The sequence below is a fragment of the Domibacillus iocasae genome (genome assembly GCF_001750285.1).
In the GTDB taxonomy this organism is placed as follows: Bacteria; Bacillota; Bacilli; order Bacillales; family Domibacillaceae; genus Domibacillus; species Domibacillus iocasae.
Genome location: NZ_MAMP01000022.1, coordinates 519,043 through 576,713, shown reverse-complemented (window position 1 = coordinate 576,713; position 57,671 = coordinate 519,043). Strand labels below are relative to the sequence as shown.

Sequence of the window (57,671 nt, the reverse complement as noted above, 5' to 3'; positions counted from 1 at the left end):
CGGGAAGGTCATTTTGCACTTCGGGTAAAAAGCTACGAGGATACACTTGACTGGCTGAAAAAGCATGAGGTAAACGTACTGGAGAAGCCAAACAGCATCAGCGGTTTCGCTCAGCTGTTTGTTGCTGATCCAGATGGGAATTTAATCGAACTGAACGTAGAGCGGTCTTCTTTCTGACCGCTTTTTTTTACGATTATTACTTTTTGAATTTTGCATATAATGAAATAAAAACTAAATGCAGTCACTTTAGCACATTTTACTTGATTTCGGCGTACGTTTTTTGTTCCGGTGTTCAAGCAGTGCGTATAAAAGAAGAAGCATGAATAAAAATGTCATCGACACATACCACGGCATTTCTTCAATGGCCTTGCCAAATGCCGTGTATAAAAGAGCCGGTGCGATCACGCCAAGGATAGAATACTGCATATATTCCCTGTATGATTTCGTCATGTCCATCAAATAAATCGAAAGCAGATGAAAATGAACAAAGGGCATCACCCGAAGAATCATCACTTGGCCGACCGTCATTTTCCGCTCTCCTGCCACTTTCCTCTTTACGCTCAGTATTCGCTCTCGTACAGATGGAAACCAATTCACTATTTTATAAAAAACTGCGCCCATGAGCGACAGTCCTATAATCGAATAAATCGTTCCCTGCACAAACCCGAATAAATACCCGCCGGCAACGCAGACAACCACGACTGGCAAAAATAAAAATGGCCGCACTAAATGGAGTAAAATAAATAAGGCCGGCCCAAACCAGCCTGCCTGTTCAATGAGACCTTCAATCCACTGTTCCACTTCCATCATATAAGCCCCACCTCTTTCTTGTAGTGTAGCAGTTTTTGTGCAGTCTGCGGGAAAGGATTTGAAGCATATGGGATCAAGTTTATTTAGCCGGACATAAAAAAGAGTAGACATTTTTCTATTTGTTAAAGCTCATTTAATAAAAGCGAAACGAATAGGCCAAGTGCCGCCATAAAACCCACGACAGGACCGCCTTCTTCAAATGCTTCCGGCATCATCGTCGATCCGACCATCGCAATAATCCCCCCACCTGCAAATGCAGCAATCGCAGCCATGACAGCATCACTTGCACTGTCAAGAAAAAAGTAGCCGCCCCATGCACTCAGTGCCGAAATGACTAACACCGTCAGCCATAAAACGAAAATCTTTTTCTTCGTGTAGCCGCCTTTCAGCAGACCGGTTGTACTCGAAAGCCCTTCCGGCACGTTGCTCATAAAAATGGCGATCACAAGCAATAAGCTGACGCCTTGTCCCGCAAGCAGGCTTGCGCCAATCATAATCGATTCCGGAATCGCATCCATAACCGTTCCAATAAAAATGGCCAACCCTGATCCTTGGTCCGACGTCTGCGCGTGCGACCGCTTTCTCTTTTTCGCTCCTTTTTGAGAAATGATCATGTCTAATAGCGTAAAGACAAACGCTCCTGTTAAGAAACCGGCGCCCGTCGCTAAAAACCCGCCGTTTTTTACTGACTCACCGAGCAGTTCATACGATGCCGCCCCGATCAGAACCCCGGTTCCAAACGCCATAATATACCCGATGATCCGCTTTTGAATGGGCAAAAATAAAGCAGCCAGTGCGCCGATTAAAACAGCTGAACCCGACACACCGCCCCACATCAATGCATGCCACATATGACGGCCTCCTTTTTCCCTATTGTTCCCTTGCTGTTATTTTTAAAAACATTTTTTTGAATTTTGCACATTGTTTCAATAGAAAAAAGCAGTCCGCCTAAATGTGCGAACCGCTTTTTCTTATTCACCCGTTTCTTTATTCGATGTACGAAGTGGAATTTCCCGCAGGAAAAAGACTAAGATAAACGCGATCAAAACGAGGGCGTCACCAGATAAAAAGACCGTTGTCAGTGCGTCGCTTAATGAATCCCGCAGCGTCTCAATCATGCCGGCAATGACTGGCTGAATGTCAGCGGGGAGGGCCTGCTGCATTTGTTCAAGCTTCGGCTGATCCAAGAGCACTTTCGGATTTTGAAACGCCGCCAGTTCTTTAGCTGTCGCCACGTCGATCTTAGATGCATTCATACTGCCGGCCGCCTGCTCCATATTGTGCTTTAAGCTCGTCATGCCGGCATTCATAATAAAGCCAATCGTATTGGAAATCACGACAATGTCATTTTTAAACAATGACAGCGGCAAAACCGGGCTGGACGCTTTTTTCTCCGCCACAATAAACAAGCCGAGAAAAAAAGCAGATGCCGCGAACAAGCCGATAATCTGCACAGATCACCGTAATCGCGCTTGGCTTCACATCAAGCCGTTCCGCCAGCTGTGTCAGCTTGCACTTCCCCTTCTCTTCAATAAAATGCAGCATATACAGCTACGGACCTGTTACCTGTTCTTCCAGCTCTAAATGCGAGGAAGCGATCCCTCGCTTTAAGACTTGAAACGCTAATTGAAAACGTTCGGGTAAAGAATTCACACCATCTATTCCTTTCACTATTTAATATTTATATGGTTTAATTATTAACCTCATTAAATAGCAGTATCAACATTGCTTTTCCGCACAAAAAAAGCGGTTCGGCCTATTTAAGCCGGACCACCTCTCTTATATTAATGAAGCAATTTTTTTGCATACAAAATGTCATTCGTAAAATACCCCTCTACACCGAGTTTTTTCACCCGCTTCTGCTCCGCTTTTTCCGTTTTCGGATCATTGAAAAAAACATGAATATCTTTTCCGAGATAGTGAAGCATCATGACTCTTTGCGGTGTGGCGTCGGTGGACTCGATACCGATATGATCATAAATTGGCAGGGAGGCCTGCATAATCGTCCCTTTTCCTCTGCCAAACAACCGTGTCAACGGCACACCGGGCGCCAGCTTGTTCACTTCATGAAGGCTCTTTTCTGAAAAGGACTGGATTATGATCTTCTTTTTCTCAATCAAGCTATATTCATTTAGCAGCTGAATCAGCGGACGCTCCATAACAGCTTTTCCGTTAATAAGCCGTGTTTCAATATAATAATGCTCGGTCTCCCCAAATGTATCAAACAGATCGCGCAGCATGGGAATCTTCTCAATGCGCCCGCCACCACCGACTGTCGGATAAGCAGCCAACTCATCGAATGTATATGCGTCCACTGGTCCGCTTCCGTTCGTCGTCCGGTCAATCGTTTCATCATGCATGACAACTAGTTCCCCGTCTGCGGTCATCCGCAAATCGATTTCGAGCGCATCAACACCCTCATCAGCGGCAATCTTGTACGCTGTGAGGGTACTTTCGTTAAATTGATCACTCGCCCCGCGGTGGGCAAAAAGCTTCGGCGGCTCCTCATCCCCGGGATGCTGGCAGCCGGCCATCACGAATAAAAAAAGCAGGCCCCATTTAAACAGGTGCTGTCTGTTCATGGCGAATCGTCAATGCCTGTTCCGGAAAATCAGTAATAATCGCTTTGACGCCTGCTTCGATCAGTTTTGCCATTTCGGCCGGATCATTGACGGTCCAAATCCGGAGCCGGTCCGCGAGCCCTTCCCATTCTGCTTCATGGGCAAAATACACGTCTTTTGCTAGATGAAGTGACTCAAAATCGAATGTCTTCATATAATCACCTGGCAAAGAAATGGACCCATTCAGCAGCCAGGCGGTTTGCGCAGAAGCATCCAGCTCTTTTAAACGGGTGAGCGTCGGCAAATGAAAAGAAGAGTAAACGACTTTACAGCCTCCTCCATATTGTTTCACTGTTTCAAGCACCCGCTTTTCGATGCCTTCATAGGGAATCGCATATGTTTTCAGCTCAATATTCAATTCCATTTCAAACGGCACGAGCATTTCAAGCAGTTCCTGAAGCGTTGGCACACGTTCGAGGTCCCATTCTTTTTCATAAGCAGGCAGCTCGGAAAAACGGCTTCCTGCACTGAAGCGCTGAATTTCCGGGTACGTCATTTCCCCAATCCATCCTGTTCCGTCCGTTGTCCGGCCCATCGTTTCATCATGAATTACGACCAGTTCACCGTCTTTTGTTAAGTGGACATCAACTTCAAGACCATCTACTCCAAGATCAATGGCTCGCTGGAAACCGAGCAGCGTATTTTCCGGAAGTGTTCCTTTACAGCCCCGGTGGCCATATATGTTCGTTTTCATTCCGTTTCTCTCCTTTTCCTTTTCTTATTGAATAGAAAAAGAACACGGCTTAAAGCCGTATTCTCTTTCCTCGCCGTTACTACTCTCCGCGTGCCGCGTTCGCCTGCTCAATCGCCGCATTAACCTGCTCAACGGCTGTATTGAATGCTTCATCTACATCGCCGCCGTTATAAACCGTTTCAAGTGCGGTTTCGATAATTTTTCGTTCTTCCGGAATCATATCCATGATCGCCCCTTGTGTTGCATACGATGGCTTTGTTGCCTGCAGCTGTTCAATCGCCGTTTTCAGCTGCGGCATTTCTGCATGGGCGGCTTTTACCACCTGCTCGTCATATGCGGACGGATTGATCGCAAAGTAGCCTGTGCCGACATGCCATTTCGCCTGAGCTTCCGGCGTCTGCACATATTTCATGAAATCCCATGCCGCCTGCTGCTCTTCCTCTGACTTGCCGCTTGACATCCAAAGGCTTGCCCCGCCAATGACAACACCTTGGCGCTCTTCTGCTTCCGGATGCGGAATAAAGGCAACGCCTACTTCAAATGGCGCATTGTCAATCACATCACGTGATGAAGCCGATGACTGCAGGAACATTGCTGTATCACCCGCTAAAAAGCCCGCGATCATATTGTCGCCGTTCGTACCGTAGTTGGCAAACGTGCTGGCATCCATCATCCGTTTTACCCATTCAAACGTGGACTTTCCTTTTTCATTGTCAAAGGCCACTTCTGTCGGCGTATCGGACCGGCCATTGTCATTGTTCATCAACAAGCCGCCCTGGTTGGCCAAAAGTTCTTCATAAAGCCAGCCGTACGCCTGCAGCGCAAAGCCTTTCATCTCCGGATTCGATTTCGTAATCGCTTTTGCCGCCGCTTCAACTTCTTCATATGTTTCCGGCGGCGCTTCCGGATCTAAGCCGGCTGCTTTAAAGGCGTCCTTATTGTAGTACATAACCGGTGTGGACGAGTTGAAAGGCATGGAATAAAATTGATCATCAATTTTATAGTAGCTACTGATGTTTTCTTCCAGCATACTCATGTCGTACTTTTCTTCATCAATAAATTTTTGAATCGGTTCAATATTGCCGCTGTTGATCATCGACATTGAGCCAATCTCCTGCACTTGAATAACCGTCGGTGCCTGATCAGTGCCGGCGACGCTGTGGAACTTCGGAAGTGACTCTTCATATGTACCCTGGAATTCCGCATTTACCTGTACTTCATCCTGCGAAGCGTTATAATCCGCTACCGTTTCGTTTAGTGCTTCCTGCGCCTGGCCACCCATTGCATGCCAAAATGTCACGATCGTTTTGCCATCTTCGGTCTTCGGTGCTGTGCCAGTGTCCGCTTCTGTACCATTCGAACCGCATCCTGCCGCAAACAAGGAAAGACCTAATGCGCTATACGCTAACCATTTCTTCATTTTACACACACCCTTTTTATTTATTTTAAAGCCCCTTCTGTTAATCCTTTTTGCAATTTTTTTTGCCCTAAAAATAACAGAATTAAGGTCGGGAGCACGACGATAATGCCGCCAGCCATAATAACGCCCCATTCATTCAGCTGCTCCTGTGACTGCAGCTGCTTCAGCCCGATCTGCACGGTGCGGACCGAATCATCTGTCGTGGCAAGCAGCGGCCATAAATACATGTTCCAGGCACTTAAAAATCCGTACACCCCAAGCGTGACCAGGCTCGTTTTAGCGACTGGCAGCACAACAGTTAAATAAAATTTCAAATCGCCCATTCCCGCAATTTCACTTGCTTCTTTCAGCTCTTTCGGAATTTGCTTAAAGTTTTGCCGCAATAAAAACGTACCGAATGCCATGGCAAAAAACGGCAGCGACAGTCCTGTGTATGTATTTAAAAAGTTCAGGTCGCGAATCGTCTGGAAGTTCGGAATAATCGACGCCTCAAACGGAATCATCATCGTCGCAATAAATAGGAAAAACAGCGCGTCCCGTCCCTTAAACTCTAAAAACACAAACGCATACGCCGCTAAGCTCGACAGGAGCAGCTGGCCGGCCATAATGAGCAGCGACACGAGCAAGCTGTTCGTTAAGTAGCTTAAGAGCGGAAAACGCTCAAACGCCTGCCGGTAATGCTCTAATGTGAATGATTTTGGAATAATGGTGCCTGTTAAAATCTGCTCGCCCGGCATAAAGCTCATAAGGAGCGCCATGATGGCCGGCGCAAAAATGAAAAATGCCGATACACTAAGAAGCAAATACAGCACCACTTTTTTATAAAACGGCATCGTCATTGATAATGAACCTTCCTTTCGCCAAGCTTAAACTGCAGAAGCGTCAGCCCCAAAATGATCACGAACAGGATAACCGCCTGCGCACTTGCCGTACCGTACTGGTAATTGACAAATGCATCCCGGTAAATGGAATAGACAATGACACTTGTTTCATTTTGCGGGCCCCCCCGCGTCAGCATGTCCACCTGCCCAAATGTCTGGAACGCGTTAATGAGGGTTACCGTCACGACGAAAAACAGCGTCGGCGACAGCATCGGTATCGTAATGCGGCGCAGCTTGTAAAAATAGCCCGCTCCATCAATGTCCGCACTTTCATACAAATACGAATCAATCGACTGAAGACCGCCGAGCAGAATTAAAAACGTAAAGCCAATGTTCATCCAAATGGTTGAGATGGAAACAGACAGGAGCGCCCATTTCGGATCAGTCAGCCAGCCAATTGCTTCCACGCCGAAAATCGATAAAAACTGATTCAGCCAGCCCATCGTCGGGTGGAACAAAAACATCCAAAACACCGATGCCGCCGCAACCGAAATGCCCATTGTCGAGGAAAAAATCGTCCGGAACATGCCGATGCCCCGCAGCTTTTCATTGGCGATCACTGCCAGAAACAAGCTAATGACAATGGTTCCTGGCACTGTGTACAGCACGAATAAAAATGTCGTCTTTAAACTTTTTAAAAAAAGCGGTGATGAAAAGATTTGAGCAAAATTGTCCAGCCCGACAAAAACAGTCGGCGCTCCGCTTGCGTTCGTGAGAAAAAAACTTAAATAAACAGTTCTAATCATCGGATAAAATAGAAAAATCGAGAAAAATACGAGCGACGGCAGCAAAAACAGCAGCCCTTTTATTAAATTCTTTGTTCTCCGCTGTTTTTTTGCTTTTTCGATCAACTTCGCTGCATCCGACCCAAGCGAAACGGCCGCCTCGTTCATATCGCTACCCCTTCTTTTTGTTTCAGTGAAGAAGCCGCTTTGATCAGCTTGCCTGTATCCGCATCAAAAAAGGACATATGTTCAACAGAGAGCTGAACAGGCACACGGTCTCCCGTATGAACAATCTGCTGGCCGAGCCATTTCGCCGTCCAAAACTCTCCTCCCACTTCAAACGTGACCATCGTTTCATTGCCCAGCTGTTCGACATTAATCACATCGAGCACATGTGTTTTTTCCTCGGACGTTCCTTTGAAAAGATGCTCTGCCCGAATGCCGGCGATCAAACGTTTATTTTTTGGTATATCAATCACATCTGCTGCTTTTACCGGGATAAACAGGCTTTCTTCAATGACCAGCTGCTGGCCTTTTATGACCGCACGGCCCATGTTCATCTTTGGCGACCCAATAAATGACGCCACAAAAAGGTTCGCAGGCTTATTGTACAGTTCAATCGGCTTACCAACCTGCTGCACTTTCCCATCATTTAATACCATAATCCGGTCGCCCATCGTCATCGCTTCAACCTGGTCATGTGTGACGTACACCATCGTCAAGCCCAGCTTTTTTTGTAGCTGGCGGATTTCCATGCGCATGTGCGCCCGAAGCTTCGCATCCAGGTTTGAAAGCGGCTCGTCCATGAGACAAAGCGGTGCTTCACTGACAACTGAACGCGCCAGAGCAACACGCTGGCGCTGACCGCCCGACAGCTGTCTTGGCTTTCGTTTTAACAGCTCTGTGAGCCCCATCATCTCTGCCGTTTTGTGGAGCCGCTGTTTCTGTTCTTTTTTATCTACCTTTTTCGCGTTCAAGCCAAATAAAATGTTTTGTTCTACGGTTAAATGCGGATAAAGGGCGTAGTTTTGGAACACCATTGATAAATGCCGGTCTTTTGGCGGCAGGTGGTTGATAACTTTTCCATTCATATGTAATTCGCCGCCGGTAATCTCTTCTAATCCGGCAATCAGTCGAAGCAGTGTACTTTTCCCCGACCCGGATGGACCGACCAGCACGAAAAATTCACCTTTTTCAATTGACACATCGATTCCATTCAGTACACTTCGCTGCTTATCGTATGACTTTGATACGTTTGAAAGTTCAATATAGCTCATTCCGCTTTCCTCCTTTACACAAGCAACATTTAAACATGAAAAAGACGTAAAAAAACATTTTTTACAAAATTAACAGAAAACTTTAACGTTTTATTTATAAAATGTTGCAACTAGAAAAGAGCAACAAAAGTTTTTATTAATTTACTTATAAAGGAATTTATATAAACATATAGATATGTATTTGAATATTTTCTCATTGCTGAGTCCACTATTTTTTCTTATTTTTTTGCTGGATGAATCAATCTTCTTTACATTCCATTAATAAAAATCTGTCCTGTTTAACGCAAAAAAAATCAGCTGCATTTGCAACTGATTTATATTTTGCTCTGTTAAAGAAAACGACCAAACGCGGCTTTTAAATACGCCTCAAATGCAGCTTCTTCTCCAAGCTGCCAATACAAGCTGTCTGGATACGCCGCTTTATCTGCATAAATATTGTCGACAATGTCCGGCTCGTCTTCGACCGTTTTCCCACTTGATACTTGTATAAAGGGCTCCGTTTCATCAAAGACCAAATCGAAGCGGAGAAAACGGTCCTCAATCTGGAGTGCAGCGGCATTTTCCGCCGCTTCAAACACAATATCAAGCCCAACCGATGCATATTTTTCCAATTCGTTGTCGAACGTCTCCATCTTCCCATATAAATCTAAAAATAAGTCCGTTAAAAACAATTCATCTTTAAAACGCTGATCGAATACGGTAAATAACTGATCTTTAAATGTCATGGGATCCGCTCCTTCATTAATAGAATATTCTTAATTTACAGTATAAAACAATTTTCCTAGGAAGAAAACCATTGTTTGTCAAACAGGAGGAAAATGTATCGTTAGTTTTGTTGAAACTAATAGACATATTCAGTGATTTCTGATGGCTCATTCGCCAAATTTTTTTATGATAATCCTGTTAAACATCTTCCATAATTAGCATTTCCTCTCATTATTTAACTAAAACGAAAAGAAGACCCCATCGTCGGGATCATCTTCTACCAATCAAAATGCGAATCATGCAGCCACTTTACATACTCATTATTTGGCACGGGCCTGTTAATAAAGTACCCTTGGGCAATCTGACAGCCCGCCTCTTTTAATATCAATAAATGGTCTTCCTCTTCAACACCTTCTGCGACAACCGTCAGTTTCATCGCCCGTGCCAATTGAATCACCGATTGAACGATCATTTGATCTTTTCCTTTTTCAGATAAATTATGGATAAAAGAACGGTCCATTTTTAACGTGTCTACTGGCAGCGTCTTTAAATAAGAAAGAGACGAAAAACCGGTACCAAAATCATCTATGGACACCTGAATGCCGATTTTTTTCAACTTGGAAATGGTTTCTACAGCTGTATCCACATTTTGAACCAGTCCGTTTTCGGTAATTTCCACTTCTAATTGATTAGGCTGTATGCCCGACTCCTTTATCGTGTCTAAAATCGTTTGAACGAGATCTCTTCGATATAAATGATGTGGCGAAATATTCACCGACACATGGCTTGGAAGTTGATGCTTTGTCCATTCCCGGCTCTGGCGGCATGCTTCTTTTAACACCCATTTTGTGATTTCATATATTTGGCCATTTTGCTCAGCAACTGGAATAAACTGTTCTGGACTAATCATGCCTTTCTCAGGGTGATACCAGCGGATCAGCGCTTCTGCTCCTATAATGCGATTAGTCGCTAAATCCAACTTCGGCTGATAAAACAATTGAAACTCTTGCCGTTCAATCGCATGCTGTAAATCTGTTTCTAGATCCAAAAACGAATCAGAACAGCTGCCAATGGACTCATCGAAAAATTGATACATGTTTTTGCCTTCACGCTTTACATGATCAAGTGCCTGATCGCTCCTTTTCATCAGCAGTGCTTCTGTTTCGCCATTTTGCGGATAAAGGGCAATGCCGATGCTTGCTGTCACTGTCAATTCATGGCCGTTCACTTTCCACGGTTGTCGAAATGCTTCCGCAATCTGTCCCGCCACATCTACAGCTTCCCGAGAATCCAAAATAGGTTGAAGAATGATAAAAAAATTATCTCCATCAAAACGGTATAAAGCTCCATTCGGCGGAAGACATATGCGGATCCGCTCGGTCATGCTTGTAAGCACCGCATCACCCGCTTCCAAACCAAGTGCTTCGTTTATGTATTTAAACCGGTCGCCATTCAAGTGAAGAAGGGCAAACTGAAAATGTTCTGTTTCAGCCCTTTTTAAAACCGCTTTTATGTCACGGCTAAAAAGGTGACGATTCGCTGCACCCGTCGTTTGATCGTAAAATGCCAGTCTTTCTAATTTATCTTCATCTTTTTTACGGTCTGTAATATTGGTCGCAATTCCATACACACCCGTAATCTCATCATCTACCACAATGGGGGAATTGACAATATGGAGGTTGATGCGCTGTCCTGCATGATTAATAATAGTCGTTTCGTATTCTTGTGTTTCCCCTTTTGAAGCTTTTTTAAAATGTATCATTGCGCGCTTCCGGTCTTCCGGAATGGCTAAAAAAGCAAAAGAGAAGTTATGCAAATTCCGTAAAGGATAGCCACTCAAATGCTCGAATGCTTTGTTTCCACTCGTAAATTTCCCATCCATATCAAATGTAAAAACGGCGTGTGGATTATAATCAAAAAGTGACTTATACCGCTGCTCACTTTCTTTTAGTCTCTTTTTTGCCTGAACATATTCGGATGCATCTTGAAAAATAGACGCAAACGCCGTTATTTGTTGATGCTCGTTCCGGATAGGCGTAAACGCGACAGTTACGTCAATTAATTGTCCATCTTTTCGTTTCCGTTTTGTTTCTTTTAACGCAATCTCTTTTCCGCCAAGCAGCCGCTCCACATCCGAAGCAAATTCATCCTGCAAAAACGAAGGAACGAAATTCAGATCATCCAGCATCCGTCCATTAAGTTCCAGATGCGTCCAGCCAAATAAGTTTGTAAATCCCTGACTGGCCTGAATGACTTTCCCTTCGATATTCACAAATAAGCTAACATCCACCGTGTTCCATTCCCCTGTATCTGACGTTCGGTGAACGGTTTGTTCTTTGTTCTCCCTGTTCATGCTACCGCCTCCAGCAGTTAAAAATCATTCTTCTCTTTTCGCATACCACTAATCTGAAACTGACGGGCAAAACGGCATTCTACGCTTATTCTACTTCTGTTTAATCGCCGTCCGATCCGCTCGAAGATTAGTCTCTGTCTGTACCATTCAAAAAGTTTTTCAACTTCTTCAGCAGGAAGGGGATTTTTTCAATATTGTTGAACATAGTTTTTTCCTGGTTTTGTTGCGCCCACTCCCAAAAGCCGGCTGCATCGATCAGCCAGTACTTACGATTATGTCGAATGATACGTTTTGCGCTTTTTATTCATGCTGTTCAATCCAGCAGCTGACTCGCTTTCGTTCCACTTTCAAAATATCGGCTAGTTCTCAATCAGTCAATAAACCCGTTTCCAGTGTGACGTTCCAGAAAATATACATCTTGCTCTGTCCAATATCGTCCCACTTTCCTTCACTCCCATTAATGGATTTATTTTTCCGTTAACAAATATTTCCTTTTTGGAAATAAAAAAACCCACCAAAAAGAATGGTGGGGACGGCAGAAAAGCAAATCCCTCTTAAAGGACATTTTTTCTCCGATACTCCAATCCTTTTCGGCAGCCCGGCTATCCTAGCTTCTTTGCTTTAGACCCGTGGCTTTGCGTCCTTATCTTTCAATAAGTTTGCTCTTATCGTAGATTTCACTATTATTAAATTATAAATGATGGTTTAGTACCTATTACCTAATTATATCCACTTTTAAGCAAACTGCAAGATTTTTATCAAAAAAGAAAGAATGATGTCGAAAAAGGGAAAATGATAAAGATTTGGAGGTATTCACCTTTTCACGGCTACCAGCGCGGTTCAGGTCGAATCACGTTGCCTTCTTCATCTTTTATAAGGGCCATCTTAGTAATACCCCCAGCTTTTCGACTAGATCGCCACTGTGCTTCTGAATGATGACCGTCCAAAAGCCGCTTGTACTACTGATTGACAATGGCTTCGTCTTGCCGGTACGTTGTTTGCCCAAAGATTGTAGTCCTCCGCAAATTCCTCCGGTGTGCAACCAAGCATTTGCTCAATCCCAATCGACACTTTCACGACTCGGTTTTTTAAATCAATTGACCCAATCCAGAAGCTATGGCGCATTTAGTTCGTCTACCTGTTAAATATCAATTATTTATAATAAAGTTTGATCCTTTCTTACATGTTACATAGTCCAACTTTATGATCCTTGACTGTCTTCATCACTTTTGTACTCCAAAATATCCCCCGGTTGGCATTCTAAAGCTTTACAAATCGCCTCTAAAGTGGATAACCGAATCGCTTTTGCCTTTCCATTTTTCAATATAGAAAGGTTAGCCATTGTTATTCCAACCCTCTCAGAAAGTTCTGTAACACTCATTTTCCTTTTAGCCAGCATCACATCAATATTGATGATAATTGCCATTGTTTTCACCTCAGACTATTAAGTCATTTTCTGATTTTATATCGATGGCTTCTTGTAAAAGCCTTTGAAGAACAGCAGCGAATACTGCGATTACCATTGAAGCAAAGATAGGAACCATTCCAATTATTATTAGACCTGGTGCATCGTCTAGGTCTGCTGTGAGATAAACAAATGGCATAATGACCACATACAAACCACTGATTGTCATTGCACAGAATTTGATATTCTTTAGAGATTTAACAGACAATTCAGAGAAAGCCTGGTTCTTATCAATATAGCTTAAAAGTTTAAAAGCCTGATACAATGCAACGAAAAACGGGATCATTGATACATACATACCAATTAAAATGGGATATAGTATATGGGCATAATCTGGATTCACTGGATTTTTCGCTAACCAATACAACCCAAATATGCCTAAAGCAAGAACAGGAATTCCCATAAGAATAACAGCCGTTTTTAAAAAGAGTGTTGATCCTCGTTTCATAAAAAGCACCTCACTTATTTATTTTCAATTTGATTTTAACAGGATATTTATCGTTTCACAATAAATTATTATCTTTTTTAATTATATTCTTATTGTTATAAAAATATCCTTTCCATTTTAAAAAAAGATAAAAAGCATTCCACATTGCAAAGTTTATTTGAAAGCTACAGTATTGCTGCGCGAATTGTTCAAATGCCATGTGAAACATCCAGTCCAAGCTAGCGCACACATTCCCTTATCCTTCTTGAAGGTATAACCATCATAGTGGAGCAATTGTTTTAACATTTTCTAATCGTTTTTCGAAGCGGGTTTGTTTACAGCCTGTCTATAGATAACCTAATACAATAAAACAAGAGCTAGCTCAAAGCCAGCTCTTGTTTTATTCACCATTTTTTTAAAATGCAGCTGCTGTATTTCTTCCCTTTCCGGATTCACTCATTCTTTCCGGTTCGCCGCGGCCAAGGAACAAACTCGCCTTCCGGGCATTGAAACAATGCCTCATCTCCATTGATCACCATCAAGATGCCATCCCGCTCAAGCTTTCTTCCAACCGCTAACGACAACGCCTTCCCATACTCATTTTTCCAGCTTTTCTTCCCAAGGTCCGCCGCAAAAACTTTCCGTGTCTGAAATCCCGCCTTCAACGCCAGCTCATCAAGCCCATCCCCCACCGTATGGCAGCGCCCGCTTTTATAGGAAATGCTCGGTTCCACACAATGAGAGTCGTGGTCATATTCATAAAAACCCGACACACCGCCTTCAATGTCTGGGAAGACCATGTAGCGTACGGTTATTCTTTTCATTAAAAGGACCCCCTTCTAGAATTCTTTTCCGAAATTAAAAAAGTTCTATTCTTGAAAGTCTATTTATTTATTAATTGAATTTTCTTTTCTCTCAAAATACCCATGCAATCTAAATTCACAAATCTCTTGTGTCCACTTATAAACCATTTTATTTCCCGCTGCTCCCACATGAAGCTGAAATAGGCCGTTTTCAAACGTGATTAATCCCTTGCTGCTGCCGCTCCACTTTGTCATCGGCATGTTGGCGATCAAGTCGGCGACTGCTTTCTCGTTATATTGCTTCAGCTTTTTACCCTGCCGGTCGGAAAAATCAATTCGCTTCCGATATTCTTTTGATGTCAGATAATCATGGAAATATGGTGCGGCTTCCAACGGAGTAATTGGGTCGAGCCAGTGTTCTGCTCCTTTTGACAGCATGTAGCGCAGCACCACCATTTTATAGCTTTTCGTCATGCCGGTTTTTTCGACTTCCACAAACCAGTGCTCAAACTGCCGGAATACGGCTTTCTCTTCTTCATTTAATTCCCCAATTGCGTATAAAAAGCCCGGATACGATTGATGGAATTCCTTGATCATTTTGCTGTCGGCAGCTCCGTGTAGATGAAGCTCCAAATAAGATGGTCGCCAGCCCAGTTCTTTTTTCAGGTCTTCATAGGCAAAGTACAGCTGATCTTTTCGCGGGTTGCGCTTGCGGTTCATTTCTTTTAGCAGCTCGACCGCCTTTAAATCAAATTCGATTACACACTCGGCCGGCACTGCTGGAATAACGTCACGCGTTTTTCGGTCAGGTTCTGTGTCAAAAACGCGCATTTTCACATCAGCGTTTCGGTAATTGCCGATTAGGTCAATCATAATGCAATGCGTTTTACCCGGTGCCGTTCTGAGACCGCGTCCAATTTGCTGCGTAAAAACCGTTAAGGATTCAGTCGGACGCACAAATAAAATGGTATCGACAGACGGAATATCAACGCCTTCATTAAAAAGATCGACGGTAAAAATAATGTCCAGCTCTCCTCCATCCAGCATAGAAATCGCCGCCGGACGGGAAATCGTTTTAGTGCCGGAATGAAGCGCAATCGTTTTATAGCCGTTGTCGTTAAAATAGCTGCTTAAAAACTCCGCCTGCCGGATCGATGAACAAAATGCAATCGTTCTCGTCTGCTTATGCTTGTGCCATGCATTTATAATTTTTTCCGCCATGTCCGCCCGCATTTGCACCGATAATAATTCTTCCTCATCATAGCGGCTGCCAAGCCAGGTCAGCGCCGAATAGTCGGTATCATCATAAACGCCGTAATAATGAAACGGCGCCAGCCACTGTTTTTGAATCGCTTCCGTAAAATGAATACGGTACGCGACGTTTCCATCACAAATGCCATACACATCTTTATTGTCCATCCGGTCTGGCGTAGCCGTAATTCCGAGAAAAAACTTTGGCGTAAAGTAGTCACGCACTTTTTGATACGACTGGCTCGCTGCATGATGAAATTCATCAATTACAATCAAATCAAATGCATCCGGTTCAAATGTATGAAGGTGATGCTTGGAACCGATAGTAAACACAGAGGCGAAAATCATGTCCGCTTCTTTTTCTTTTGTATGACCATCTAAAATTCCAGCTGTACGATTTGGATGCACCTGTAAAAAAGACTTTTTCGCCTGCTCTAAAATTTCGATGCGATGGGCAACAAACAACACCCGCTTAAAATGCTTGGCAAAAAAAGCAGCAAGATACGTTTTCCCGAGCCCGGTTGCCATGACCACTAAAGCCCGTTCATATTCTTCCTCCATTGTCTGCTCCAGAGCTGTTAAAGCATCTTTCTGGGCAGGACGCGGCGATAAAATAGTATATGTTTCTGGTTCTTCCGCTACAATGGATTCCTGGTCGCCAGGCTCAGAAAACATCACATCTACTTCTTCGGTTTCAGTCCACTGCACGCGAAGCGACTGCTTTTCATGAAACTGGTCATAGCGGCTTCGATAATCGCTAATTGTTTCCGAATTAACAGGAATAGTCCGCTCATTGTAAAAGACGGCTTCAAATTCCTGAAGGACTTCTTCAAAAAGGGCTTCATTTTGGGCAGCAACATTCCATTCTACGCCGCCTGTCAGTGCCATGGCTGACATATTGGAGGAACCGATAATAACATGTCCATTTTCGCCAAGACGGAACAAATACGCTTTCGGATGAAACGACCGGCCGTCGCTTTTATAAAGGCGTATCTCGGCTTCCGGCACTTCTTCGATCAGTATTTGCAGAGCATCCGGCTGAGTAATATGCAGGTAGTCGCCCGTTCCAATCCGGATTTCCGCTCCTCTTGCGGCTACTTTTTGCAAGGCAGGAACCAATTTTTTCACGCCGGACTTCATGACAAAAGAGGTTAAAATATCAATTTCTGTTGCTTCATCCGCAAGTCGGTTGATGATGTCCAGTAGCTGTGAGGTGATGAGCTGCAGCTTAGTCATCCTCTACCTCAATTAAATAAATGCGGTCACTGAATCCGCCGCGCTTTTCAGCCTTTGCACGACGTACTTCCTCTAGCTCATCAGCTGTTGCTCCGTGGATCGCTGCCGCTGCATGGATAAGCTCCAATAAATCAGCCAGCTCCTCTACCGCATCCTGATCGTTTTCGGCCTCTTCATATTCGGCTAACTCTTCGTGCATTTTTGTTCTTACTTCTTTTATGTATTCTTTTTCATCCAAAACGCGTGATGTATACGTTTTGCCCGCTTTTTCAATTACTTCTAAAATGCGGTCTCGAACAAGCTTGTTATGGACTGGCATCATCATACACTTCCTTTTTTATTTGCTACCATTTTACCAAATGCTTGTGAAAATTTGTTGGTTTTTGACTAAAGCCATCAAATAGTGTCATTGGGTACAAAGAAATTTTTTTCTTAAAGAGGGTGTGTCGCTTGAGTGCGGAAGATGATCCCGATACAATGAAGCAAAGCAATGAAGTGTGAGGAGAGATGGAATGTCAAAGGAAATGGAAGATTTTATTGTACAGAGCTATCAGAAAGAAGAAAATATGATGATTTTAGTGTTCGCGCAGTGGTGCATCAATCACAACCTGGACCCCGAAGCCGTTTACTTAAAAGCATATCCGGACCAGGCGGAGAATCAAGCGTTAAAAGACGCACTTGCCTTGACGGTGCCGAAAAAAGAAGCTGGAGAGGTGCCAGATGAAACGTTACTTGGCGTGCTATCCCTATTCGGCAATGACGATCTCGCTTTTATTGTTACAGAGGAGATTGCCCGATGGGATGGAAAGAAAAAGCCATAACCAATAAAAAGGGCTGCCAACGGATCATCCGGCTGTGCAACCCTTTTCTTATCTCTTTTAGAAAACGTGTGCTAAAATCGTGTGAATCCTGGTTTCCTGTTCATCGGAATGGAATTCAGGATCCTTTCTCTCTAAGGTAACGAGCTTAGTGTTCGAAATTTCATCAACCAGGACAAGCCCGGGCTCGAACGGCAAAATTGTAAGTTTTTCATGTGTAATGTTACCTCATGCCGCCCATCAAGCCACCTATAAAACGGAAGGAAATGCGATTGAAAAATGGCTTTAAATCAACGTTTTCGATTTCGTTTTAAATGGTATTAAGCCGAAATGAAAAGCACTATGAGAAAAAGTATGAGTTTTTTATTCTGTATATCCATTACTGTAAGTTGATACTCAGTTAAATTACTGAACAGTAACGTATTTTAATAAGGTAACTTTCGAACCTTATTAAAGTACGTTTTGAAAAACTTAGTAAATGTAGTTTACAGAGGATGAAGTAATCACTTTAAAGTAAAATTCAATCGTCAATAAAATGACTGTTAATGAAGGAGATTCACAAAAACAAAGAAGCGTCAAAGACATTCATTTGTACTTTGACGCTTTAAAAAACAAATGACTATGCGCTTACTCATGGTAAGGTTCACCGTAAATCATCTATACGCGAAAAAATTTAAAAGAGGTATTATACTTTCTCGCTATTCATTCACCAATGACCATTTGTGCTAACCTTATAGTCTGTAGCTCCTTTTTAACATTATCTATTGACGTAATACTGCCCTTGGATTGTTGATCTAATTCCTTGGGTAGATCTTGAATCTCCTCTTTAGAAGCTTTTAAATCCTTTTCTAAGTTTTCCTTTATATTTGCCCCCATTTCAGAATTCTCTTCATTGTCCTTCCAAAACTGAACTGCATCTAGCGTATTTTCCCCCGTTTCCCGTATTGAATTTAAAGAGGATTCAGCTTTATTTACTATCCCTAATACACTTGAAGATAGTTCAAAAACTTCATGAGCTTCCATAGTGATATTTCTTAAATCTTCAATCTGATAAATCAAGTTTGAGTTTAACTCTTGTTCAATAAGAAGTAACTTTTCAATGCTTTTTTCCCTTTGATATTCTTCGTATAATAACTTTAACTTGTGATGAGAATCACTCATCTCTTGTTTGATAACTGTTAAGTTCTCCATACGGAATAATATGCTATCAACTTCTTCAAGTTTAATCTTTGCAGAAGCTAAACTTGTACTCATTTTACTTGGAATTGGAACATTAACAAAAGTGCTGACTCCATTTAAGACGAAAAGTGCTGTGTCAAATTTACCTATTGCATCTCTTATAGAAGCTAAATTTCCATATAACCACTTAATATTTTCATCTATTAAATTTATATCCTGATTATATTTCTCTAAATCGCTAATTATTTTTGGTATTTCTGTTTCTACTACTTTTATTGAATCCTTCCTATTTTCAGTTAGTCGGTTCTTCATAGCATTTATCTCTGCGGAGTCACTAGAACTATTATTGATAGCTATCTGACTAGCTGTGTATCCGACTGACCCTGAAATTAATATTGATGAAATTATCGTAATTGGGAACAAATATCTTTGAAGTGATTGTTTGGGGCTAGATTTACCCCTCTTCTTTTCCAGCTCCATTTGCAACTCTCTCCTCGTGTCCGATAGCAATACTTCAATAACTCTAATGAGTTCCTAGTTATTGACTCAAATACGTTTAGGCAACAAATACTCTTAAATTAAACCTTTTCTTTTTAACTCTTCAATTATCTTAGATTCTTCAGGGGTTGGAACTGGAGATTGTTCTTCTTGAACAGGAAATTCAGATTGATTTAATCCCCAATCTCTTAGTGTGATTAACACCTCATCAGAAATTCGAATGTCTCTTTCTCGAATTTCATTTAGCCCCCAGTCATTATGTTGATTAGAAAGATCAAGTAATGACTGTACTTTTGATTTCTTGTAACTTTCTTGTTTCTTTTTAAAGTATCCATTACTTGCAATAATGTTTAGCTTTTTCTCAAAAGGAATCTTATTCCCAATGTGTTCCACTAACTCTTTTACTTCTCCATCAGAATTGTTTGGGAAATAACTTGATTGCCATTTTTGAGGAAGGATATGCTCTATTTCCCATTTCTCGGGAAGTAGTTCCTCCTGACTTCGATAAGCAAGAATCTTCAATATCATACGAACAGTATTACGGTGAGCCATTTTTATCTTCCCTTTTAATTCCTGTTCATCTACTGTAGCAAAATCAAATTTCGGCATAGAGGATCTAATAATTTCAGAGTTTAAATTCAAGATTCCTCGCTTTACAGCATTAATAGTTGGCGTAACTATATACCTTGCCGCCAACACTGCAAGTAGTTTCTTGAGGAATTTTAAGAATAGGACTTCAAAATCTTGCGAATCATGATATTTAAGATAATAAATAACCACTGGGTACTTCCAAAATTCATTTGGATACGAAGTTAACCCATCAAGGACTTGTTTAATTTCGATATTTTTCGACCATTCTTCATCTTCGATTTCTACACGATTATTAACTACTATCCATAAGTTAAGCACCGTATTAAGGTTCTTCATCACGTCGCTCTTATATAACTGCCCAAAGTTATTCCTTGAATAATATTTCCTTATTCCTGGTGTTGTTGTATTTCTATCGTTTTCTAATGCTCTCAAATAGAACATATAATAATAAAATAGTTTTTGAATACTTTCATTCGCATTTGTAGCTTCATCATCAAGTTGTTGCCACTGTTCAATAAACACGGCTTTCCCTTCAGCATCCAAGTGATTATAAATCTTTGCTTTAAAAATATCTGCATCGGATAAAGCTAATCCTCTATCGTTTAGAGTTGAGAAGATAGTTAAAGCCGTATCTTGTGAATCTGCCGTAATTGGTAATAAAATCGCTTTGTTCAAAACATTTCGAATGAACCAGAAAAACAATTCTGGCTCATTAGTAGCATATTTCTCAATTAGCCCTGTAAATAATTTATAGTTTAATGAATAGTTATCTTTCGCATCGTCTTTAATAGTGCCACTAGTAAGAATTTTAGCAAAAATTCCGTTTCCTTCATCTCTCATCACTCGGGATTCAATAAGCGTTTTTTCGAAATCAACCTCAGCAGTTAATTCATCCTGTTGCCACAATGCTGATTCAATTTGTCCCTTGAAATTTTTCACTTCTTTTGTTTCTGTCATTGAATTAAGTTTTGAGTAGAGTGCACGAAGCAATAAAAACAAAGATGTAACTCGTTGTTGACCATCTATAATTTCCTGTTCGTCATCCTCATTCTCGTAAGAAACAATTGTTCCAAGAAAATAAGTGCTTTCATTATCATTTTCTGTGTACTCTACTAAATCCTCAAAGAGCGTTTGAATTTGTTCGTCAGTCCACGCATATGGACGTTGATACTCAGGGATAATGAATTTATTAACTTTGCCTGTTTCTAATAATTGTTTGACACTCTGTTTGTTCACTTCGATTGTCGTAGCCATTGTCGATTCTCCATTCTGTACCTTGTCATTACACATCATCAATTGACTACAATAGAAGTAGGAGATTACAAATCTTCTACACCGTTACCATTATCAGTCATTGATAACTTCTTAAAAAATTACCATAATTATCTTTTGAACTTTGTAGCCGCTTTTACTCACTCTTTAAGCACTGTTGGATTTTTGGTTGCTGCAACTAACCCTAATCCTAATGCAACTATACCAGCTACCTTAAAGGCGGATCCTATAGTCTTGAAGAGACTTCTGCCTTCTTCTGCTTCCTTTTGCATCCTATCCAATATTAATTCTATTTTTTCATATACGTTCCTCTTCTTCAATCGACTTTGCTTGTTTTATTCTTTCCATTAAGTTTTCAACCATCTTGGATAATGTATCCGAGTATTTATTGCTTGCATATCCAGTTTGATTGATGAATTCCTTAAGACCATTCGTAACAGTGTGAAGTGTTATATTTGCTTCTTTCATGAAAGATGAGAAAGCCTATTTGTAAAATTATCCCAACATAAATTCCTTTAGTATGGTTGTTATGTCATCACTATTAATAGAACTTATATCAATGTTATTGTTTTTAAGTATCCGATACATTTTTTGAGTTTTAGTAACGTCTCCCATAATGAATCCCCATTCTATTGAGTTTTTATTTTCTTAAGAGTTCAAGCCCTTGTCTATATGAACCAGAAGCATTTTGATACTCTTCATCCAAACTCTTTTTTAAAAAAATTTCTTTTTTTGATCCATCAATGCCGAAGCGGTGTAATATTTCCATAGCAAGAAAGCCACCACCCCTTGCAGGAGCATCTACTTGGAGGATTTCTTCTTGGGATCTGACGATGACTTTTCGACTCATATAAATAGGCTTTAATTACTTGTATGTAAATCCCTTTATCATATCGGATAATATTGTTACTCATAATTTCACTCTCTTTCTAAAAGTTTACCAGTCCTTTCTCCTCACTCTATCATCCATTAGGATAGCGTAAAAAAAGAGGGACCTTGTAAGTGTTGTACTGGACCGGTAGTTTCTAATGGCAGGTATTGTAATGCCTCTTTAAAAACGCTTTTGGAAATTAAGCGATTTGTTCTACTTAGTAATAAGGCGTTACCTTTTATTTGATAAGTAAATTCACTACCTCTAATTTGATAGAAAGTCTCTCCTTCAAATTCTTTAATTCTATACTAAACTTCTTCTATCAATTAATATCACCACTTTTTATTAGTTTTGTCTTATGAGAGATTTAGTTTATTTACTATTCTTACTAAATTAATGACCTATTTAAATGATAAACTTTGAAAGTTAAATTTGCTATTTTATTTTTCCCTTTACGTAAATCATTAAAAAAAGCGGCTCTTGGCCACTTTTCATCAAAGTTACTTATGAAAATACTCACCTTAATTAATCCTAAACATTGCTATCGAGTCAGAATCAAGTTTTAATCATCTGGTTCTTTAATTTTTTATATTCCGCATAAATTGTAGACCTCGGAACACCCGTTAATTTTGAAATATCGGAAATGGTCATTCTTTTTTCTTCTCTTGCTTCGAAAAGCTTTATAGCTTGCTTAATATTCTGGTCTGGTTGTGCTTTCCGTCCCATCTTTTTGCCGTTATTCATGGCTCGTTTTCGACCTTCTCCTGTTCGAGAAACAATCATATCTCGTTCAAATTGTGTAAAGCTACCAAGTGTATTAAACAGCAGCATTTGAAATGGGTCATCTTTTGCATCAGCTTTAAATGTCATATTGTGATCTATGAATGTTATGCTGATCCCCTTCTCCAGTAATTCACTAACAATTTTATTTAAATCTAAAATACTCCTAGCCAAACGATCTATTTTAGTTACATAAATGTGATCACCAGACCGAGCGTGTTTTAAGAGTGCTTTAATCTGTTCTCGTGCTGCCATTTTTATTCCGGTCACTTTTTCAATAAATAGTTGATCTTTTTCTACACCGGCTGATTCTAGTCGCTCTATCTGTGTCTCTAAATCCTGGCCAATTGTGCTAACTCTGGCGTAACCCAGTTTCATAAAGGTCACCATTTCATATAGAATTAAAAAATTAAAGTTTTTCCTCTTTAATCAGCTCCCAGACTTTCTGAAGCTTACGAAGATCTTTTTCACTCCAATACGGAAGCTGTTTGTACCAATAATCGAGTTCTGGATCTTTAATAACTGCTTCTTCATCCTGTGTTTCATATCCATTTTGTCCAATCCCAAGCAGCCAGCTAATGGATACTTCATACAAGCCTGCTAGATGCGCAAGTGTTTCTGTTGGCGGCTTTCGATAGTTGCGTTCGTATCCCGATAAACTGGAAAAAGAAACACCAATTTTCTCGGCCACTTCTGTTTGTGACCATCCCTTTCTTACTCTAGCCATCTTTAACCTATCACCCAGCACAGAATATGATTTCTTATTTTTCATCAGCATGCCCTAATGCGCTTTTTGAATTTTTTACGGTGAAATATTTTTTCGTTATCATTTTAATCCTTCACCTCTTATTATTATTCCCTATCCATATTATACCACCTAACATCCGCAATTTTGTTATATTTTAGACGTTTATTTTAGACTGAATTCTAGATGCTAAATACCTATAATATGAGCTCTTTATTATGAATAAAAAAGAGTGTCTAAAACTTTTAAATTTTAGACACTCAATCTCTTTAGAAACTATTTAATTTGTTAATTAACTAAAATTACCTTCACCCTCTGATTACATTTTGTGTCTTTAATACAGAAGAATACACAGACCCTACAGGAGAAAAAAGTGAATCGAACTGTTTCAAAAGAAGAATCAACAGAGCGCTTCTTTTCATTGAATCACTTGTTGGAAAGAGACGGAAATGTTTATTATAAAGGAAAAATTTTATCCCAAACAGATTGAGATAAAACCAAAGTCCTGCTTAACCTTATATTAGAGGACTGAGCAATGTATACATTTTGGGTAAGGAAAGGGATATAAAAAATGAGCTTTTTATATTTCTATAATTTCTGCGGCTCGATTTGACACATTAATTTCTTTTATATTAAGAAGGTTATGGAAAGGGTTGTTTTGGTGTTCTATTACCATCTAATATCTTCTCCTTACTTTATTCCTAAAAACGATTGAAAAGAGCTTAAAGATTTTTTATTACATACCATTTAAATATGGAAGCACTAGTCATCGGTTAAGATTAAATGCCATTTATCGAAATCTGAAGCAAGAACTTTTTCTTCTTCTAGTTAAGTGGTAAGCCTAACAATTTTCGCTCCTCTTTCTGCATGGTCATCTTCTCTTATGTCCAGCTGTCCGTTTTTTGGTCCATAACAAAAAGGCAGCTCTTCTTTATAGTTTGGCAGCCTTTTCATTTACTATTGTGTACATTTATAGCTGATTAAATAATTAGGCTCGCATGGTCCAGATTGCCTTCTAAATAACCTACACTGAGAACATATCCCCAGTCTACATCAAAACTTTAGCAATTCGTCTACAATTGCAAAACGCTCAAGTATAATGGAGATAGGAAATCTTTTATAACTTACTCTATTCTTTTAACAAGCCTATATCTATTACAATAGAATTAATTCCTACAATGCGAATACACTACTCGTAAAGCTCTAAACCCAGAGCCTTAATTAGAATAAAACTTTTGCTTTTAATGGGTTTCTATTAAGAAATCTCTTGTAGATTTCCTTCAATTTCTTTCTCTAAATCTTGAAAAATCATTTTAACTATCATTGAATAAGGGAATAAGTATTTAGTGTCCACTTTAAAAATTACGACTATATCTATTCCCGCTGTTAGCGATTTAATTGCCTGAGAAAATGATTCAGTGTAAACAATAGATTTACTAGAGTATTGACTGTTTTCATTTAGAAAATATCGCATTTTTTTCATTTCTAAAATTGAGTTATTTATATTTGATTTGTTGATTATAACCTCACACGTCTTGTCTGCAATTTCATAATTATAGAGAAGCACTGAATTGTTATGTAAAAAAAATTCAGTGATATTTTTTCTCACTGTGAAATTTTCTTTTTGGATCTCTAATAGGAGTAAATCAGAAAGAAAAATGATTGGTATATTAAGCTTTTTACCTAGTTCTGCAGCATACAAAGCATTAGCCATTTCCCCTTTATCATTTAGTATGTCGCATACGGTTACTAATGAGTCTTCTTCAGTTGCTTCTCTAGCTACAGTTAATGCGCCTTCAATAACTGTTTGCTTATCAAATAAATTCGTAGATTTAGCTACTACAGGGAATACATGTCCAGGGCTTATGAATCCGCTTATAGAAAGGGTTTTAGCAAACTTCTGGATTGAAAATGATCTTTCGAATGCAGATATGCCAGTTGTTGATTCAACAGCATCTATTGAGAAAGTATAATTGCGTGTAGATTCGCTTCTATTCTCATACCTAGTTTGAGAATAAAGACCTGCTTTTTCAGCTATTTGGGCAGGCATAGAAATTGACAGCATTCCGCAAGCGTTTGTTACCATACAATTTACTGTTGTAACAGTTGTATATTTGGCTAAACAAATAATGGCAGCATCGGTTATGGCTTTTGTATCATCAATTAAAATTAATGAATTTCCTTTTGCGAAAAATTCAAAACTTTCCTTTAAATTTGATCCAAACATGTAGATGCCTCCTTTAATTTTTGTTCAACGACATCTATTTCAGTTATTATAATAATTGAAATAATATTTATTAATCATTCGTTTCTGTTAATCTTTTAACCGATTATTTTTTTGAGCAATTTTTTTGCTTGCTTAATTAATTGCTGTTATTCAGCAAAAGAAAAATGAATAGCATATTAAGTGGAAATTTAACATGGAGAGACAGCATGGGAGTTGTAAACAGTTAACTGTTTTTTAGCTTAATCAAACCTCTGCCAAGACCTTGCACATGTAGAAACTCCATGTTAAATCTTTTAAAATGAACGTTAACCGTATTGAAATAAAAATTTTAAATGTATGTTTTTAAATAATAAATTCGATAATAGAAACTGCTTTATACTGTTATCTTATGATAGTGCCCAGTCAAGTCACGATCTGTTAGCCTTTTAATAAAATCAACACATTTCCTTAACTCAGTCAGGTTAATGCCTGTCTCAATTCCCATTTCATTTAACATGAATACAACATCTTCTGTTGCTACATTCCCTGCCGCTCCTGGAGCAAATGGACAACCTCCCAATCCCCCAATAGCTGTATCAAACCGGATAATCCCTGACTCTAAGGCTGCCAGCACATTTGCTTGAGCGAGGCCATATGTATCATGGAAATGTGCTGTGATCATCGCTTTCGGCTGGCAGTCCGTCACTTTCTGAAATAAATCTAAGACCTGCTTAGGGTTCGCTTTGCCGATTGTATCACATAAGACAATCTCATCAGCGCCCAAATCATCAATCCGGTCGACCATTTCTAATACTGTGCTCGAATCCACTTTCCCTTCATAAGGACACCAAAAAGCAGTGGCAATATTGTATCGAACAAACATGTCCTGATTTTTTGCTTTTCTAACGACGCCTTCAAACCTTTTCATAGAATCTTTTCTTGACATTTTCACATTCTTTATGTTGAAACTGTCGCTGGCACCAACAACAAGAGAAAGAGCACGCACGCCATTTTCGACTGCTCGTTCATAACCTTTTTCATTCGGGATTAACACCATGTATTGAATGCTCCGATCTTGTTCCATCCCCGCCAGTACCTCTTTCGCATCTTTCATCTGCGGAACATAGACGGGATGAACAAATGACGTTGCTTCCATTCTCTTTATCCCAGTTTTATTTAGCGCATGAATAAGCCCAATTTTTTGTTCTGTTGGAATAAAATTTGCTTCATTTTGAAGGCCGTCCCTCGGACCTACTTCAATAATCTCCACTTTATTTGGCAGGTTCATTTTCTTTCCCCCTTTCTTCTTCTTTATGAAAACTTTAATTTTTTCGCGAGATATGGCTCTAATCCGCCAAGCTGTACCATTTCAATCAAATGTTCTGGAAGCTTTGTCCCTTGGTATTCTGTCCCTTGTGTATGGTTGATAATTTTGCCTTCCAAAAGATCGACTTCCATTTCATCTCCTTCTAGAATGACAGATGTATCTTTCATATCCACGACTGGAAGCCCAACATTTATTGAATTTCGATAAAAAATGCGTGCAAATGAATTTGCAATAATCGCACCGATCTCATGGTGCTTCAAAACCATTTGTGCGGTTTCTCTGCTTGAACCAGAACCGAAATTATGACCGGCAACTAAAATATCCCCCGGCCGTACTTTCTTAGAAAATTCAGGGTCAATGGCTTCCATGGCATGCTCGGCTTGTTTTTCGACAGGCTGGCTCATATATTGTCCTGGTGAAATAATATCGGTGTTGATGTTGTCTCCATACTTCCATACGCGTCCGCGAATCTTATATGACATGTTATCTGACCCCCTGCAGAAGATATTTGCGGGGATCCGTGATTTTCCCCTCAATGGCTGTTGCGGCAACTGCTGCTGGAGAACCTAAATACACTTCTCCTTCCGAGCTTCCCATCCGTCCTCTAAAATTGCGGTTTGATGAAGACATAACGACCTCTCCGGCTCCAATAACTCCGCTTGTAAAACCGCCACACGCACCGCATGAAGGCATGTTTACGATGCATCCGGCTTCTGTCAATATTTCTAAAATGCCTTCTTTATTTGCTTCCATCCAAATATGCTGTGACGCTGGTACAACAAGACAGCGAATGTTTTTCGCGATTTTCTTCCCCTTTAAAATCTCCGCCGCTACTCTTAAGTCGCTTATACGCCCATTTGTACAGGACCCTAAATATACTTGATCGACTGCTTTTCCTTCTACTGCACTGATTGGATGAACGTTATCGACCTCATGCGGACAAGCGACTTGCGGCTCCAATTCAGACGCGTTGTAGTGTAAAATTTGAGCATAAGACGCATCTTCATCACTTCGCACCGTCTCGAGTCCATCGTCTACACCTTTTGATCGTAAAAATTCAATGACTGTTTCATCCGGTTCAATCAAGCCGGTCTTTGCCCCTGCTTCAACGGCCATGTTCGATAGCACCAATCTTTCGTCCATCGATAAGCTTTTAATAGCGCTCCCCGAAAATTCAATGGTTTGATACGTTGCACCCGCATGGCCAATATCTTTTATTGTTTTTAGAACAATATCTTTGGCGTATACACCGTGCGGAAGCTCTCCGTCCCAGATAACCTTGATTGTTTCCGGTACTTTCATCCACGTTTCGCCAGTCAGTAAGACACCTATCATTTCTGTTGAGCCGATGCCAGTCGCGAATGCGCCTAACCCGCCAGCCATGCACGTATGCGAGTCAGTTCCGAGAATTAATCTGCCCGGCCGCACATGTCCGTGTTCAACAATGACTTGATGACATGGACCTTCAAATTCATAATAATAAGGCAGGCCTTGATCTCTCGCCCAATCACGGGTGAATTTTAAAATGTCGGCTTGCTGCACCGTCGCGGGAGGTGTGCAGTGGTCGGAAACGACAACGACTTTCTCTTTGTCGAATAATTTTCCTCCTAATCGCCGAAATCCGCCGTCGATTAACCAGGGGCCTAACAGATCGTGCATCATGGCGATATCGGCTTTCACCCAGACAATATCCCCCGCTTTAACATTAGAATGTCCGGCTGCTTTCGCCAAAATCTTTTCTGACATCGTCATTCCCATTTTGAATCAGTCCCTTCTGTTCATGAATGTAAAGGAAATAGAGCTAACGTTTCATTGCTTGCTCCTTATCTAATTCTTGACTGTCTTTTCTTCTCTGTCTTTATTTCGAATAATTCCTTTTTCTTTCAGCAGTTCGATTTGTTCCTCGGTCAGCTTTAATTTTTGCAGAAAAATCTCTTCATCATGCTGTCCTAGTTCCGGTCCCGCCCATTCAATTTCACCCGGTGTTTCACTTAGTTTTGGCACAACACCTGGAACCATCAATTTTCCGATTCCTTCAACTTCGATTTCTTTAATCATGCCTCTTGCCTGGTAATGAGCATCATTGACAATGTCCTCAATGGAATAAATGGAGCCGGCGGGAACGCCTGCTTTATCGAGCTTTTTGAGCACTTCCGATAAATTTAGACTTTTTGTCCAGTTTTCTATTTTTTTATCTAATAGCTCTGCATAGTCGGTTCTTGTTTTATTGCTTTCAAAACGCGGATCATCCGCAAATTCCGGCAAGCCAATGGTAACCATTAGGCGTTTAAAAATACCATCACCATTTGCGCCAATTACGACGAATTTTCCATCTTTACACATATATGTGTTCGAAGGTGTAATACCAGGAAGCGTACTCCCCGTTCGTTCCCGTATCACGCCAGCATGGTCATATTCCGGCAGCATGCTCTCCATAAAGCTAAAGACAGATTCATATAAGGCCACATCCACGCATTGTCCTTCTCCAGACTTTGCAATGTCCCGATTGTACACAGCCATAAGAGCGCCGATCACTGCATAAAGAGAAGAAATAGAATCACCGATACTGATGCCGACCCTTGTCGGTGGACGATCTGGATAACCGGTTAAATAACGAAGGCCCCCCATCGCTTCTCCAATCGAGCCAAATCCAGGTTTATCCCGATATGGTCCATCCTGTCCGTAACCGCTTATTCTTACCATAATGAGACGTGGATTGATTTTCTTTAACTGTTCATAGCCGATGCCCCATTTTTCCAGAGTTCCTGGCCGAAAGTTTTCAATGATTATATCCACCTCTTCCGCAAGACGGTGAACCATTTCCTGCCCTTCCGGCTGGCGTAAGTCAAGTGTAATTGATTTTTTATTCCGGGCTTGAACATACCACCATAAACTCGTTCCATTTTCGACGATCCGCCAGTTTCGTATTGGGTCTCCATTTTTTGGATTTTCCACCTTAATAACTTCTGCTCCAAATTCCGCAAAAAGCCTTGCTGCGGATGGCCCCGCAATTAATTGACCCATCTCTAATACTTTTAATCCTTCTAGGGCTTTTCTTTTCATGATGCCACCTCCAACAAATAGGAAATCTTAAGAAATCAAATGTTCCTGAGAGCCGAGACTTCCGATATAATCATTCAGCATTTTCGTTAAATTTCCGTGACCAAATTTTATCTTCTCACCTTTTTTACGTGCGGACTTCTGCTGAAGATCCATTAAAAAATGATGAATTTTTCTTCTTCTGTCTAAAATGTTTTTTGTTCCTTTTTGAAAGAACCATGCATCAATCGTATTATAAACGCCACGATTTATCCCAAATTGATCATGACAGTATTGAATGAATTGCAAATCTGGTAAATGAATAACATCTGGTTTCGTACTCAATTTCTTCACGCTCCTTCTATCCGCGCTGTACTTTTCACTTCCCTCTTATAATGAGATGGGCTTCTGTTCCTCAACACTCATCGTTGAAAAAAGATCCTTTGTCATTTGAACGTCTCTTGAGATCTGTTGCTTCAGCTCATCCAAATTGCTAAATTTCTTCTCAGCACGTAAATAAGTAATCGGCTTAATTTTCAAGTATTCTCCATATATATCTTTAACAAAATCAAGGATATGAACTTCAATAGACAGATCTGTATTTTGCGACAATTGTAATTCCTTTATTGTCGGACAATTTCCCACATTCATTACCCCTATATACTGATCTTCTTTATGATAGACAGAAACCGCATATACCCCTTTTGGCATCGGCGTCAGCGGATCTATAAAGTCCAAGTTGGCAGTTGGAAAATCAATTGTTCTGCCCAATTTTTGCCCGTGGACGATTAAACCTGTAAACGTCATCGCCGTTTCCCTCCTATTATCTTAAATAAAGCGAATAGCGAGGGGTCACTATTCGCTCTTACAGATAGCAGATCTTTATGCAGGCCAATTAGCCGGAATCTTACCTACATTGCGGCGGAAATACAACATTGGTTCTTTATCATATTTTTCAATATCAATCACTTGTCCAAGAAAAATAGTATGGTCCCCCGCATCAATTTGCTGAATCGTTTTACATTCCAGTATGCCCAAAGAATCAGCGATGACGGGCAGGTTATTTTTTGACTGTTGCCAATTAGCCTTTGAGAAGCGGTCCGGATCTTTTCCTGCAAAGGCCCAGCATTGTTCTTGCTGTTCGTTTGAAAGTACATGAACAGCAAAGCCTTCTGCCTTCTGAAAAGCTTCAAGTGATGTAGATCGATTGTCAATACACCAGAGCACCAGAAGAGGGTCAAGTGATACAGACGTAAAAGAATTGACAGTCAGACCACACGGGTTACCCTCCTGATCTATTGTCGTAATGATTGTGACGCCTGTCGGATAACTGCCCATAATCTCCTTATATACAGCTACTTGTTCAGTATTCATTTATTAAAACCTCCAAAGAAATGATTAATAGAGAGAAGGCCCTAACACATGACCACCCGTCATGTTCGCCAAATGGACCAAATCCCTTCCGAAAGATTCCGCCTGGTTTCTAACTTTTTCTTCCACGATGTTTCCATCTTCTACATTAAACTTTGAGTGATAGAGAACACCGGGGATGGTATGAACTTGAAAGAATGCCATGGCCGATCGAAAACCAAGATCCATCCCTAAGTAATGATGGTCACTTCCGCCGGTTGCTGCCATCCCTGCAGCTTTCCCTTTCAAATAGTCATTCGGGATAAGGTCTATTAAATTTTTCAAGGTTCCTGTCATAGATCCTCTGTACATTGGGGATCCAAATATATATGCATCTGCCCGCTCTATTTTATTTAATATGTCTTGAGTCTCTTGAGTGTAGGATTCAATGGGCCGCCCATCACAAAAATTAAGCGTGTGTTCAGATAAATCGACAATATCAATTTCTACCTCTTGATTGCCTGACTGCGCCCCTTTTAAAGCGCTTTCAATCAATGCTTTTGTTCGTCTGCTCGATGCTGAACTTCCGCATATCCCAAGTAATCTCACAATCGTCCACGCTCCCTAATGCATATTCGCCACGTCAGGCTATTGTGACATCTTTAACTTTCACAAAACGGAATGTCGACACCATCGTGTCCAAATCATACCCGATTAAAATAGTCTCATAATCCGTAACAATTGGTGTCATAACCATTGCCGGGTAGGTTGCAAGCAGCTCGATGATCTCTTCATCTGATAATTCTCTTTCTTGAATCGCTTCAATATGGACTTTTTCAGTTTTCTTCTGCGGATTGATTAGCGAAAATGAAAAGGTATCCGGATACACCAGCTTCCTTACCCCGCCAGGCACAATGGATGCCAGCCGCTCAATTTCTTCTTTCGTTAATTGAAAAACGCTGTTTTCTTCCACTGGAATTCCATTGTTTTTCAGCCAAGCTTTCGCAATATCTGATGACGGATTGCCTGATTTTCCATACAGCACCCACTGATCCATTTTTCAAGACCCCCATTTAATTTTTCGTAAGACGTTTTTAGGCATTAAGAATTGGCTCTGTAATCGTTGAATCTTCTTTTATAGGATTTCTGACACCCGCCTGCTCAAGCAAAGGCAAAACATTTTCGTTAAAGTAAGGCATTTCTTCCATATAATCAAGAAAAGAGACCAACGTACCGGATACACCTGTTTTCGATAGTTTAATCATTTCATCCGCTACCTGTTCCGGTGTGCCGACAAAGCTCCAGCCACCCCAGCCGCCAATGAAATTTTCTCTTGCCTTTGTTAAGAATTCAGCCGAATTGGAAGAAGATTCAATACCAAACATATCACAAATAATATTGGCCACTTCCCAATCGCCCTGTTCTCGAACGTAATAGTTATAAAACTCTTTCGCCTCTTTTTCCGTTGGGCGACATACCACAAATCCGGTTGTGAATGTGTTTATTTCCCGTTTGTATTCTTCCCAGGCCAATTTTTTCATAAAATTGGTCCATTCCGTCGCGTGTTCCATTGATTCGATATAGCCAAAGTTAAAGTCAGAAAATCTTGCCGAATATTCACGTCCTTTTGTAGATGTTCCCGCACTAATCAATACAGGGCGTGGACTCTGTGATGGTTTTGGTTCCTGCCAGCCGTCTTTAATTTCAAAAAACTCACCCTTGTGATCAAAAAATTGTTCAGACCACATGCGCAGTACGACTTCCATCCATTCTGTTGCGTATTGATAGCCTTTATCATGTTCCATCTTTTTACCGCTGAACATTTCCATTTCTTTTGGAAACCAGCCGACAACTGTATTGAGGCCAATTCTTCCTTTTGAAATATCATCAATGGTGGAAAGCATTTTAGATGCTACGATTGGATGCATTGTCGGTACATGGGACGTACAGAACAAATAGATTTTCTCTGTTACAGCTGCCATAGCCGCTGCCCACGTATACGTTTCCATGCATCTTCCATTGAAGTTGCTGGAACCGCCAAATCCCCTCCATCGCGCAACAGGCACAATACACTCGTATCCTGCATCTTCCATCATTTTAGCTATTTTTACATTTGTCTCAAAATCAGGTTTAAAAGTTGTATCTGCTAACGTCATCGAACAGGAATTGTTTACATTTGGCCCAAAGATTCCGAGCTTCAATTTATTTTCATTAAACATTGGATTGCCTGATTCTCTAAATATATCAAATCTGCTCATTCCTTCACCGCCCAATTAGTTTTAAAATACTTCTTTTTCAAGAAAGTGTGACGTCTTTAACTTTCACAAAACGGAATGTCGAAACCATCGTATCCAAATCATACCCGATTAAAATAGTGTCATAATTAGTAATAATTGGTGTCATAGCCATTGCCGGGTAGGTTGCCAGTAGCTCGATGACCTCTTCATCTGATAATTCTCCTTCTTGAATCGCTTCAATATGAACTTTTTCGGTTTTCTTCTGCGGATTAATTAGCGAGAACGAAAAGGTATCCGGATACACCAGCTTCCTTACTCCGCCAGGCACTATTGCTGCCAGCCGCTCAATTTCTTCTTTCGTCAATTGAAAAACACTGTTTTCTTCCACTGGAATTCCATTATTTTTCAGCCAAGCTTTCGCAATATCTGATGACGGATTGCCTGATTTCCCGTACAGCACCCATTTATCCATTTTATGATTCCCTCCAGTCTATTCTTCGCCATCGTCTCTATGGTTTTGACGTTCGTTATGCTTTGGAATCGTGGCAATTACTTTGGCAAACGGCTTCATCCACCTTAATTAAACGACTGATGAGGTCAATGACTTCCTCTTCTTCTTCCTCTCTCTTGTAGTAATCGTAAAGAAACCATTCCAACATAACGAACGCCTCCAATGTGATGTTTTTTAAGGCACTAATATTTCTTTTTGCTGTTTCGGAAACGTAATGACCTGCTTTTCACTATTATGATTTACTGGATGACGTACACCTGCCTGTTCCAATAACGGCATAACATGTTCATTAAAATACGGCATTTCATTCATGTAATCGACGAACGATAAAAGCGTTCCCGACACGCCCGATTTGGCAATCGCAATTAATTTTTCAGCCACCTGTTCCGGCGTACCGACAATTGCCCACCCGCCCCAGCCTGCAATGAAATTTTCGCGGAATTTTTTGTTGAATTCAGGAGACTGAGAAGCCGTATCGATATTAAATAATTCGCAGATAATATCCGTTACTTCATCGTCACCTTTCTCCCGTACATAATAGTTATAGTAATCCCATGCTTCTTTTTCGGTCGGGCGGCAGACAACGAAACTTGTTGTAAACGTATTAATCTCGCGGTGATACGAGTCCCAAGCTAATTTTTTCATGTTTGTCGTCCATTCTCTTGCCTGGTTCATCGACTCAAGGAAAGAGAAATGAAAGTCTGTATATTTCGCTGCAAAATTCATACCTGCTTTGGAAGAACCCGCATTAATGAGAACGGGGCGCGGACTCTGGCTTGGCTTGGGCTCCTGCCATCCATCTTTAATTTCAAAATACTCTCCTTTATAGTCAAAAAATTGTTCGGACCACATTTTTAGTACAACTTCGATCCACTCTGCCGCAAATTCATACCCTTGATCATGACCTAGTTTCTTCCCACCGAACATACCCATCTCTCTTGGAAACCAGCCAACTACTGTATTTAAGCCAATTCGTCCTTTTGAAATATCATCGATCGTCGAAATCATTTTTGACGCAACGATCGGATGAACCGTCGGCATGTGTGACGTGGTGAACAAATAAATCTTTTTCGTGACAGCAGCCATGGAAGCTGCCCATGTAAATGTTTCCATGCATTGTCCGTTAAAGTTACTTGGACCGCCAAATCCCCTCCAGCGCGCAACTGGGACAATACATTCATACCCTGCATTTTCCATCATTTGGGCAATGTTTTTATTCGTTTCAAAATCAGGTTTAAAGGTTGTTTCCGCTAGTGTCATGGCACACGAGTTATTAACGTTTGGACCAAAGATACCCAGTTTTAATTGATTATCATTAAACATTGGATTTCCTGCTTCTCTAAATACATCAAATCTGCTCATATATAAAACACCCTGCCCTTCCTGTATGGTTAATTTTTATAGGATTTTAAATGGATCTGTAATAATATTTCCTGTGTCGACCCAGATACTTTTAACTTGTGTATACTCATGGACGGCTTGCATTCCATTCTCTCTTCCAATTCCGCTTGCTTTATAGCCGCCAAAAGGAGAAGCATAGGATACTTTACGATAGTTGTTAATCCAGACGGTACCGGCGTTTAACTTGCCGGCCATCCGATGTGCCCGCTGCACGTCTTTTGTCCAGACAGCAGCAGCAAGGCCAAATTCCGTATCGTTGGCAATTCGAAGAGCATCTTCTTCATCTTTGAATCGAATCAAACAAACAACAGGACCAAAGATTTCTTCCTGTGCAATTCGCATATCGTTTTGGACATCACCGAAGATAGTTGGTTCTACGAAAAATCCGTTTTTAAGCTCGTCTGTTGTTGGTCGTTTTCCTCCATGCAGTACTTTCGCACCTTCACTTTCACCAATTTCAATGTAGCTGAGTACTTTATTATGCTGTCCTTCAAAGGCAACCGTCCCCATTTCTGTTTCCATATCGAGCGGATTTCCGAGGCGAATTTGGCTTGTACGCTCTACTAGTTTCTCAGTAAATTCATCGTAAATCGATTCATGAACAAGCACTCGTGAACCTGCCATGCATGTCTGGCCAGACGCAGCGAAAATGCCGGCAAGCACTCCATTCACCGCATTAGACAAGTCAGCATCATCAAAAATAATGTTAGGTGATTTTCCTCCGAGTTCCAGCGATACACGGGCAAAGTGTTCAGCTGAATTTTTAACAATTAATTTACCGGTTGCCGAAGAACCTGTGAAGGCTAGCTTCCGTACATCAGGATGTCTTGTGAGTGCATCCCCGGCAGTATTTCCATAACCAGTAACAATATTGATCACACCCGGTGGAAAACCAGCCTCTTCCACTAGTTTCGCCAGCTCCAACAACGAGGCCGGTGTAACCTCAGAAGGCTTTATCACCATCGTATTTCCGGCCGCTATGGCTGGGCCAAGTTTAAAAAGTGTCAGCAATAATGGTGAATTCCACGGAATAATCGCCCCAACCACACCAAGCGGCTCTCGTACGGTATAGTTAATCATGTTTGGAATATCAACCGGAATACTTTCACCGTGAATTTTATCTGCGAGACCCGCAAAGTAATAGCACCAGCCTGGTAATGATTTCGTCTGTCCTAACATTTCTCGGATTAATTTTCCGTTATCCACAACCTCACTAATTGCAAGTATTTCTGCGTTTTCTCCAATTAAATCACCAAGTTTACGAAGCAATGCCGCCCGTCCAGCTCCATTAATCCTTGACCATTCCCCTGTCTCAAACGCAGCTTTTGCTGCTTTTACCGCCCGGTCAATATCTTCTGCCTCGCCCATTGGCGCCTGAGCCCACACTTCTCCAGTAAACGGATTAACTGAATCAAACATTTTTCCGGAAGCGCTTTCAATCCATTCGTTATTAATAAACATTTTGTATTGTTTCACGCCTGTATTTGGAAGTTCATATATAGTTTTTGTTGATGTACTCATAAATCGAATACTCCCTTTCTAGTTTATAATTGAGCTTTCTTCATTTTTATAAAAATAGAACTCCTTAAAATGGGCCATATCATTTTGAATATGCTGCTCCATTCTTTTGGCCGCTAATTCTGGATTTCTACTTTGAATTGCTTCAAAAACAGCATAGTGCTCTGACAAAAAGCTATCACTTCGGTTATATTGCTTAATAATCGTGTTCCGACAAAGTTGAATTAATGCACGGATATTGTACATCATGATCTTTAATCGATTATTTCTGCTAAAAGTGATAATGGATTCATGAAATTGCGTATTTAAGCATACCACTTTATCCATTCTTTTCGCGTTAATAGCCTCCTGCGTCATATCCAAAAATTGCTTTAATTGTACCAATTTTTCATTATTTATATTCTTTGCGGCCCAGTATACAGCAACAGATTCCAGACCCATTCGTACTTGATACAGTTCTAATGCATCTTGAAGTGATGGAGTGAAAACCGTTACAATTCCATCACTGTTAATAATAAGACCGTCTTGTTCCAGCTTCCGAAAAGCTTCCCTAACCGGTCCTCTGCTTACGCCAAATTCAGATGCTATTTTTGTGTCGATTAATCGTTCACCCGGAGAAAAACGTCCTTCTAATATGGACTGCTCTACGTTTTTATAAATCTGTTCGTATAGTGGATCCACTCGTTGCAGCTGGTTCACTTTCCCATTCACCTCCTTTTCATTTTCAGATCACGCATACAGTAATCGGTAGATTGCATGCTGTTAACTGTATACTCTCTATACTGCAAGTTGTATGCCAATAATTTTTCATACAGTTAACGTTATGTTTTGTCCATGTTTTGAACAGTTTTTTAAAAAGTTATCTAGTTTACGGACAACTGTATGTAATATTGACAGTTTTTTTTGCATATACTTTTTTATTAAATATGATTAAATTCTTTCTAAAGGAGTGGTGAAATGGAATCAGCATTTTCTTCTTTTCATGTTGACAAAGATTTTTTATCCGTAATTTTTGATAGTATTCATGATGGCATAAAGATTGTTGATAAGGATGGAAAATTTATTTTCATTAATCGTTCAGCTGAAAAAAATATGAACATTGTCCGCGATGAATGGATTGGGAGAAGCGTACACGAATTGTTGCCCGAATCCATTATTCTTAAAGCATTAAAAACGGAAGTTCCTCAAATTAATAAGCATAGTTTTGTCTGTAATAAAAATTTTATTGTTCATGCCTCACCTTTAACCTTTAAAGGTAAGCTTGTCGGAGCGATTTCTACTCACAAAGATGAGGATGAAATTGAATCACTCAAAGCATCATTCGATCATTTTACGCTGAATAAATATATTCATTTCCTTGAAAATGAACTTCATCGTGTACAGATTCTCCCTTTAGAAATGAAAGGCTTCGTTGTTTCAAAAAACAGCACAATTGTAAATGAACTTTCTAAAATTAAAAAACTGGCACCAACCGATATTTCTGTGCTTATCAGGGGTGAAAGCGGTGTTGGTAAAGAAGTCATCGCTCGTAATATCCATGAATTATCCAACAGAATCGGAAACCCTTACATAACTATTAATTGCGCTGCTATTCCTGAGAATTTGCTTGAAAGCGAACTTTTCGGGTATGAGGAAGGGGCGTTTACAGGGGCCAAGCGAAGTGGAAAGAAAGGAAAATTTGAATTAGCCAATGGCGGCACGATCTTTCTGGATGAAATTGGCGATATGAACTATCACCTTCAAGCAAAGCTCCTGCGAGTCTTGCAGCAAAAAGAATTAGTGCGTGTCGGCGGAGAAGAAACTATTCCATTGGATGTGCGTGTTATTGCCGCAACGAATAAGGATCTGGTATCCATGATTCAACATAATACCTTCCGTGAAGATTTATATTATCGAATCAACGGCATTACTTTCAATATCCCGCCTTTACGGGAACGAAAAATGGATATAGACATCCTTATTTCACACTTTTTAAAAGAATTTTCATATAAGTACAATAAGAAAATCGGTATCAGCAAAGAGGCTCACTATTTTTTGCTCAATCATCCACTACCAGGAAATGTGCGGGAATTGCGTAATGTGTTAGAACATGGTTTCGTGTTGGCCGAAACAAATGAAATTGAAATTGAAGACTTACCAAAGAGCATAACATCAGGACAGATTCAAGAATCTTCTTCCGCTCCATTATTCACAAGTGATGAGCCTGTTCCTTTGTCGACTTTTTTTGATAGCATGGATTTATCCGAAAACATAAAGAAGGTGGAAATCGCCCTAATTATTAAAGCGCTTACAAAATCAAATAATAACCGCTCAAAAGCTATTAAAATGTTGGGCATTTCCCGTCAGTCGTTTTATGAACGTCTAAAAAAATACGAAAAGGAAATTGCCCAGTATTCAAATTGACGGATTGTAATACTAAGTGTAATATTCAGAAAATAGAAATACCCTTTACAGCTTGGTGTAATAGAAAATGATCAACCTCTGTGACTTAAATAATCCAAATTGCGGAAATATAATAAGTTAATCACATTAAACAAAGCAACCTGGAGTGCTCTCTTTAGATTAGTTTTTTCCTTTGGTAATTTTTTAGAAAGATTTTTGAACTTTACATATAGTTATTTTTACAAACTCCCTCATTTCTCACTCTCTATTTTGATCCTTCCTTATACACACTTAATCATCGTTTCGCCTCTTTCTAAAAAAATCATCTGCAGTCTTTCCCTCATTCGAAGGGCACAGTCAGATTTACATTGATTCAATTATAGTTTTCCTCATTGGTGTTACAACGAATGTTTTTGCGCTATACAAAGATCTTCCCCTCCTTCTTTGGAGACAGACTCCCAGTCGACTGAGGCAGATTATTTTAGAGGAATGGCTAACACTGAAGCCTACAAAATGTCAATATAAATATGGTTCTTACGTATTTTGGTGGATGCAATCGAGTGTAAACACTTCTAAAAATAAGTATTTCTGGATATATAGTTATTATGATGATTAAAGTACAACCTTATTGTAAACCCCTCTCTTTACATAAAGATGCCCCAATATTGTACTTACAGCTGTCTAGAAAAAGTACATTATTATCTTTACGCTCAAATAAAGAAGGAAAGGAAAATGCAGATGGCCAGTATTCGCAAATATAAAAAAACCGGCGAAAAAAAAGCGTATTATGAATACCGCATCCGCTTTAAAGATCCTATAACACATGAATATAAAGAAAAATCAAAGAGAGGTTTTACGTCGTCAATCGAGGCTCAAATTATTGCTGCCGAAGAAGAAAAAAGAATTTTGGAAGGCTTTGAAGTTAATGAAAAAGTATACACCCTGGAATCGTTCTTAACCAACTGGCTATTAGAATACAAAAAGGCTCGGTCCGTAAAAATACGTATCTTAAATAATCAATGAGAAATCTTTCAATATATTCAAGTTCAGGCCCATATACGTCACTATTTTTTCTTGCGATTGCTGATATTCTTTTATGCAGCTCCTCATAAAATGACACATGCAGCGCGTAATTATCATCCTTTTCAAGTAGCTCCGCTTCGTATTCCTCAAGCTGTTCAAAAGACATCTCGTGAAATCTCATATTATTAAAAACCTCATTTCCAACGTTTAGTTAGATTACCATGACCTTGTTCTATTTGGCCGACCCTCTGTAGTTCTCTGCTGATTTTTCTCTGTCCTTTATTCATTCATGCAATAAAAAAGACCGGCCGCAGCCGATCGTTAAAAGAGTTCATTTTGCCGGTTATAGTTTAGCAGCTTTATCCCTCTCATCCGAAATGTTTTACACAAAAGGGTCTTCATCCGATAATATTCCTTCTGATTGGATTTTGCCAGAGGATAAAAATGCGGTTGTGTCTTCAATCAGAATATTCATGTTACGAGCGGCAAGCTGGATGAGTTCAATCCAGTCTGTATCTAATTTCAATTCATCCATTTTGTCTATCTTATCAGGAATTTTGTGCACAGAGAGTCCCTCCCTCCATAATATTTCCTTCTGATTGGATTCTGAAAATGCTCCAGTGTCCTCTATCGAAATATCCATGTTACGGGCAACTTGAATCAGTTCAATCTATTTCTTATCTTATTTAACCTCAACTCGACCCACCATCAAATCTCCCTATCTTCTGAGACAACTCAGTCACCCTGGCTGCTTGGCCTTCAATCTGTCAGCCTTGCGTCCTGCTCCTTCGACTAGTTTGCCATTATCTCGATTTCTATATATCTAAATTGTACTACATGATTTGATGAAATTTTGTCGGAAGGTGTCACTAGATAAAAAATATGATCATCCCTTTATCAAACTGAATCTTTAATCGATTTCGACAGGCATTTCCTTCTATTGAAACTAAACTATATAAGTGGAATGAAACTTTTTACATTCGCCGTTTAGGATCGTGCAGGAATTCCTTTTAAAAAAGCAGCGTCATGGGCTGCGGGCTTGGCGGCTGCGCTAACAGCACGGGCAAACGCTGAACCCGCCTGCCCCATGGAACGCGCAGCCCCGCGAATGCCGCTGTTCCATTGCCCGGGCTAAGTGCTGTTCTCATACGCTTTTTCTGAAAAGCAGAATCTAAAATCATTTGTTTAACTTATATAGAAAGAAAATAGCCCTCCATTTCACCAAAACGGTGGAATGAAGAGCTATTTTGAAAAAATCGAGCCAAAGCCCGCTTTTTTATTAGAATTTAGAATGGTAGTTTTCGACTTCCCATGAGTGAACAGCCAGACGGTAGCTATCCCATTCTGCTTTTTTCAGAGAAACATATTCGTTGTATACGTGATCTCCTAATGTTTCACGGCCAATTTCGCCTGCTTCTAATGCTTCTACTGCTTCTTTTAAGCTGCCAGGAAGGCTGTCAATTCCGGCAGAAGCTCTTTGTTCCTCCGTCATGTGGAAGATATCTTCATTAATGGACGCTGGCGCTTCTAGTTCTTTCTCAATTCCATTTAAACCGGCAGAAGCAATAACCGCAAACGTTAAGTAAGGATTTGATGATGGATCCGGGCAGCGTAATTCAACACGCGTCGCAAGGCCTCTTTTCGCTGGAATGCGAATAAGTGCTGAACGGTTAGAAGCAGACCAGGCAAGGTAGCATGGTGCTTCGTAGCCCGGAACTAAACGCTTGTAAGAGTTTACGAGCGGGTTTGTTACGGCCGCAAAGCTCTTCACGCTTACTAGCAAACCTGCAATAAAGTGGTACGCTTCTTTCGATAATTGTAACTCATCGGAAGGATCAAAGAAGGCATTTTCGTTTCCTTTAAAGAATGACATATTCACGTGCATACCAGAACCATTGATTCCAGCTACCGGCTTCGGCATAAATGTTGCGTGTAAGCCATACTTTCTTGCAACAGTTTTCACTACCCATTTATACGTAGTCGCTTTATCCGCCGCACCCAGGGCATCTGCATACTTAAAGCTAAGTTCATGCTGGCCTTCCGCCACTTCATGGTGCGATGCCTCAATGGTGAAGCCCATTGCTTTTAAGGCACGGTAAATCTCTAAACGAACGCGCTCACCAAGGTCTTTTGGAGATGGCTCAAAGTAACCGCCATTATCCGATAGTTCAGTCGTTGGGTTGCCATTTTCGTCTGTTTGGAACAAGAAAAATTCTAATTCTGGACCAACTGAAATGGTATAGCCCTGTTCCGCTGCACGATCAACTGTTTTCTTTAATACGTTGCGAGTGTCTCCTTCAAACAATGTGCCATCTGGATTTACAGCAGAGCAAAGAAAACGTGCTTCAGCGTAACCTTCTTCTTCTGTCCAAGGAAGAACCGCAAACGTCGATAAATCCGGCTGAAGATAAAGATCCGAATTGTTGATGGCAGAAAAACCTTTAATAGACGAACCATCAAACATCATTTTGCCTGCTGCTACATCTTCTAATTGTTCAGCTGTTACAGTGACGTGCTTTAAGATCCCTTCAATATCTACAAATTGTAAGTGCAGTAATTCAACACTTTTTGTTTTAATCGTTTCTTTAATTTTTTCTAAAGCTGCATCTGTTGTGTTTGAAATAAGAGTTTCTGTCATGTCATCTTTTCCCCCGCACTTATGTTAAATAATATCACATTCGTTGTTTTGATTATAGTGCAATCGAAATTCTTTGACAAGAACTTTTTCGAATATTTATATTAATTTTAGTGTTGAATGTTCACTATAAAGTTAAATAATGCAGCCTTTTTCAAAAATAAGCCCCTGTAAAGAGCCATTTTGTCATTTTCCGAATAATAAAAATGATAAATGAATGCTGAAATTGATGAATTCAAGAACGCATTCTTAATAGAATCCAAAAACAAAATGCACTGACAAGAGAATGTCGCTCTTCCCTGCCAGCGCATTGAACAGGCTGCCAGCAAATTATTCAAATCATCCTTCCTTTTGATTTAAACTATCCTTTATATCGATTGTACGTTTTTTACACAAAACAAAAAGCGTTAAACCTTTTTCCATTAAGGTTTAATGCTTTTTGAGGGACGCTCATTACATCATGCCACATATACAAAAGGAAAAAATCAGGTTAAAAAACGCTTTAAATCAACGTTTCCCGATTTAATTTTAAATGGCATTCGACCAAAATGAAAAGGGCTATGAGAAGAAGGAAACGTTTTGTTTTAAAAAATCACTTCTGCTCCTTCTGCATCATTTACTTTTCGGCTCAAAAATGAATGATCCGCAGCCAATCTTCAAACAGACTCCAGACGGCCTATTTTAAATATTTTCTTTAAGATTAACGTAACAGCACCGAGAACCATTCCTTTTTTCCCTAAATCTGAGCATACAATCGTAATGTTTTCCGGAGAGCTTTTAAATGTATACTTTTCAACCATCTCTTTCACTGCATTTACTATATGTGGACCTTCTTCAAAAATATGCCCTTCCAAAATAATTTTGGATGGTTTTAAAATATTGACCATGTTAGCCGCCGCAATTCCCAAGTACTTCCCACTCTCGTTTAAAATAGACATAGCCAGCTCGTCACCATCGTTTGCGGCTTTGAACAAGGAACGAATCGACAATTGATCTTCCTTCATTTCATGCAGCAAGGATTCAGGATAATGCCTGCTTTCTTCTTTCATTTTGTTCAAAATGGCTTTTTCAGAAGCATATGCTTCCAAGCAGCCATCATTTCCACATTCACAACGAGGGCCATCCATGTTGACAACCGTATGGCCAATTTCGCCGGCTGTATTAAATGGACTTCTGTATACTTCATTATTAATGACGATGCCAGAGCCAATTCCTTTTCCTACACTTAAAGAGACGAAGTCAGCTGTTCCTTTCCCCTGCCCAAACCAGCTTTCTCCAATCGCAAGGGCCCGAACATCATTTTCTACCATGACAGGCAGCTTAAATTCTTCTTCTATAATTTCTTTAATCGGGATATTGCCTAAGTGAAGGTGAGGGGAATAGATTGCAACTCCTTGATCGGGGTCTACTAATCCATGCATCGCAACGCCGATTCCAAGAATAGCACGTTGGTCGACCTTTGATTCATCCAGCACATAATGAATACTTTCCTTCAGCCTATCAATAAAAACAGCTTTCGATGGCAAGGTCATCGTTTTTTGTACATAGTCGAAAACGATTTTTCCATCCATCGTAGTCAATACAGTACGCATGACCTCAGCTGCCGCATAAACGCCGATGATATAGTGAGCAGAGTAATTAATTCTTAGCATAATCGGCCTTCTGCCACCGGCTTTTGAACTGACCGACTCTTCTTCTTTCACTAAATTGTTCTCCACTAATTCATTGACTAAGGAGCTCACTGTCGGAGGAGTCAATTTAGTGAATTTGGCAATTTCAGCTCTAGAAATTGGTTCTTTTAAACGGATGATATTTAAGACTGTCGATTGATTCAGCGTTTTCATTCCCTCAAAGCTGCCTTTTTGAAGCACAAAGGTCATAATCAGATCACCTCTTTATTTTCAACTTACGTAAGCCTTTTCTAACTAAGACGTTCGTTTCATCATACCATTTAACGAAAAAAAGCTGAATCAACATCTGTCAATTCAGCTGTATTCTACTTAAGAAAATCGATCATTGATTTCTTTTATTTTCTTAAGATCACACTTTGGCTTGCGATCATAAGTTAACAGGCCATTAATCTCCTGCTCAACATCTGTGAGCTGTGTATAACAGTAACCTTGAAGGATCGGTGATTGTCCAATCGCTGCTGTAACCGCTTCGTACTGTTCCACGAGTTCTTCACTGGACTGAACAGATGAATACCCCCATCCACTTTCATCAACTGTATACGCGATGCCGCCATATTCTGTGATCAAAATCGGCTCTCCTCGATATGAAAAGCCATCAGCATAAATTTGCCGGTTGGCCGGCTTCGATTGAATCGCGGAGTCGACCGTTGCATACGCTTTTTCAATCTCTTCAGCAGATTGATAATTGTGTATGCCGCAAAAGTCAGAGAGTGTGTGTTCCCAGCCGTCATTTGAAAGAACCGGTCTTGTTTGGTCGAGTGATTTTGTTACATAATACATAGCCAATGAGTGGTGTTGCTGCTGTATTTCATGGGCGACGCGTGAAATACCCCAGCTTTCGTTCAATGGCATCCAGGTGACAATACACGGGTGGTTGTAATCACGATTTACGACATCTATCCATTCCTTCGTTAGCCGTTCCGCTGCTTCTTCACTATATTCCCCCGCATTGGCCATTTCGCCCCAAACGAGAAACCCTAGCCGGTCCGCCCAATACAAATAACGTGGATCTTCCACTTTTTGATGCTTTCTTGCGCCATTAAAGCCCATTTCTTTTGCGAGTTCAATGTCCCTTTTCAGCGCTTTGCTGTCTGGGGCAGTAAGCAATCCTTCCGGAAAGTAGCCCTGATCCAAAATTAGCTTTTGGTAGTACCGTTTATTGTTTAAACGGAATTCTCCATTCTGAACGGATACTTTACGCATTCCAAAGTAACTAGAAACACGGTCGACCGTTCGATTCGTTTTAACAGTGAGGACCACATCAAATAAATTCGGATTTTCAGGGGTCCAATACCACCCGTCATTATGAATGTTGCTGCGATCGACAAAACGGTTGCGTATATTAAAACTTCTTTTTGTATATGTTTCATATACTTTCAACGTGTCCTGAATAATCCTTTTTCCCTTATAGGAAATGTCGACCGTTACTTCTGGTTCATGATCAATCCCGGACAGCTCTAGTTCCATTTGAATATCACCTTTATCAACATTTGGTGTCCAGCGAAGCTTTTGGACATGGATAGGTTCTACCGCTTCCATCCAGACGGTCTGCCAAATGCCCGTCGTCCGTGTATAAAAGATCGATTCCGATTGCTCATGCCAATACTGCTTGCCGCGAGGGATGGTCTGGTCCTCTGATGGATCTTCCACCCTGACGACAATTTCATTAGTACCCTCTTGTACAGCTTCTGAAATGATCGCTTTGAATGGTGTATTTCCGCCTTCATGAAACGTGACAAGCTCTCCATTCACATAAATCCAGGCGCGATAATCGACTGCACCAAAATGAAGAATAATTTGTTTTCCCTGCCACTCCTGAGGAATCGTTATGGTTCTCGAGTACCAGACAATATCATGGAAGGAAGGGTCATGAATCCCGCTTAATTTTGTCTGGTACGCAAATGGCACATTAATTTTTAATGCTTCAGGAAATTGCTTCTGCCATTTTTGAGACAAGCCTCTATTATCGTCATCAAATGCAAATGACCATTCTCCATTTAAATTTACCCACTCATCTCTAACAAGCTGTGGTCTTGGATAATTATATGTCACGGAAGATTCCTCCATCTCTGTCACTGTTATTTAATGCCTGTTTGTGTTACGCCTTTAATAAATTGCTTTTGGCCAATCAAGAAAATAATAATGATTGGAATTGTCGCGATTGTGGTCAGCGCCATTAATCTGCCGTAAGAAGAAACAAAGCTTCCCTGCTGCATAATGGCAATACCGGTTGTAATCGTCCGCATTTCAGGAGAACTTGTCGCCACAAGCGGCCATAGAAAGTCATTGTAAATCGTCATAAAAGAGAAGATCGCCAGTGTCGCCATTAATGGCCGTGCTGACGGCAGCACCACTTTTGTGAAGATCTGCCATTTATTCGCACCGTCAATCCGGGCAGCTTCTTCCAGCTCTTTCGGAAAAGATTTAAAAAATTGATAAAGCAGGAACACACCGAATGCATTTGCTGAATACGGGAGTATCAGCGGAGCATATGTGTTTAAAAGCCCCAAATTATTAAACTGCATGTAAAGCGGAAGGAACGTAATGACCCAGGGAATCATCAAGGTGCTTACAAAAATAGGCAGAAGCACCTTTTTAAATGGCACGTCCAGACGGGCAAGCCCGTAAGCCGCCATCGCATCAATGCTGACAATGATTGTAGTGCCAACCAGTCCAACAAACAGTGAGTTAAACATCCATTTGATGACTGGCGCACTCATGCTCGCATTTGTAAGAGTGTAGATATAATTGTCGGTTGTAAATTCCTTTGGCAGCCAATTTGTTCCGCCGCCGATTGCTTCAAAGTCACTTTTAAATGAAGTCGAAACCATCCAAAACAACGGAATTAGGAAAAAAGCGGCAATGATTAGCGCGATAACCATTAATAAAAATGTTTTCAGCTGTTTTTTGCGTTTCATTCTTTTGCCTCCTTCTCCGGCCGGTTCGTTACTTTCAGCTGAATAAGTGAAATGCCTACAATGATCAGCGACATAAGAACAGCCATTGCAGAAGCAGAACCAAGCTGTCTTAATTCAAAAGCCTGCTCGACGATTCCCATCAGCAACACCTCTGTTGAATCTCCCGGTCCGCCGCGTGTCATTAAATAAGGCTGACCGTAAATATTAAAGGAAGCGATCGTAGACGTAATTAATACAAATAACATGACCGGGCGGATTGTCGGCAGCGTAATATGTAAAAACCGCTCCCAGCTGCTCGCTCCATCAATATCAGCTGCTTCATACATTTCTTCCGGCACTTCATTTAGCGCATTGATGAAAATAATCATATTAAATCCAATCGTCCACCAAAGTGTTGCAATGACAATAGAAACCCAGGCAAACGGAATTTTTGTCAGCCATGGAATCGAATCCAGCCCCAGCTTGATCAATGTTTGATTTACTAATCCCGAGTTCGTGTCGAGCATCCACAGCCACAGTATGGCAACGACCGATACTGAAATCGAATAAGGAATAAAATAAGCCGTTCGGAAAAGAAATCGGATTTTCTCCGGCAGACTGTTAACAAGCATCGCTAGCCCAAGCCCTATTACGACAAGCAATGGCACACTATAGAGGACAAATTGAAACGTATTCCATAGACCACTGAAAAAAAGTTCATGGGCTGTTGAATTGGAATTAAAAATTTCCATATAGTTTGCCAACCCTACAAAAGGTCGGTTAGGAGAAATTAAATTCCAGTCATGTAAGCTAATAAAAATGCCATAAAAAAGAGGGATGGCCAAAAAGAGAATAAACATGGTCAAATACGGAAGAACAAATAAAAAAGAAGTGAAAGAGGATTTTTTCCTTTCATTCATTGCTGACACCTTCTTATCATCCCTTTCGTATGGAAGGGTTGACGCGAAAGAGGATTTTTTCTCTTCATTCATTGATAACACCTTCTTTCATATATTTCGTATAAAAGGGTTGAGCAGACAGCTTTGCCTGCCCAACAGCTTTTTTGTTACTGCAATTGTGCCTGCGATTCTTTTTCAGCATCTTCAAGTGCTTTTTTAACGTCTTTCTGGCCTAATAGCGCTTCATTGACTGCTTTGAATAAAGGATCTGAAACAGGACCCCAATTCGCAACTGCCGGCGAATATTGAACGTAATCAAATTGCTTTGCCACTTGTGGCTGCTGCTTCAACTTACCGAACTCTTCGCTTTCATAAACCGCTTTCGAAGCAGGAGCCTGTCCAGATTCTGCCCATGCCATGCCGTTATCTGCCACGTAGCTTAAAAACTCTTCAATGCCTGTTACGGTCGTTTCGTCTTCCACACTTGCCGGAATGACAAAGTTATGAGAATTAGCAAACACTGCATCTTGTTTTGTACCGAGACGCGGAACCGTTGATACGCCAAAGTTAATATTAGATTCTTCAAATTGATTCAGCATCCATGGCCCGTTTAAATGCATAGCGTTTTTGCCTTGCAGAAATAACGTTAGTTCTCCATCCTGCTGCACGTTTTCCGGAGACACTTTATATTTTGAAATTAAGTCTTTCTCAAATTCAAGAGCATCTACAACCGCTTCAGATGTGTAATCGGCTTTTCCATCTTCAATCAATGTCCCGCCATTTTGGTAAACGATTGTCGGGAAAATGAACTGCTGCGGCCACAATGTTGGCAACGCAAAGCCCCACTGTCCTTCATCTGCTTTGGTTAATTTCTGTGCCGCTGCAATAAATTCCTCACGATTCGTTGGCGGGCTTTCAGGATCTAGCCCTGCTGCTTTAAACAAATCTTTATTCCAGTAGAACATAAGAGGGTGAATATCAAGTGGAACGCCATATGTGGTGCCCTCTACTTCTGCTCCTTTCCAGGCATTTTCGTGATATTGGTCTTTTTGAACCGTATCGCCAACAATATCATCTAAACCTTTTAATACATCTTGCTCGGCATACGTCATAATTTGATCGCCATGCATAATCATTAGCTCTGGAGCATCCTCTTGGCCATTTAAAGCGAGGTCAACCGTTTTATAGTATTCTGACTGAGGGACAATCTGCAGCTTCACATCATATTCATCTTGCTTCTCATTGAAACCGTCTACAATTTTCTGCATGTTTGGACCATCAGGACCAGAAAATGGCGCCCAAAAAACAATTTCTTTATCGCCATTGCTTTCCCCAGAACCGCCGCCCGTTGAAGAATCTGATGGACCACATCCTGCCATCAATCCAGCAAATAAACTCGTTGTCGCTACTAATGAAACCCACTTCTTCATTACATTACCCCCTTAGTAATCGCTTTCATAAAGCTAAATAATTTTATTAATTAAATTACTTAACTAACTAAACCCAACAATACAATGAACCTTTTAAACTGTCAATATTTTTCTGACTAAAATATCTGGTCTTTTATATAAAATCTCATCCTGTTTTACACAAATAGACGGCCAATCCCCCGTATGCGTCATAAATTCTACCTTGTTTTTGTGGACTAAAATCGTATCTTCTGATTTAAATCCAGGTAATGATGGATTCCAGGCATAAGCCTGGTTTTCTTTAATAATGGATTTGTCATTCAGCACTGCCAGACGTTCACGTGACTGATAACCTGTCAATCCGCCTTGATGCAGCAACTTCCAATCATCAGGAAATCCAGCTGCATGATATTCTTCCATCGCTGTTTGAATAACGAAGCCTGCTTCATTACCAGGTAAAGTGACAGCGTTCATTTTCACATCAATTTGTGCCGTTTTTTTGATATTCTCTCTTAAGACAGCCGGCACTTCTCCAAAGTGGACAAATCGGGTAACATTTGCAACAAGTCCGCCGCTTTCGGCACAGAGCACGACCATCGCATGGCGCTCAAGCTGCTTCATTGTCGGAATTGGGTGACGGTACTGATAAATACGTTCGTCCGTCGCTACAAGGGCTACCTGCACATTGATGCCGCGTTCTACTGTCTTAACGTGAACCATAGAAGCAATTTCGAACTCGGTCATACCCGGTTTAATTTGATGGCACACACTCTCAACCATTTCACCCGCTTCTTGGCACAGATATCTGTAACGACTAATCTCATTTAATGAAAGCACAGATCGGATGTCAGCAAGTAAGTGATCGACGTGATCAAAGTCACTATATGGAGTATCTGAAGCTATTCTTTTTCCTTTCGTCAGTTCCTTTACGATGGATTCGGTTGACTCCATCCAGCCAATAGATCGCTTTTCGAATGAAAACGACAAATCCCTACATTCCTCTTTAAGAATTCGAGCTTCCTCCATTGAGGTTGTGATCAAATAATGAGCATCCTGAAAAATAAGCCAATCTGCCACACCACTGGAGTCAGACAAAACAATATGATTGTGCTTTCCTTCTGTCAGCCACGAAAAATTCCGACGGCTTTTTAAAAGAATCCCCTCATAGTCATTCTCTTTTAGAAATTTTTTTAGTTTTTCAATAGGGTTCATAGTCATGCTCCTTTTATATTAATTAAATTAATTTACTTAGAGTATACCACAATGTGAAAACGAAAAGAGGCATTCCGGATGGAAAATGGATATTTTAAAGCAGGTTACTGATGTAACAAAATTCCCCGCAGGAAATACAAAACTTTATTTCTCCGCCTTAAAGGTTTTATTAATACAGCGAATCCAGGGAGTGAAACTATCAAACCACCGGGCTAGTCTTTCTCTCTTCTCCCCCTACATAACCTAATCTGGAGCGTCTACACTTATCTGGACAGAAAAATTAAGGTCACGTACACTGGATCTAAAACAGATGAGGAGCTCCAACTATGACAAAGCGAGAACGCCGCACCTTCACGCCCGAGTTCAAAAAGCAAATGGTGCAGCTGTACCAGAATGGAAAAACGAAGCGAGCTATTATTGATGAATATGATCTGACTCCGTCCTCTCTTGACCGGTGGATCAACCAGGATGAAACCTCCGGTTCTTTTAAAGAGAAAGACAATCGTTCTCCTGAACAGCAGGAGCTTTTAGAACTCCGCAAGGAACTAAAGCAGCTTAGAATGGAGAACGATATTTTAAAGCAAGCCGCGCTGATCATGGGACGAAAGTAAATGTCATTAAGCGAAATAAAGACAAATACTCGGTATCAGCAATGTGCAGCGTCCTGCAAATCTCACGTAGTACGTACTACTATGAGGCCAAAGAACGTCAGTCAGAAGATGACGTAACAGGCGCTGTGATAGAGATTTTCGAACAAAACCGAAGTGCCTACGGCACACGCAAGATCAAAGTTGAACTGTACAAGCTTGGATTTACGGTTTCCAGGAGACGTATTGGCCGTATCATGAAGGAACAAGGGCTTGTTTCTTCCTATACAGTGGCACAGTTCAAGCCGCAGAAAACTCCCTGTAATGAATCAGTTCAGGCAAACGAATTGAAACGTGAGTTTCAGCAGACAGAAGCAAAAAAAGTAGTCGTCAGTGATTTAACATACGTCAAAGTCAAAAATAAATGGCATTACGTATGTATCTTTGTCGATCTCTTTAATCGCGAAATCATTGGCTTCAGCACAGGACCCAAAAAAGATGCAAGCCTTGTCGCACGAGCTTTTTCTTCCATTCAAGGTGATCTGCGGGACATCCAGCTGTTCCACACCGACCGTGGCAGCGAGTTTAAAAACCAGCTCATCGATGAAACGTTAGCGGTCTTTCAGATTGACCGCTCTTTAAGCATGAAAGGCTGTCCATATGACAATGCCGTGGCGGAAGCCACGTTCAAAATCATCAAAACAGAGTTTGTCAGCCAAATGAAATTTGATAGCCTGGAGCATCTTACGCTTGAATTCAGTGATTATGTTAACTGGTTTAACAAGCTACGAATTCATGGAACACTAGGTTACGTAAGTCCAATTGAATACAAACGATCGTCCCTTAAAAGAGTTGTCTGATTTAGTGTTGACAATCCAATCTCAGAATTCCGGAGTCTGTCAAGTGCTTTCCTTAACCAGCTAGCTCCCGGATCCTCAAACACTGCCAAAAGCTGAGAAGAAAAAGGAACCAAAGCTTAGAAAGCCAAAGTTCCCTTCATCTATCCAAATTTTCATTGTCTCCTGCTGGGGTCGCGATCACAGGTACCCTTTAAGCCTCTCCCATCTTCAAGCCTTCAATGCTATGTTCCTGTACAATGACTTCAAGTTCATCTACGAGGCGGCACATCAAGTGGCTTTTCAAATCCTCCGGCGAGGAATGCTCTTGTCTAATTTTTCCTTCCCTGCTACAAGAAGCAGTGCCTGGATAGCTGGTGGATTAAGCTTTAAATTTTAAACTTTCCTACCAGATTATGCAGCTCTTCAGACATTTTGGAAAGAGCCACGGCTGAAGCCGTAATTTCCTGCATAGAAGCGACCTGGTCTTCCGTAGACGCTGAAACGGTCTGAGTGCTTGCCGCTGTTCCTTCGGCTACTTCAGACACAAGGCTAATAGAGTGCACCATTTTTTCCGTTTCAGGAGCAACATTCTTCACCGCCTCGAGGACCTGCTCAAACTGGACCGATACTTCCCCGATGCTTTCTTGAATGTGCTGGAATGATTCACCGGCCTGGCCGACAACCTGAATTCCTTCTGATACTTCGGCTGTGGCGTGCTGCGTTGAATCGATGGTTTTGTTTGTTTCCGCATGAATCACATTGATCAGCTGTTTAATTTGTTCAGCGGATTTTGCAGACTGTTCCGCAAGCTTGCGGACTTCATCTGCGACAACCGCGAATCCTTTTCCGGATTCACCTGCCCTTGCCGCTTCAATAGCTGCATTTAAGGCCAATAAGTTTGTCTGCTCGGAAATGCCAGTGATAACCTGAACAATCTGCCCAATTTCTTTTGAGTTTTCACCCAGCCCCTTTACGGCATCTGCAAGCCCTCCAACGGTTTTATTGATCGAATTCATCTGCAGAACCGCCTTTTTCAGGGATTCATCCCCTTCCGCCGCTTTTTGGGAAGCTTCAACAGCCAGAATTGATGCTTTCTCCATATTTTTTTCAATCTGTCCTCCACCGCGGGCGACGCCCTCCGCTGCCTGAACCGTGTCTTCTATGCTTTGAAGCTGCTTGACTGTGCCTGCTGACACGCTGTCAAGCGTTTCCGCAATTTGTTCGCTCGATTTACTTGTCATTTCTGCACTTGCCGTTAGCTGTTCGGATGTGGCCGCTACTTGCTGCGAAGCATCTGACACCTGCTGGACAATGTGCCGCAAATTACCTGTCATGATGTTGTAACTATCAGCCAAATGGCCAAATTCGTCTTTAAAATGAATATCGACAGACTGTGTTAAATCTCCTTCGCTTGCTTTTTCAATCGCTAAACGAAGCTTGTTTATCTTTTTAAAGATAAGCTGTGCAAAAAAGTAAGAAGCAGCCAGCGCACCAATCAATGACAGAATGGCCGTAATTAAAAATTCCCTCTGCAGACCGTCCATTCTTCTTTCATATAAAACTTCTTCCCGCCCGCCGGCACCGATGATCCAGCCCCACGGCTCATAGTACTCCAAATGGCTGATGTACGTGTAAATAGGCTCTCCTTCATTCTGCCATATTTCTCTATAAATGCCGCCCGTCTTTTCCCGGTTTGCCCACGTATCCCGGACCGTATATTTCCCATCTACTTGATAATCCCAGAGGTTTTGGCCTTCCGTAGGGGCGGGATGCATCGTCATGACGCCATCTTCCTGAAAAGCCCAGAAAAACATATAGTCGTTTTGAGACATTTTAGTCTGGGTAATATCCCTGGACCCATCAGGCATTTTCGGACCATTTACATATGTTCTGAATGTTTCCTGTGCCTCTTCTAATGTCATATCGCCTGCTTCCACTCGTTCATTTAACAAATTCGCAGTGCCGATTACATCTTTATTCACATTGGTGAACATTTCTTCCCCAAGGTCAATAATTTCGTCTTTCGCGCTGTCGTAGGCAATCAAAAACATAACGATTAAAACAGTTGCTAAAATCACAAAAATAAACAGCATTAACTGATATTTTAAACTTATTCCCCTTTTCAACCTAACCCCTCCAAAATGTTCTCATCTCTTCTTAACAAGCCCGGTTTCCACAAAAACATTCGACATTTACCAAACAAAAGACCTAATTCTTTTATACCATAAAATATTATAAGTTACTATATTTATATATCCTCCAATTTTGCCTGTATAATCAAAAAAGGTATTTTTATAAAAATGTAAAGTTTGTCCGATCGGGGAAGGATGTTATTAGACAGGGGCTAAAAGTAAAACGTATTCGGTGACCATTAATTCGAACTAACATACGGAACAAGAAGCGTTTCAAAATAGTGAGGAATTCAAAAGGCTCGCACGCGAACGATATAAAATTGAAGCGAAGAACAGCGAGCTAAAACACAGGCATGGGTACGACACAGCGTCATCGGCGGGTCTTTTTGGCATAGAAATACAAGAGGCCACCGCGATTTTTGCGGTCAATCTAAAAAGAATCATTACACTGCTAAAGGAAAAAGAATAAAAAAATGAATAAAAGAAATAGGCAGCTTTCTGTTCAAAATCGAACAGAAAGCTGCCTATTTTCATTTGAAAACAATTAAGAATGTAAAAACGCAATTTTTTCAGTGGCCTCGGTATTGAGAAAGAGCAGGCTTTTCCTTATAGATCATCATAAATATCATCTTTATTGTTCGTGGAAAGGAACCCGAGGCTGTGGCTGTAATCGTTAGAGCTTTTATTGTTCGTTACTGTGAATGTATCGAGTTGATGGCTCTTTGAACGGAAATAAGCTATCCAGCTTTGAGACCATTTATCCTGCCTGACCATTTCTTTGTCGAAGTCTTCCCAGAGCACACCGTCTATGTATGGAAGGGACGCTGCTTTTACAGTGTCAAAGCCCCAGTTTTGCATCACATATAAGCCTGGGTATGATTGTTGAACTTGGGCTAAAAGCGCTGTATAACCTTCTCTTAATTTTTTCTGAAGTTTTTCATTCTCATAAAAATAATCATCAATATTGCCGGCGGTATCAAAGAAGACACCATCCATTCCTTTCTTGTGAACGTGTGATGCTACTTTCGACAGTACTACGTTTCGGTAATGCGCTTTTGTAATATCCATCATGTAGGACTCCCATTTCGGAATGTGCCATTTTTCATTGTTTTTCAAAAGGAAGTCAGACGGCTGTACAAGATCTTCATGCCATACTTCAAGCTCCATTACGCTGACATAGCCCAATACCCTTGTGCCTTTATTCTGAAGTTCCGCCACTTGTTCTTTCGTAAACGCAGCCGGCTCGATCACAACCATGTCATATCCAATCAGCTCTTCCACCGCTTCTTCTGTCGCGGCGCCATAATAAATTTTAAACGAATGTACATCATTCATTCGATTGTTAACCATGATTGCTTTCGCTCCTTGAAAAGAAAAAGTGAATTCCAAAATGAATAAAAAAAACGCCAGTTATGTATTTTGGAAGCATAACGCTGCCTCTTTTACTTTTTTACCCTCCGATGTAAAAATACAGCATCATAGCCATCATCTTATATAAATACGTCTTAGCAAACGGTTTATAAAAAAATCCCGCCTTTATGTCGTGCGGGATATTTTTTTATTTTTATTTAATTTTTCTGCCAGCGATGTAAAAAAAGCGGGCTTTCCATGCTGTAGCGCAGGTGCAAATACATGGTAATCAATTTTTTTCACATAAGCAAACAGACGCTGAAGCGAGTACATGAACGCTAGGATAGAACCTAATGCAAAACTGATGCCATAGGCTCGTTCCCCAAATGGCAGCAAAATCGCTGTTAAGAGAAGGTTTAATGTAAAAAACACTGCAGCCGCTTTTGCTGCACCGCTTTGATCTTCAAAATAAAGCATGAGCAGCATATTAATTAACAGCATAGCATTCGCAAAAGCACCGATGATCCCAAGCTGAAGAATCGTATACGCATTTTGATCTTGTCCAAAGTTAAAGGAATAAAATAAAACGCCCACAATGATTAAAAAGGTCACTACGCCTTGATTGCGCATCAGACGCTCAATTTCGTCACGAAGCGCTTTTTGCATATCTTCTTTTGACTGATTAATCTGGTCAAGTGTTCCACCATTATTAATATAGTTATAAAACCGTTTATATTTTGTGTAAAAACGGGTCTCGATGCTGACGACAAAAAACATGTACGTCGGCACAATCGTCAAGTACGACCAAAAAATGGCTGTATCATACTGAGGATTCATGCGAAATGTATCCGCAATTACCAGGCTGCCTTCCCCAAACCAGATGAGCACATTGCAAACCCATAAACCGGCATTGTAAAAAAAGCCAGCCCAGAACAAGCGCGGAAATTTATCGATATAAGTCAAGAAGGAAAACATACCGTCCGTCGATTTTTCTGGAAACATTTGAAGAAGAATGGTACTCAGCCAAACTGCCGTCACAATCATGCCGAACGTAAATGAAGCGATCACCCAGCCTTCAAATAAAAACGCGGTACTGGTTTGAATCGGCAAAACCGAGACAATCCATGTACATGCTACAGCTACAAACGCCCCTGCGCCAAACGCTTTTGTAATCGCTGTATAATTTTTTGCGGCTGTTAAAAAGATTGTTTGAGACCAAATAATATTGAGCGCTAAAAATAACATGAGCAGCAGCCACTTGTATACAATCGGCATAGGCGATAGCAGCGCGAAAACGATCCATATCGCTGTTGAAATTGCTGAAAGAAGCAGAATCAGCCCTGCCATTGTTGGAAATAAACTGTTTACATCTTTTGCATAAAGCCGGTCAGCCGCATACCGGGTGGCGATTAACTGGAAGCTTCCAAATAACAGCTGTGAAAAAATAAAGCAGTAAGAAATGGATGCTGTAATAATATTAAGTCCATTAAACGATGGATCGCCAAATTGCGCGATAATGGACTGAATCAATAAAAGCGCGGCGATTACAATCAGCCATGGACCTGCTGTGACCATCGCAGTAAAGCTATATGCCTGCATATGAG

Annotated in this window: 55 protein-coding genes, 1 pseudogene and 1 riboswitch (2 of these 57 only partly in view); of the genes and pseudogenes, 6 read left to right on the top strand and 50 right to left on the bottom strand. The window is 40.7% G+C overall.

Annotated features, from left to right (window positions below; translation table 11 throughout):
* Positions 1–177: the 3' end of a VOC family protein gene (locus BA724_RS13715; RefSeq protein ID WP_069939202.1), read on the top strand. Its footprint begins 213 nt before the window's first position; the window shows 177 of its 390 coding nt (coding positions 214–390); the start codon falls outside the window, past its left edge; the stop codon is at positions 175–177.
* A gap of 69 nt (positions 178–246) precedes the next feature.
* Here the strand turns inward: BA724_RS13715 and BA724_RS13710 are convergent, their stop codons facing one another.
* The 17 genes from BA724_RS13710 to BA724_RS13625 form a co-directional block, all read right to left on the bottom strand.
* Entirely contained in the window at positions 247–810 is a 564-nt protein-coding gene (locus BA724_RS13710; RefSeq protein ID WP_069939201.1) for a TVP38/TMEM64 family protein, read from the bottom strand.
* A gap of 122 nt (positions 811–932) precedes the next feature.
* Positions 933–1,661: a ZIP family metal transporter gene (locus BA724_RS13705; RefSeq protein WP_069939200.1), complete on the bottom strand. Its 729-nt coding sequence runs from the start codon at positions 1,659–1,661 to the stop codon at positions 933–935.
* Positions 1,662–1,781: 120 nt separating this feature from the next.
* Positions 1,782–2,264, bottom strand: coding sequence for a hypothetical protein (locus BA724_RS13700; protein ID WP_141719943.1), 483 nt, complete (start codon positions 2,262–2,264; stop codon positions 1,782–1,784).
* A gap of 330 nt (positions 2,265–2,594) precedes the next feature.
* Positions 2,595–3,392: a glycerophosphodiester phosphodiesterase gene (locus BA724_RS13690; protein ID WP_069939197.1), complete on the bottom strand. Its 798-nt coding sequence runs from the start codon at positions 3,390–3,392 to the stop codon at positions 2,595–2,597.
* Entirely contained in the window at positions 3,370–4,125 is a 756-nt protein-coding gene (locus BA724_RS13685; protein ID WP_069939196.1) for a glycerophosphodiester phosphodiesterase, read from the bottom strand. The genes BA724_RS13690 and BA724_RS13685 overlap by 23 nt, the downstream gene beginning before the upstream one ends.
* 79 nt (positions 4,126–4,204) lie before the next feature.
* The gene (locus tag BA724_RS13680; protein WP_069939195.1) at positions 4,205–5,545 is read right to left on the bottom strand and encodes an ABC transporter substrate-binding protein; all 1,341 of its coding nucleotides are present in this window, start codon (positions 5,543–5,545) and stop codon (positions 4,205–4,207) included.
* A 20-nt stretch (positions 5,546–5,565) separates the two neighbouring features.
* Positions 5,566–6,378, bottom strand: coding sequence for a carbohydrate ABC transporter permease (locus tag BA724_RS13675; protein WP_425389030.1), 813 nt, complete (start codon positions 6,376–6,378; stop codon positions 5,566–5,568).
* 2 nt (positions 6,379–6,380) lie between these two features.
* Complete coding sequence (locus tag BA724_RS13670) at positions 6,381–7,319, bottom strand: carbohydrate ABC transporter permease (RefSeq protein WP_069939193.1); 939 nt, start codon at positions 7,317–7,319, stop codon at positions 6,381–6,383.
* The gene (locus BA724_RS13665; protein ID WP_069939192.1) at positions 7,316–8,428 is read right to left on the bottom strand and encodes an ABC transporter ATP-binding protein; all 1,113 of its coding nucleotides are present in this window, start codon (positions 8,426–8,428) and stop codon (positions 7,316–7,318) included. Before BA724_RS13665 ends, BA724_RS13670 begins: the two co-directional genes overlap by 4 nt.
* A gap of 329 nt (positions 8,429–8,757) precedes the next feature.
* Positions 8,758–9,153, bottom strand: a complete 396-nt coding sequence (locus BA724_RS13660; protein ID WP_069939191.1) for a hypothetical protein — start codon at positions 9,151–9,153, stop codon at positions 8,758–8,760.
* Positions 9,154–9,410: 257 nt separating this feature from the next.
* Positions 9,411–11,486: a sensor domain-containing protein gene (locus tag BA724_RS13655; protein WP_069939190.1), complete on the bottom strand. Its 2,076-nt coding sequence runs from the start codon at positions 11,484–11,486 to the stop codon at positions 9,411–9,413.
* A 589-nt stretch (positions 11,487–12,075) separates the two neighbouring features.
* A riboswitch (cyclic di-GMP riboswitch) is annotated at positions 12,076–12,160 on the bottom strand.
* 235 nt (positions 12,161–12,395) lie between these two features.
* Positions 12,396–12,611: a hypothetical protein gene (locus BA724_RS13650; protein WP_069939189.1), complete on the bottom strand. Its 216-nt coding sequence runs from the start codon at positions 12,609–12,611 to the stop codon at positions 12,396–12,398.
* A 76-nt stretch (positions 12,612–12,687) separates the two neighbouring features.
* Positions 12,688–12,912 (bottom strand): helix-turn-helix domain-containing protein, encoded by a 225-nt coding sequence (locus BA724_RS13645; RefSeq protein ID WP_069939188.1) that lies wholly within the window; start codon positions 12,910–12,912, stop codon positions 12,688–12,690.
* Between the two features lie 10 nt (positions 12,913–12,922).
* Positions 12,923–13,399 carry a DUF2975 domain-containing protein gene (locus BA724_RS13640; protein WP_069939187.1) on the bottom strand — a complete coding sequence of 159 codons (477 nt, stop codon included), beginning with the start codon at positions 13,397–13,399 and terminating at the stop codon, positions 12,923–12,925.
* Positions 13,400–13,830: 431 nt separating this feature from the next.
* Entirely contained in the window at positions 13,831–14,202 is a 372-nt protein-coding gene (locus BA724_RS13635) for a hypothetical protein (RefSeq protein ID WP_069939186.1), read from the bottom strand.
* A gap of 63 nt (positions 14,203–14,265) precedes the next feature.
* Complete coding sequence (locus tag BA724_RS13630) at positions 14,266–16,668, bottom strand: DEAD/DEAH box helicase family protein (RefSeq protein ID WP_069939185.1); 2,403 nt, start codon at positions 16,666–16,668, stop codon at positions 14,266–14,268.
* The gene (locus BA724_RS13625) at positions 16,661–16,987 is read right to left on the bottom strand and encodes a nucleoside triphosphate pyrophosphohydrolase (RefSeq protein WP_069939272.1); all 327 of its coding nucleotides are present in this window, start codon (positions 16,985–16,987) and stop codon (positions 16,661–16,663) included. The genes BA724_RS13630 and BA724_RS13625 overlap by 8 nt, the downstream gene beginning before the upstream one ends.
* Before the next feature lie 193 nt (positions 16,988–17,180).
* Here BA724_RS13625 and BA724_RS13620 point away from each other — a divergent pair, with 193 nt between their 5' ends.
* The gene (locus tag BA724_RS13620; protein ID WP_069939184.1) at positions 17,181–17,489 is read left to right on the top strand and encodes a hypothetical protein; all 309 of its coding nucleotides are present in this window, start codon (positions 17,181–17,183) and stop codon (positions 17,487–17,489) included.
* A gap of 699 nt (positions 17,490–18,188) precedes the next feature.
* Here the strand turns inward: BA724_RS13620 and BA724_RS13615 are convergent.
* The 21 genes from BA724_RS13615 to BA724_RS13525 all read right to left on the bottom strand — a co-directional run bounded on the left by BA724_RS13615 (position 18,189) and on the right by BA724_RS13525 (position 37,710).
* Positions 18,189–19,145 (bottom strand): hypothetical protein, encoded by a 957-nt coding sequence (locus BA724_RS13615; protein WP_069939183.1) that lies wholly within the window; start codon positions 19,143–19,145, stop codon positions 18,189–18,191.
* Positions 19,146–19,238: 93 nt separating this feature from the next.
* Entirely contained in the window at positions 19,239–21,008 is a 1,770-nt protein-coding gene (locus tag BA724_RS13610) for a DUF262 domain-containing protein (RefSeq protein WP_069939182.1), read from the bottom strand.
* A 658-nt stretch (positions 21,009–21,666) separates the two neighbouring features.
* Entirely contained in the window at positions 21,667–21,876 is a 210-nt protein-coding gene (locus BA724_RS18330; RefSeq protein WP_141719942.1) for a hypothetical protein, read from the bottom strand.
* Between the two features lie 576 nt (positions 21,877–22,452).
* Positions 22,453–23,055 carry a recombinase family protein gene (locus tag BA724_RS13605; RefSeq protein WP_069939271.1) on the bottom strand — a complete coding sequence of 201 codons (603 nt, stop codon included), beginning with the start codon at positions 23,053–23,055 and terminating at the stop codon, positions 22,453–22,455.
* Between the two features lie 31 nt (positions 23,056–23,086).
* Complete coding sequence (locus tag BA724_RS13600; protein ID WP_069939270.1) at positions 23,087–23,449, bottom strand: helix-turn-helix domain-containing protein; 363 nt, start codon at positions 23,447–23,449, stop codon at positions 23,087–23,089.
* Between the two features lie 1,228 nt (positions 23,450–24,677).
* On the bottom strand, positions 24,678–25,649 hold the full coding sequence (locus tag BA724_RS13595; RefSeq protein ID WP_069939181.1) for a 3,4-dihydroxy-2-butanone-4-phosphate synthase: 972 nt from the start codon (positions 25,647–25,649) through the stop codon (positions 24,678–24,680).
* A gap of 373 nt (positions 25,650–26,022) precedes the next feature.
* Positions 26,023–26,916, bottom strand: coding sequence for a hydroxymethylglutaryl-CoA lyase (locus tag BA724_RS13590; RefSeq protein ID WP_069939180.1), 894 nt, complete (start codon positions 26,914–26,916; stop codon positions 26,023–26,025).
* A gap of 23 nt (positions 26,917–26,939) precedes the next feature.
* On the bottom strand, positions 26,940–27,437 hold the full coding sequence (locus BA724_RS13585; protein ID WP_069939179.1) for a LeuD/DmdB family oxidoreductase small subunit: 498 nt from the start codon (positions 27,435–27,437) through the stop codon (positions 26,940–26,942).
* Between the two features lies 1 nt (position 27,438).
* Positions 27,439–28,713 carry a 3-isopropylmalate dehydratase large subunit gene (locus tag BA724_RS13580; RefSeq protein WP_069939178.1) on the bottom strand — a complete coding sequence of 425 codons (1,275 nt, stop codon included), beginning with the start codon at positions 28,711–28,713 and terminating at the stop codon, positions 27,439–27,441.
* Positions 28,714–28,782: 69 nt separating this feature from the next.
* A complete protein-coding gene (locus BA724_RS13575) occupies positions 28,783–30,021 on the bottom strand; it encodes a CaiB/BaiF CoA transferase family protein (RefSeq protein WP_425389029.1) in 1,239 nt (412 codons plus the stop codon).
* Between the two features lie 24 nt (positions 30,022–30,045).
* On the bottom strand, positions 30,046–30,339 hold the full coding sequence (locus BA724_RS13570) for a hypothetical protein (protein WP_083256233.1): 294 nt from the start codon (positions 30,337–30,339) through the stop codon (positions 30,046–30,048).
* 45 nt (positions 30,340–30,384) lie between these two features.
* Positions 30,385–30,801: a riboflavin kinase gene (locus BA724_RS13565; RefSeq protein WP_069939175.1), complete on the bottom strand. Its 417-nt coding sequence runs from the start codon at positions 30,799–30,801 to the stop codon at positions 30,385–30,387.
* A gap of 75 nt (positions 30,802–30,876) precedes the next feature.
* Positions 30,877–31,368, bottom strand: coding sequence for a flavin reductase family protein (locus tag BA724_RS13560; RefSeq protein ID WP_069939174.1), 492 nt, complete (start codon positions 31,366–31,368; stop codon positions 30,877–30,879).
* A 24-nt stretch (positions 31,369–31,392) separates the two neighbouring features.
* The gene (locus BA724_RS13555) at positions 31,393–31,953 is read right to left on the bottom strand and encodes an NADPH-dependent FMN reductase (RefSeq protein WP_069939173.1); all 561 of its coding nucleotides are present in this window, start codon (positions 31,951–31,953) and stop codon (positions 31,393–31,395) included.
* 34 nt (positions 31,954–31,987) lie between these two features.
* Positions 31,988–32,401 (bottom strand): ArsC/Spx/MgsR family protein, encoded by a 414-nt coding sequence (locus tag BA724_RS13550; protein ID WP_069939172.1) that lies wholly within the window; start codon positions 32,399–32,401, stop codon positions 31,988–31,990.
* A 37-nt stretch (positions 32,402–32,438) separates the two neighbouring features.
* On the bottom strand, positions 32,439–33,602 hold the full coding sequence (locus BA724_RS13545; protein ID WP_069939171.1) for an LLM class flavin-dependent oxidoreductase: 1,164 nt from the start codon (positions 33,600–33,602) through the stop codon (positions 32,439–32,441).
* A gap of 37 nt (positions 33,603–33,639) precedes the next feature.
* Positions 33,640–34,053, bottom strand: a complete 414-nt coding sequence (locus BA724_RS13540) for a thioredoxin domain-containing protein (protein WP_069939170.1) — start codon at positions 34,051–34,053, stop codon at positions 33,640–33,642.
* A gap of 55 nt (positions 34,054–34,108) precedes the next feature.
* Positions 34,109–34,240 (bottom strand): hypothetical protein, encoded by a 132-nt coding sequence (locus BA724_RS19070; RefSeq protein ID WP_281182013.1) that lies wholly within the window; start codon positions 34,238–34,240, stop codon positions 34,109–34,111.
* Between the two features lie 26 nt (positions 34,241–34,266).
* Complete coding sequence (locus BA724_RS13535; protein WP_069939169.1) at positions 34,267–35,454, bottom strand: LLM class flavin-dependent oxidoreductase; 1,188 nt, start codon at positions 35,452–35,454, stop codon at positions 34,267–34,269.
* Positions 35,455–35,490: 36 nt separating this feature from the next.
* On the bottom strand, positions 35,491–37,014 hold the full coding sequence (locus BA724_RS13530; RefSeq protein ID WP_141719941.1) for an aldehyde dehydrogenase: 1,524 nt from the start codon (positions 37,012–37,014) through the stop codon (positions 35,491–35,493).
* An 18-nt stretch (positions 37,015–37,032) separates the two neighbouring features.
* Positions 37,033–37,710 (bottom strand): GntR family transcriptional regulator, encoded by a 678-nt coding sequence (locus BA724_RS13525; RefSeq protein WP_069939168.1) that lies wholly within the window; start codon positions 37,708–37,710, stop codon positions 37,033–37,035.
* Positions 37,711–37,968: 258 nt separating this feature from the next.
* Here BA724_RS13525 and BA724_RS13520 point away from each other — a divergent pair, with 258 nt between their 5' ends.
* Together BA724_RS13520 and BA724_RS13515 are read left to right on the top strand one after the other, a co-directional pair.
* On the top strand, positions 37,969–39,414 hold the full coding sequence (locus BA724_RS13520; RefSeq protein ID WP_069939167.1) for a sigma-54 interaction domain-containing protein: 1,446 nt from the start codon (positions 37,969–37,971) through the stop codon (positions 39,412–39,414).
* Between the two features lie 711 nt (positions 39,415–40,125).
* Positions 40,126–40,416 (top strand): Arm DNA-binding domain-containing protein, encoded by a 291-nt coding sequence (locus BA724_RS13515; protein ID WP_069939166.1) that lies wholly within the window; start codon positions 40,126–40,128, stop codon positions 40,414–40,416.
* Between the two features lie 382 nt (positions 40,417–40,798).
* Here BA724_RS13515 and BA724_RS13510 read toward each other — a convergent pair whose 3' ends face one another.
* The 9 genes from BA724_RS13510 to BA724_RS13475 all read right to left on the bottom strand — a co-directional run bounded on the left by BA724_RS13510 (position 40,799) and on the right by BA724_RS13475 (position 51,159).
* Positions 40,799–40,981, bottom strand: coding sequence for a hypothetical protein (locus BA724_RS13510; protein ID WP_069939165.1), 183 nt, complete (start codon positions 40,979–40,981; stop codon positions 40,799–40,801).
* Positions 40,982–41,426: 445 nt separating this feature from the next.
* The gene (locus BA724_RS18655) at positions 41,427–41,597 is read right to left on the bottom strand and encodes a hypothetical protein (RefSeq protein ID WP_169818553.1); all 171 of its coding nucleotides are present in this window, start codon (positions 41,595–41,597) and stop codon (positions 41,427–41,429) included.
* 98 nt (positions 41,598–41,695) lie between these two features.
* Positions 41,696–43,054, bottom strand: coding sequence for a type I glutamate--ammonia ligase (gene glnA / locus BA724_RS13505; protein ID WP_069939164.1), 1,359 nt, complete (start codon positions 43,052–43,054; stop codon positions 41,696–41,698).
* Between the two features lie 653 nt (positions 43,055–43,707).
* On the bottom strand, positions 43,708–44,931 hold the full coding sequence (locus tag BA724_RS13500; protein ID WP_069939163.1) for an ROK family transcriptional regulator: 1,224 nt from the start codon (positions 44,929–44,931) through the stop codon (positions 43,708–43,710).
* A 120-nt stretch (positions 44,932–45,051) separates the two neighbouring features.
* Positions 45,052–46,794, bottom strand: coding sequence for a glycoside hydrolase family 2 protein (locus BA724_RS13495; RefSeq protein ID WP_245676202.1), 1,743 nt, complete (start codon positions 46,792–46,794; stop codon positions 45,052–45,054).
* A gap of 26 nt (positions 46,795–46,820) precedes the next feature.
* Positions 46,821–47,660 (bottom strand): carbohydrate ABC transporter permease, encoded by an 840-nt coding sequence (locus tag BA724_RS13490; protein ID WP_069939162.1) that lies wholly within the window; start codon positions 47,658–47,660, stop codon positions 46,821–46,823.
* Positions 47,657–48,559, bottom strand: a complete 903-nt coding sequence (locus BA724_RS13485; RefSeq protein ID WP_069939267.1) for a carbohydrate ABC transporter permease — start codon at positions 48,557–48,559, stop codon at positions 47,657–47,659. Before BA724_RS13485 ends, BA724_RS13490 begins: the two co-directional genes overlap by 4 nt.
* A gap of 146 nt (positions 48,560–48,705) precedes the next feature.
* Entirely contained in the window at positions 48,706–49,968 is a 1,263-nt protein-coding gene (locus BA724_RS13480; RefSeq protein WP_069939161.1) for an ABC transporter substrate-binding protein, read from the bottom strand.
* 93 nt (positions 49,969–50,061) lie between these two features.
* Positions 50,062–51,159 (bottom strand): M24 family metallopeptidase, encoded by a 1,098-nt coding sequence (locus BA724_RS13475; protein ID WP_069939160.1) that lies wholly within the window; start codon positions 51,157–51,159, stop codon positions 50,062–50,064.
* Positions 51,160–51,485: 326 nt separating this feature from the next.
* Here BA724_RS13475 and BA724_RS13465 point away from each other — a divergent pair.
* Positions 51,486–52,606 (top strand): IS3 family transposase gene (locus tag BA724_RS13465; protein WP_141719940.1). Its coding sequence is split into 2 segments (ribosomal slippage): positions 51,486–51,735 and positions 51,735–52,606, totalling 1,122 coding nucleotides; the frame shifts between segments, so codons are not numbered across the junction.
* Positions 52,607–52,971: 365 nt separating this feature from the next.
* Here the strand turns inward: BA724_RS13465 and BA724_RS13460 are convergent.
* Complete coding sequence (locus BA724_RS13460; protein WP_083256229.1) at positions 52,972–54,711, bottom strand: methyl-accepting chemotaxis protein; 1,740 nt, start codon at positions 54,709–54,711, stop codon at positions 52,972–52,974.
* A gap of 172 nt (positions 54,712–54,883) precedes the next feature.
* On the opposite strand from BA724_RS13460, the pseudogene BA724_RS18055 reads away from it, so the two are divergent.
* Positions 54,884–55,186: pseudogene (locus tag BA724_RS18055) on the top strand (transposase); the annotation flags it as partial.
* A 137-nt stretch (positions 55,187–55,323) separates the two neighbouring features.
* Here BA724_RS18055 and BA724_RS13455 read toward each other — a convergent pair.
* Together BA724_RS13455 and pelG are read right to left on the bottom strand one after the other, a co-directional pair.
* Positions 55,324–56,067, bottom strand: coding sequence for a glycoside hydrolase family 191 protein (locus tag BA724_RS13455; RefSeq protein WP_141719939.1), 744 nt, complete (start codon positions 56,065–56,067; stop codon positions 55,324–55,326).
* Positions 56,068–56,253: 186 nt separating this feature from the next.
* A protein-coding gene (gene pelG, locus BA724_RS13450) for an exopolysaccharide Pel transporter PelG (RefSeq protein WP_069939158.1) crosses the window boundary here: on the bottom strand, positions 56,254–57,671 show its 3' portion. The gene runs 55 nt beyond the window's last position; 1,418 of the gene's 1,473 nt are visible here — the last part of the coding sequence; its start codon lies off the right edge, out of view — the gene reads right to left on this strand; the stop codon is at positions 56,254–56,256.

Coding starts and splice junctions, on each gene's coding strand:
- BA724_RS13535 (WP_069939169.1), bottom strand. CDS start 35,454: ATGAGCAGATTTGATGTATTTAGAGAAGCAGGAAATCCAATGTTTAAT.
- BA724_RS13595 (WP_069939181.1), bottom strand. CDS start 25,649: ATGTTTGGATCAAATTTAAAGGAAAGTTTTGAATTTTTCGCAAAAGGA.
- BA724_RS13545 (WP_069939171.1), bottom strand. CDS start 33,602: ATGAGCAGATTTGATATATTTAGAGAATCAGGCAATCCAATGTTTAAT.
- BA724_RS13670 (WP_069939193.1), bottom strand. CDS start 7,319: ATGAACGAGGCGGCCGTTTCGCTTGGGTCGGATGCAGCGAAGTTGATC.
- BA724_RS13645 (WP_069939188.1), bottom strand. CDS start 12,912: ATGGCAATTATCATCAATATTGATGTGATGCTGGCTAAAAGGAAAATG.
- BA724_RS13580 (WP_069939178.1), bottom strand. CDS start 28,713: ATGGGAATGACGATGTCAGAAAAGATTTTGGCGAAAGCAGCCGGACAT.
- BA724_RS13530 (WP_141719941.1), bottom strand. CDS start 37,014: ATGAGTACATCAACAAAAACTATATATGAACTTCCAAATACAGGCGTG.
- BA724_RS13590 (WP_069939180.1), bottom strand. CDS start 26,916: ATGAACCTGCCAAATAAAGTGGAGATTATTGAAGTAGGTCCGAGGGAC.
- BA724_RS13620 (WP_069939184.1), top strand. CDS start 17,181: ATGTCAAAGGAAATGGAAGATTTTATTGTACAGAGCTATCAGAAAGAA.
- BA724_RS13710 (WP_069939201.1), bottom strand. CDS start 810: ATGATGGAAGTGGAACAGTGGATTGAAGGTCTCATTGAACAGGCAGGC.
- BA724_RS19070 (WP_281182013.1), bottom strand. CDS start 34,240: ATGTTGGAATGGTTTCTTTACGATTACTACAAGAGAGAGGAAGAAGAA.
- BA724_RS13540 (WP_069939170.1), bottom strand. CDS start 34,053: ATGGATAAATGGGTGCTGTACGGGAAATCAGGCAATCCGTCATCAGAT.
- BA724_RS13640 (WP_069939187.1), bottom strand. CDS start 13,399: ATGAAACGAGGATCAACACTCTTTTTAAAAACGGCTGTTATTCTTATG.
- BA724_RS13565 (WP_069939175.1), bottom strand. CDS start 30,801: ATGACGTTTACAGGTTTAATCGTCCACGGGCAAAAATTGGGCAGAACA.
- BA724_RS13475 (WP_069939160.1), bottom strand. CDS start 51,159: ATGAACCCTATTGAAAAACTAAAAAAATTTCTAAAAGAGAATGACTAT.
- BA724_RS13665 (WP_069939192.1), bottom strand. CDS start 8,428: ATGAGCTATATTGAACTTTCAAACGTATCAAAGTCATACGATAAGCAG.
- BA724_RS13500 (WP_069939163.1), bottom strand. CDS start 44,931: ATGACCTTTGTGCTTCAAAAAGGCAGCTTTGAGGGAATGAAAACGCTG.
- BA724_RS13600 (WP_069939270.1), bottom strand. CDS start 23,449: ATGAAAAATAAGAAATCATATTCTGTGCTGGGTGATAGGTTAAAGATG.
- BA724_RS13660 (WP_069939191.1), bottom strand. CDS start 9,153: ATGACATTTAAAGATCAGTTATTTACCGTATTCGATCAGCGTTTTAAA.
- BA724_RS13625 (WP_069939272.1), bottom strand. CDS start 16,987: ATGCCAGTCCATAACAAGCTTGTTCGAGACCGCATTTTAGAAGTAATT.
- BA724_RS13455 (WP_141719939.1), bottom strand. CDS start 56,067: ATGGTTAACAATCGAATGAATGATGTACATTCGTTTAAAATTTATTAT.
- BA724_RS13520 (WP_069939167.1), top strand. CDS start 37,969: ATGGAATCAGCATTTTCTTCTTTTCATGTTGACAAAGATTTTTTATCC.
- BA724_RS13515 (WP_069939166.1), top strand. CDS start 40,126: ATGCAGATGGCCAGTATTCGCAAATATAAAAAAACCGGCGAAAAAAAA.
- BA724_RS13705 (WP_069939200.1), bottom strand. CDS start 1,661: ATGTGGCATGCATTGATGTGGGGCGGTGTGTCGGGTTCAGCTGTTTTA.
- BA724_RS13550 (WP_069939172.1), bottom strand. CDS start 32,401: ATGGATCAGTGGGTGCTGTATGGAAAATCAGGCAATCCGTCATCAGAT.
- BA724_RS18655 (WP_169818553.1), bottom strand. CDS start 41,597: ATGATTTTAGATTCTGCTTTTCAGAAAAAGCGTATGAGAACAGCACTT.
- BA724_RS13680 (WP_069939195.1), bottom strand. CDS start 5,545: ATGAAGAAATGGTTAGCGTATAGCGCATTAGGTCTTTCCTTGTTTGCG.
- BA724_RS13650 (WP_069939189.1), bottom strand. CDS start 12,611: ATGCGCCATAGCTTCTGGATTGGGTCAATTGATTTAAAAAACCGAGTC.
- glnA (WP_069939164.1), bottom strand. CDS start 43,054: ATGACAGAAACTCTTATTTCAAACACAACAGATGCAGCTTTAGAAAAA.
- BA724_RS13485 (WP_069939267.1), bottom strand. CDS start 48,559: ATGAATGAAAGGAAAAAATCCTCTTTCACTTCTTTTTTATTTGTTCTT.
- BA724_RS13480 (WP_069939161.1), bottom strand. CDS start 49,968: ATGAAGAAGTGGGTTTCATTAGTAGCGACAACGAGTTTATTTGCTGGA.
- BA724_RS13675 (WP_425389030.1), bottom strand. CDS start 6,378: ATGCCGTTTTATAAAAAAGTGGTGCTGTATTTGCTTCTTAGTGTATCG.
- BA724_RS13490 (WP_069939162.1), bottom strand. CDS start 47,660: ATGAAACGCAAAAAACAGCTGAAAACATTTTTATTAATGGTTATCGCG.
- BA724_RS13560 (WP_069939174.1), bottom strand. CDS start 31,368: ATGAATACTGAACAAGTAGCTGTATATAAGGAGATTATGGGCAGTTAT.
- BA724_RS13630 (WP_069939185.1), bottom strand. CDS start 16,668: ATGACTAAGCTGCAGCTCATCACCTCACAGCTACTGGACATCATCAAC.
- BA724_RS13605 (WP_069939271.1), bottom strand. CDS start 23,055: ATGAAACTGGGTTACGCCAGAGTTAGCACAATTGGCCAGGATTTAGAG.
- BA724_RS18330 (WP_141719942.1), bottom strand. CDS start 21,876: ATGAGTCGAAAAGTCATCGTCAGATCCCAAGAAGAAATCCTCCAAGTA.
- BA724_RS13655 (WP_069939190.1), bottom strand. CDS start 11,486: ATGAACAGGGAGAACAAAGAACAAACCGTTCACCGAACGTCAGATACA.
- BA724_RS13635 (WP_069939186.1), bottom strand. CDS start 14,202: ATGAAAAGAATAACCGTACGCTACATGGTCTTCCCAGACATTGAAGGC.
- BA724_RS13610 (WP_069939182.1), bottom strand. CDS start 21,008: ATGGCTACGACAATCGAAGTGAACAAACAGAGTGTCAAACAATTATTA.
- BA724_RS13585 (WP_069939179.1), bottom strand. CDS start 27,437: ATGTCATATAAGATTCGCGGACGCGTATGGAAGTATGGAGACAACATC.
- BA724_RS13685 (WP_069939196.1), bottom strand. CDS start 4,125: ATGAAAACGAACATATATGGCCACCGGGGCTGTAAAGGAACACTTCCG.
- BA724_RS13615 (WP_069939183.1), bottom strand. CDS start 19,145: ATGGAGCTGGAAAAGAAGAGGGGTAAATCTAGCCCCAAACAATCACTT.
- BA724_RS13690 (WP_069939197.1), bottom strand. CDS start 3,392: ATGAACAGACAGCACCTGTTTAAATGGGGCCTGCTTTTTTTATTCGTG.